The following is a 56716-nucleotide window of genomic DNA, read 5'->3' on the forward strand; positions in this document are numbered from 1 at the left end:
CCGTGCCGTCCAAGTCGTCGGAGTCGTGGGGTAATCCGTCGCTGTCGTGCGTGTTGTCGTTCACAGCACCCCCCGGGCCGCGAGCCGTACTCGCAGCCGACGCAGGCAGCGCTGGCGGAGGGGGCCGATGCTGCCCACGGCGATACCGAGGCCGGCGGAGATCTCCTGGTAGCTGGGCGGCGGCGCGGACATCAGGATGCGCAGCAACTGCCTGCACCGGGCGCCCAGTTCCTCGAACTCCTGCCATAACTTCCGGATGCGCTCCGCCTCGGCGGACGCCTCCTCGGACTCGATCACCCACTGCTCGGGCGTACGGTCGTCACTGATCCGGTCGAGCAGCTGGGCGTCGTCCGTCGGGGTCATCCGGTGGGTGCTCTTGATGACCTTGAGGCACTCGTGCCGTGCGGTGCTCGCGAGCCACGAACCGGCCTTCTCCGGTTCACGGATACGGCCCAGATGCTGGGCGAAGCGGAACCAGACGGTCGAGTACACCTCGTGCGCGTCCGCGTCGGACAGCCGGTGGGCGCGCGCCACCGACCACACCAGTGGGCTCAGCCCTTCCACCAGCGCTTTCCAGCCCGCCGCGTCGCCGTCGACGGCGGACTTGACCAACGCGCCGACCGCAGCTCGGTCCACGTCCCCACCCCTCGTGTACGGCAAGTCATCGTACGCCGTGGAAGGGGGTGCTCCACTCGTCCTGCGCATGGTCCTCACTCGATTTGTCCTTGTACGGAGGCCTGTTGACCTCTATACGGCGGGCGGGATGTTCACGACCGGCACCGGGCTCCAGGTGGGCGGGATCAGTGCCGGTACGACCGCGCCCCGGACCTCCGCGAACTCGGTGTTCGCCGCGAGGAGTTGCTGTCGGGCGGCGCGCGGGTCGGTCTCCTTGTGGGCGGTCATGTGGGCGGCGATCATCGCGACGACCAGCGGGGTGGCGAACGAGGTGCCGCTCCACTGCGCGAACCCCTCGAACTGCACCTGGTCCGGGGTGCCCGAGGTGGTCTCGTACTCCCCCGTCAGCAGACCGAGGTGCTGGGGGTCCTGGCAGGTGCAGGCGTAGGTGAAGCCGTGGCGGCAGGAGTCGTACGTGCTGTGGTGGTAGGTGTACGGCACCGGGGTCTGGAAGCCCGTCAGGGCGCCGGTGAGGCGCTCGCCGGGGGCGTAGACCCGCACCCAGGGGCCGTGGTTGCTGAAGCAGGCGCCGAACTCGCCGTCGCTGCGCAGGGCGCCGACCGAGATCACGGACTGGGCGTACTCGGGCTTGTCGGCGTAGGCGGCGGGCCAGAAGGGGGTCGCGCTGGCGTTGTTGCCGGCGGCTGCGACCAGCAGGGTGCGCGGCTGCTCGCGGAGGGCCTCCATGAACGCGGTGAGGCCGAGCAGGCCTTCCGTGCTGCCGTTCGACGTGCCCGCGGAGAGGCTGATGAGGGGCGGCCAGCCGTCACGCTCGACGGCCTCGAAGAGCTTGTCGCCGAACTCGGACTCCAGGATCGCGCCGGCGTCGTTGAGGGTGTTGCGGGAGACGATGTTCGTGTTGGGGGCGACGGCCGCTACGAGCCCCGAGATGAACGTGCCGTGCCCGGCGTACTGCCGGAGCACGCCGTTCGCGTCGCACTCGTCGATCTGGGTGTCGCCCTGGACGTGGGTCATGGCCGGGTAGGAGGCGTAGTCGTTCATGAGGCCGGTGTCGATGACCAGGACACCGACGGCGCTGTCCGCGTCGTAGCCGCTCTCGGCGACCGTCGGGTTGGGTCCCGCGCTGTACGCGACGGGTACCGGCTCGTCGCCCGGGCAGGCGTTGACGGCGATGTGCACCACGTGGTTGCGGCTGACCAGGCGCCGCCGCGCGTTGCCCTCGGCCTCCCTGAGCGCGCGCAGTGCGCCCGCCACCGCGCGGTCGCCGCGCCGACCTCCCTCGCCGGGGTCGCCGACCCGGATGCGGGTGATGCCCGAGCGGTTGGTCTCCGGGCTGTCCCGGCGCACCTCGTCGGCGGTCAGGCCGGCGAACGTGGTGAAGTGCGCGCGTACGGTGTCCTCGACGAGGCGTGCCTCCTCGCCGTCGCGGGCCAGGACGACGCCCTTCTCGTAGATGAACTCGGCCGCGTCGTCCGGCCCCGTCGCCAGCTCCACGCCGGGCATGGAGCGCTGGATGTGGTCGAACTGCTCCTGGAAACGCTGCGGTGCCATGGAATGTCCTCCCCCTGGAACTGATCCCCTTCTTGCCTCTGTTGCTGATATTGAGAGCCACGGGGCCGCCGCGTGATACAGGTGCCGCCGCACATTTCCTGATACAGGGGTCGATCAGCGTTGGACAGTGGGTTGTCCATGGCCAAACCTGTGTGACGAGGGGCGCGGAGCACTACCATCCGTTGGGTGACTGCGGGAAGCGACACGGTTCTCGAACTCCTGCCGATGGTGTTCGCCCGCCCGAAGGACGCGCTCGCGCGGGCGGAGAATGTCCTCGGCAACGATCCGACGCCGCTGCACGCCTCCGTCGCCCATCAGGTGATCGGTATCTGGCAGCGGGACTTCGGCGACATGCGCATCGCCCTGCGTCATCTGCGGCGCGCCCGCGACCTGGCAGCGGACGCCGGTTCCGCGGAGCGCGAGGCGGACGTCCTCGGCACGCTCGGTGTGGCGCTGGTCCACGCGGGCCGGACCCGGCAGGGCCTGGAGGCGTTCGAGCAGGGCGTCGACCGGGGTACGGGCCATACCCGCGCGCGCGTGCTGTACCGGCGGGCGTACGCGTGGTGGGTCCTGGGGCATCACCGCGAGGCGCTGGACGACGTACGGCGGGCCATTCCCGTGCTGCGGCAGGCGGACGACGTCATCTGGACGGCGCGGGCGCTGACGCTGCGGGCGACCGTGCATCTGGCGCTGGGCCGACCCGAGCGGGCGGACGCCGACTTCACCGCCGCCGAGCAGATGTGGGACACCACCGGGCAGGACCACGACAAGGCGGACGTCGTGGAGAGCCGGGCGCTGGCCGCGTACCGGGCGGGCGACATCCCGGCGGCGCTGCGGCTGTTCGACGAGGCGGCGGAGCGGTACGACCGGCTGGGCACGCCGATCTTCGTGTTCTACATCCGCCGCTGCGAGGTGCTGATGGCCGCCGGGCTGGCCCCCGAGGCGGTCGCGGAGGCCGACGCGGCGCTCGGTGTGCTCGACGGGATCGGCGGGCAGAGCACCCGCAAGGCGGAGCTGCTGCTGACCGCCGCGAAGGCCGCGCGGCTCGCGGACGATCCGCACACCGCGATCGCCCGCGCGGCCGTGGCTGTACGGCTGTTCGCCGGGCAGCGGCGCAGCTGGTGGGAGGCGCACGCGCGGCTGGTGCTGATCGAGGCGCGGGTCGCGACCGGGCGGAAGTCCGGGCGACTGGTGGCGGACGCGGCGGCGCTGGCCGAGCGGCTGGCCGCCTTCGGTTCGCCGTCCGCGCCCGAGGCGTCGCTGCTCGCGGGGCGGATCGCGCTCGCGCTGGGGTGGACCGAGGACGCGGAGAAGCATCTGAAGGTCGCCGCGCGCAGTCGGCGCGTCGGTCCGCCGCTGGCGCGGATGACGGGCTGGGCGGCGCAGGCGCTGCGTGCGGAGGCGGCCGGGTCGGCGCGGGGTGTGCTGGAGGCCTGCCGGCGTGGGCTCGCCGTCCTGGACGACCACCGGATGACGCTCGGCGCCTCGGAGCTGCGGGCCCGGGCGACGGCGCAGGGTGCCGAACTGGCGGCTCTCGCACAGCGGGCGTCGCTGGAGTCCGGCGGTCCTCGGCGGCTGCTGGTGTGGAGCGAGCGGTGGCGGGCCACGGTGCTGTCGGCGCCGCCGACCCGGCCGCCCGACGACCCGGCGCTCGGGCAGAGCCTCACCGCGTTCCGGGAGATCGCCGCCCGCGCGGAGGAGGCCCGGGTCGACGGCCGCCCGGTGCCGGCCCTTGAGCGCGAACAGCGGCGCCTGGAACGGGAGGTGCGCTCCCGCACCCTGCACATCCGTGGCGAGTCCGGCGGCGACGGGCACCGCTTCGACCCGGCCCGGTTGCTCGAACGCCTGGGCAGCGGTGGGCGGTTGATCGAGATCGCGGTGGTCGACGGCCAGGTGCAGGTGCTGCTGTGCGGCGAGGGGAAGGTACGCCGTTTCGAGGCGGGCCTGCTCGCGCACGCGGTGACGGAGGCCGAACACGTCCAGGCGGGGCTCCGACGGCTCGCGCACCCGGGAGCGGAGGGCAGGCTGCCGGTCCTGGAGGCGTCGGGCCGCAAGCTGGAGGAAATCCTGCTGGGCGCGGCGGTACCGCACCTGGGCTCCGGCCCGGTGGTCGTGGTCCCGCCGGGAAGGCTGCACCGAGTCCCCTGGGCCCTGCTCCCCTCCCTCCGCGACCGGGTGCTCAGCGTGTCCCCGTCGGCGAGCAGCTGGCTGCGCGCCCAGGAGACGGGTCCCCCGCCGGGCGGCCGGCACGTCCTGGTCCGGGGCCCCGGCCTGGCGAGCGGCGGCGCGGAGGTGCCCGACCTGGTCGACCGGTACGGCAGACCGACAGTCCTCGAACACGAGGGCGCACGGGTACCAGCAGTGCTGGAAGCGTTGGACGGGGCCGCACTGGCCCATATCGCGGCCCACGGCACGTTCAGGGCGGACAGCCCGCTCTTCTCGTCGCTCCGGATGGCCGACGGCCCCCTGATCGTCCACGACTTCGAACGCCTGGACCGCAGCCCGTACCGCATCATCCTGTCGAGCTGCGACACAGGCCGCCTGGCAACGGTAGGCGCGGACGAACTCCTCGGCCTGGTCACAGCATTGCTCCCCCTGGGCACGGCAGGCGTGGTGGCGAGCAGCGCCCCGGTGAACGACGCGGCGGTGGTCCCCCTGATGCTGGCCCTCCACAAGGGGCTCAGCGCGGGCCTCTCGTTGGCGGAGGCCCTGCGAGACGCCCGGGCGGCGCTACCGGGCGACGCGACGCATCAGGCAACGGGGTGGGCGTTCTCGGCCTTCGGCTCGGCGTGAATCTCGCGTTCGGTTCCGGCTGAGCCCGCCCTGAGCCACTCCCTACGTCGGTCACGCCGACTGTGTGGTCGGGATCTCGTCCAGGAGCCACGGCAGAGCCGCTCGGTCGCTTGCGCCGAGGCGGGTGTAGGCGCTGTACAGGTGGTTTCCCACCGTGCGGATGGACAGGGTCAGGCGGTCCGCGATCTCGCGGTTGCTCAGGCCTGCTGCCGCCAGGGTGACGATCTGGCGTTGGCGGGTGGTGAGTTCGCCGAGGGTCAGCGCGGACAGGGCCGGGGTTCGGGCTCCCTGGCAGCGGCGGGCCAGGGTCATCGCCCGGGAGCGGGACCTGCGGGCCGCGCGTGGGTCGCGGTGCACCGGGACTGCCTGGGCGTGTGCCTCGGCAGCGAAGAGCAACAGGCCTCGGCGTTCCAGGAGTTCGGCGGCGCGGTCCAGGGCAGGGCCGTCCTGGCGGACCAGCGCGTCGGCGTGGCGGGCCAGGGGTTCCGCCTCCTCGGGGGGCAGTTGGGCCAGTCGGTCCGCCACCAGGTGCGGGGCGCCCAGGCGTACGGCGTCGTACAGGACGTACGCCTCCCCCTCGCCCCTGGCTTCGGGGGTCGTGGCCGACCGGAGTGCGCCCGCGGTGTCGCCGTGTGCCGCGCGCAGCCAGGTGGTCGCCCGGCCGGGGGGCGCCTCGCCCGCGGTCGTGACCTCGTTCAACTGGGCTGCCGCCAGCGCCAGTTCCGTACGGCAGGACGAGTCGTCCGGCGTGCCGCGCAGGCCCTCCCTGGCCCAGGACAGGGCCTCGCGCAGCTCTCCGCGCAGTCGGGCGAAGCGGGAGCGGACGGTCGCGTAGGAGGCGGGGACCGCCCTTTCGGCCGCCAGCCAGTCTCCTACCGGGCCCGCCGGGTCCTGGACGTCCGTGCGCTCGATCCGGTCGGCCAGCTCCGCTCGCTCGGCGTCCAGGGCGGACTCGCACTCCGCCGCGGGGCGGGACAGTCGCCTCGCGCGGAGTTGGCCCGCGCCCGCGCGGAGCACAGGGCCGTGCAGGGGGTGGGCCAGGCGGACCTCGGACCGGGCGTCCACGTGGATCAGGCCGTCGGCTTCCAGGCTCTCCAGGGCCCGTAGGGGCAGGGTGGCCAGGGCCAGCGGGAGTGGTTCGCTGAATGCCAGGCGTTCCAGCGTGTCCCGTTCCTCGGCGGAGGCGCGATTCAGGGCCTCGTCTGTTCGTTCACGCACCGCAAGGGTCACCGGCACCGGGCCCCGCCACATCAACTCGTCCGAGGCCAGAGTCAGTTCGCCGCTCTCGCGTACCGCCCCGATCAGGTCCCGCAGCAGGCGCAGGTCGCCCTGGCAGAGGTGGTGGAGGCGGCGTGCGGTGAGCGGTTCGACCGGGGCGCCCGCGCCTGCCGCGATCAGCTGGGCGGTCTCCTCGCGGGGCAGTGGCTTCAGGGGCAGGCGCGGCAGCACCTCGCCCGTCCAGAGGCGGGACACCGCGCCGGGTGCCGGAGCGCCGTCCGTCGCCACCACGAGCAGCCGGGTGCGGCCGTGCACCGCGAGCTGGTGGACCAGGGCGGCCGAGGAGTCGTCCAGCAGATGGGCGTCGTCGACCAGCAAGGTCCGTACGCCGGAGAGGAGTTGGACCGCGCGGTGCAGGGAGACCTGTTCCGGGAGGAGGTGGGCGAAGGCTGCGAAGGGGATGTCCCGGGTCTCGGGCGTGCCGCTGACCTTCGCGCAGTCGGCGCCCCGGACCACCTCCGTGACGAGACGGGTCTTGCCGTGTCCGGCCGGACCCGTCACCACGACGCCGTGCCGTTCCGCCGCCAACGACCGGCGGAGCAGCTCCAGTTCGTCGTCCCGGCCGGTGAACGGCCAGGGCAGCTCCAGGGTCTTCGCGTCCCGTTCGAAAGTCATCACGTTGAACAAGAGCCGGGCTACTCAGCTTTGATACAGGCCGACTTGAGTAGCCCCCGACTCAGGCGCCCGAGCGCATGTGCACTGCAACCTGTTCCCCATGAACGCACGGTTCTGCTCACTGCCGCAGCAACCGGCCCCCACGTTCGCCCCGGGGTTGCCGGCCGAGCGGCTCAGCGCGCTCCTCTCCGGGCGCCTGATGTGGGTGAACGGCACCGTGCTCCACTACTACTTCTTCGACCGGGACAGCGACGGCTCGGTCATCCCCCTGCCGGGGACCGGGGAGACCCGGTGGGAGTCATGGGTCGGCGCCGAGGCACAGCGCGATGTCGTCCGTGACTGCTTCCGGGAGTGGCTCGACCTGGGGATCGGGCTGTCCTTCGTGGAGGTGCGCGACCGCTCGGAGGCCGAACTGCGCATCGGGTTCCAGACCGGTGACGGTTCGTACTCCACGGTCGGGCGGGACGCACTGTCGGTGGGCCTGGGGCGGCGCACGATGAATTTCGGGTGGGACCTGACCGCGCCGGGGGAACGCGCGACGGCCCTGCACGAGATCGGGCACGCCCTGGGCCTGCTGCACGAGCACCAGAACCCGTTCGCCGGCATCCACTGGGACGACGAGGCGGTGTACGACGACCTGGCGGGGCCGCCGAACTTCTGGGGCCGCGACAAGACCTACTTCAACATTCTCCGCAAGCTCGACCCGGACGAGGTCAACGGCTCCGTCTGGGACCCGCTGTCGATCATGGAGTATCCGTTCTCGGCGGGGCTGATCCTGGAACCGGAGCAGTTCCGGTCCGGGGTCGTGCCTCCGGGGACGCTCTCCCCGGCCGACAAGGAGTTCGTGCTCCGCTGGTATCCGCCGACGGGCACACCCGGGCCGGCCGAACTCGTGCCGTTCCGGTCCGCGCCCCTACGCCTCGGCGCGGGTGAGCAGGCCGACTTCGGTATCGCGCCGCCGGAGACCCGCGACTACACCGTGGGGACCTTCGGGGAGAGCGACACGGTCGTCGCGGTCTTCGAGGAGATCGACGGTGAGCCCCGTTACCTCTCCGCCGAGGACGACGGCGGCACTCCGCACAACGCCCATGTCAGGGTCCGGCTCGTCAAGGGCCGCAACTACTTCGTCCGCGTCAGGCTCTACTCCACGTGGGGATCGGGGGAGACGGCCGTCATGTGCTGGTGATGCTGGGGGCAGAGACCAGCGCATGACGGCCGACGCGGACGAATCAGACCACCTTCGGGCTCCCGGGGGAGCGGTCGAGGACGTCACCTTCATGGGGGAGGGTGACGTCCTCGACCACGCCATGCCCCTAGGAAGCCGCCCGCTCCCCCGCCGTCTCGGCGTCGGGGTGGGCGAGGCCGAGGTGGTCGCGGAGGGTGGTGCCCTCGTACTCCGTACGGAAGACGCCCCGCTCCTGGAGCAGCGGGACCACCGTGTCGGCGAAGCCGTCGAGGCCGCCCGGGGTGATGTGCGGGACCAGGATGAAGCCGTCGCTCGCGTCGGCCTGGACGAAGTCGTTGATGGTGGCGGCGACGGTGGTCGGGGTGCCGACGAAGTTCTGCCGGTTGCCGGTCTCGATGACGAGGTCGCGGATGGACCAGTTGTTGGCCTCGGCGCGCTCCCGCCATTCGCGGGCGGTGGCCAGCGGGTCGCGGTACATCCGCACCTGGGCCCGGCCGCGGGCGACGGTGTGTTCGCCGAGGTCGGGGTCGATGTCGGGGAGCGGGCCGTCCGGGTCGTACGCGGACAGGTCACGGTTCCAGACGAACTCCAGGTGCTTGATGGCCGTGGCGCCGCTGACCTGCTGGCGGCGCACCTCGTGGGCAAGTTCCTCCGCCTCGGCGTCCGTGTTGCCGAGGACGAAGCTCGCGGCGGGCAGGATCAGCAACTGGTCGGCACGGCGGCCGTACTTGGCGAGGCGCCCCTTGACGTCCGTGTAGAACTCCTGGCCCTCCTTGAGGGTCGCGTACCGGCTGAAGATCGCGTCGGCGGTCGACGCGGCGAACTCGCGGCCCTCATCGGAGTCGCCGGCCTGGAAGATCACCGGGCGGCCCTGCGGGGAGCGGGGCACGTTGAACTGGCCCTCGATGTCGAAGTGTTGACCGGCATGGACAAAGGCACCGGCCTTGGCGTCCCGCAGGAAGGTGCCGGTCTCCTGGTCGGCGAGGATCTCGTCGCCCTGCCAGGAGTCGAAGAGATCGGCGGCGGTCTGCAGGAACTCCTTGGCCCGGGAATAGCGCTCGCTCTGCGGGAGGAAGCCGCCGCGCCGGAAGTTCTCGCCGGTGAAGGCGTCCCAGGAGGTGACGACGTTCCAGGCGGCGCGTCCGTCGGAGAGGTGGTCGAGGCTGGCGAACTGGCGGGCCACCTCGTACGGCTCGTTGAACGTCGAGTTGATCGTCCCGGTGAGACCAAGGTGCTCGGTGACGGCGGCGAGCGCGGTGAGGACGGTGAAGGTGTCGGGCCTGCCGACGACGTCCAAGTCGTAGATCTTTCCGCCCTGTTCGCGCAGCCGCAGCCCCTCGGCGAGGAACAGGAAGTCGAACTTGGCACGTTCGGCGGTCTGGGCGAAGTGGACGAAGGAGCTGAACTCGATATGGCTGCCGGCCTTCGGGTCACTCCACACGGTGGTGTTGTTGACGCCGGGGAAGTGCGCGGCCAGATGGATCTGCTTCAGCGGCTTGCTCATGATGTCAGGGGATCCTTTCCCGCTCAGACGGCGGCAGTGCCGGCGTAGCGGTTGGCGGGACGGGACAGGCCAAGCAGTCCGCGCAGAGTGTCGGCCTCGTACGCCTGCCGGAAGACGCCCCGGCGCTGGAGTTCGGGGACCAGCTTCTGGGTGATCGCCGGGAGGTCGTGCCCGACGACGGCGGGCCGCAGCCGGAACCCGGACAGCCCGGCCGACGCCAACTCCTGGAGCAGATCGGCGAGTTGTGCGGGCGTACCGGCGAAGATGCGGGCGTCGCTGGTGTATTCGTACCCGGCGAGGGTGTCGAGTCGCTCCCGGCGGGCAGTCGCGGCGGCCGCTGAGTCGTCAAGGAACACAACCAAGTCACCGAAGACGTGCAGGAGTTCACCGGCACGCCCGGCCGCCGACTGCTCGCCGCGGATCTCCTCGACGATGGCACGCGCCTGGCCGGCATCGTGCGGGGTCACATATCCGACGTCGGCGGAGCGGGCCACCAGCCGGTACGGAACGGTCGCGTGCGCCAGCGCGGTGACGACCGGCTGACCCTGCGGCGGCCGAGGGGTGATCGACGGCCCCTTGACGCTGAAGTGCGGCCCCTCGAAGTCGATGTAGTGCAGCTTCTCCCGGTCGACGAACCGCCCGGTGACAGCGTCCCGGATCTCCGCGTCGTCCTCCCAGCTGTCCCACAGCCGACGTACCACCTCCACGTAGTCGGCGGCCTCGTCGAAGAGTTCGCCCACCGACTCCCAGGTGTGCGGGTCGTTCAGCGGGCCGAGCCGCGGTATCTGACGGCGGCCGAAGTGGGCGGCCTCGTTCTGCCGGGCGGTGATCTGGACACGCAGGCCCGCACGCCCGGTGCTCACGTAGTCGAGCGTGGCGATCGCCTTGGAGAGATGGAACGGCTCGGTGTGGGTCGTGACGACCGTCGGGACGATGCCGATGTGCCGGGTCAACGGCGCCACCCGCGCCGCGATCAGGACCGCGTCGAGACGACCCCGGACCTGATCGGTACGGCCGTCAGGATCGACGAGATGCGAGGACTGAAGACCGAGACCGTCCTCGATGGTCACGAAGTCGAGCAGTCCACGCTCGGCCTCGGCGACCAGATCGGCCCAGTAGCGGGCGGTGAACAGCTCCCGGGGCCGCGCGACGGGCTCACGCCAGGCGGCCGGATGCCAGCCGGCGCCGTCCAGAGCGACGGCAAGGTGCAGAGAAGAGGGAGAGGAAGAGGGTGACGAGGACACGAAAGTAGCGCCTTCCTGATCGACCGTACGAAGAGACGAGACAGCAGGTCAGGAACAACAGAGCGCACCGGCTACACGCAACAGATCGATATGCCGCCGCGAGTACAACCTCGGACGGCAGGGGATGGGCTTCAGCACGACGTCGTCAACAAGAGGACGAGATCGCGTGTTCCGCCACTTTGTGTCGACGGGATGAAATCCGCCCCGCTTCCACCAGGCCGGCTTCAACCGGGCCGGCTTCAGATGGGCCGAGCGGATTGATCGACGGCCGGGCAACGCGCCCCAAAGGGGCGCGGGGAACTGCGCGACCAGCCCCCACCGGCCCGCAGCCAACAACCCACCTACCCGGCGGAACGCGAAGCGTGAGCCGCCCAGTCCAGAATCTGCACAGCCGCCCCCGCAGCCTCCAGCCCCCGGCAATCCACATGATGCCGCCGGGCAATGGCATCAAGATCGAGGTGGCGACCGAACGCCGGGTGAGCGGCGAGACGGCGGGCGTAAGCCCACAGCGCAGGATGATCGGCAACCCGATGCACAGCAGCCGCGTCCAGGTGCCACCGGTGCACCGTGTCGAGCCGCACCAGACTCACCCACAACTCCACATCCGCCGCAGTCAGTTGCTCACCCAGCAGATACGGATCCGCAGCGAGCCGCGCGTTCAGCGACCCCAGCGTCCGCAGCAGCGAGGCAAGCGCGTCAACACGGTCGACATCCTCACCGCCGGCGTCACCCGCCCGCTGCGCCGCCGCGTCGATCCCCTGCGCGCACAACCGCTCGACCGCCTCGATCTCCCCCTCCAGACCGCACGGGTACAGCGCGAACCGCCCCGCGCCGAAGTGCCGGGCCAGGTCACGCAGGATGTCCGGGGTGTACGTGCTGACGATCCGCCCCGACCAGTCGTCGCTGAGCACCGGGACGGTCGCCGCACCGGAGTAGCGGTGCGCGCTCGCCTCGTACAGCGGGCGCAGTGCGGAGTGTTCGCCGCCGGGCGCGTCGGGCACGGCGGGCAGCTCGGTCACCGGACAGGCCGCGTCGAGGCCGAGCAGGCTGTGGGTGACGGCGATCCGGAGACAGTCGGGGTCGGCCGGGGACAGGTGGAGGCGGTAGCGGCGCGGCACGGCGTAGTGGCCGCTGCGCGCGTCCCGGCCGAGCCGGCCACGGAAGGCCGGAGCGGGGCGGGCGGCGGTGGCGGCCAGTGGTGTGACGGTCATGAGTCTCCCCAGGATGTGGTGCGCAGACGTACGCGCGGCGGAATGCGTAGTCGGGGCCCGTCGGTCCGGCGGCGCGTTGGGCGGCCGGGATCAGCTCAGGAGGCTGATGGCGCTGCGGAGGCGCTGGAGGTCGATGTGACGGCGGGAGGTCAGCAGCGGGGTCGGCCGGGGTGCGGAAACCACCCGACTGGCGTTCGACTCCACGCGCATCACGTTTCCCTACCTTTTCACTAGGATTCCCATGGGGAGTGTCGATCGGGTCGCGTCCCACGTCAAGGGCGTCTCGTACGTCGGACGATGCCGAGGGGTCCTCGCGGTGGGCTCGTAAAGCTCGTGAAGAGAGAAACGAAGCGCTTACGGCATCCGAGGACCAAGGAAGCAGGGGACGACATGAGATTCCTGGAGCGCGAGCGCGCGGCCCTCACCAAGTTGCTGCCCGGCCTCGACGAGGGGCTGCGGGCCCTGCCGCTGATGACGCTGGAGAGCCCGCACAGTCCGGGCATCGGCCTGTTCCGGGAGTGCGGGGGCCCGGGGCTGCTGGCGCCGACGGCTCTGCAGGGGCGGGGCGCCTCCGCCCTCGAAGCGGTACGGGTGCAGCGGGCGCTGGGCAGCCGTTCGCCCTCGCTGGCGGTGGCGACGACCATGCACCACTTCTCGATGGCCACGCTCGTGGGGCTGAGCGAGTCCAGTGGGGGCGAGGGTCTGGAGTGGATGCTCGTCCAGGGCGTCGCGACCGACAACCGGCTGATGGCGTCCGGCTTCGCGGAGGGCCGCAGCGGCACCGGCATCCTCTCCCCCGCGATGTCCGCCACGGTGACCCCCGAGGGCGTACGCATCACCGGCGTGAAACAGCCGTGCAGCCTGGCCCGCTCCATGGACCTGCTCACCGCGAGCGTGATGGTGCCGTGCGAGACCGGCGAGGGCGAGGAACTGGCCGTGGCGCTCGTGCCGGCGGAGACGGAGGGGCTGAGCGTCAGCGGCTTCTGGTCGAGCAGTTTCCTCGCGGGCGCGGAGAGCGACCGGGTCACGCTGGACGACGTACTCGTGCCACCGGAACTGCTGGTGCGCACCGCGTCCCCGGCCGGGGCCCGGCTCGACGAGGTGCAGACGGCCGGGCTCGTCTGGTTCGAGCTGCTGATGACCGGCAGCTATCTCGGCGCCGCGAGCGCCCTGGTGGAGCGGGTGCTGCGCGCCGACCGGGTGCCCGAAGCCGAACGGGTGCGGCTGCTGGTGGAGGCGGAGGGCGCGATGGCCGCCGTGGAGGGCCTGGCCCGGCGGGTGGACGAGGGTTCCCCCGACGAGTCCGCGCTCGCCGACTCGCTGTACGTCCGCTACACCGTGCAGGACGCGCTCGCCCGTATCGTCCCGCGCGCGGTGGAACTCCTCGGCGGGCTCCGCTTCATGACCTCGGACGAGGTCGGCTACCTCGCCGCCTGCGCCAACGGCCTCGCCCTGCACCCGCCGTCGCGGTCCCGGATGACGGGCCCGCTGGCCGCGTATCTGGCCGAGGCACCACTGACGATCGCCTGAACCTCTCCCATAGCACTAGCACTTCGTACGAGGGGAACTTCGCCATGCCCAAATCCCGGCCCAGTGACCGACCCGGTACCCGCCCCACCGTGCTGCTCACCGGCGGCACCGGAGTGCTCGGCAGAGCCCTGATCGAGGAGTTGCGGCCCGACTTCCGCATCGTCTGCCTGCGTCATCGCACCCCGGTGCACGAACCCGGGGTACGGGAGTTCCGAGCCGATCTGATGGAGCCTCAACTCGGCCTGTCCGGAGCCGAGTTCGTTCACCTCGCCGCCGAGGTCGACCTCGTGCTGCACTCCGCCGCCGCCACCAACTGGCAGTGGGAGCCCGACCTGATCCGGCGCGCCAATCTCGACGGCACCCGTACGATGCTCGACCTCGCCGCCCTCGCCGACGCGCCCTTCTTCCACATGAGCACCGCCTTCGTGGCCAACCCGCTGGCTCCGGAGGAGCAGGAGCGCTTTCCGGGCGCCGCCGCGTATCTCGCGTCGAAGCGGGATGCCGAGCAGGCGGTACGGGAGGCGCCGGTGCCCGGGGTGATCATGCGGCCGTCGGTGGTGATGGGCGACTCGGTGACCGGCCGGATCGCCGGGATGCAGGGACTCACGCGGGCGCTGGGAGCCATCGTCAAGGGCCAGGTTCCCGTCATGCCGGGCGGGCCCGATTCACGGATCGACATGGTGCCGCAGGATGTCGTCGCCCGTGCGGTGGGCGACCTGATGCGCGGTGGGGTCAGCGAGGGCGAGTACTGGCTGACCGCCGGTTCGGAGGTGCTGCTCCAGACCGAAGTCATCGACACCTGCCTGGAGTTCGCCGACCGCTACGGGCCCCGGCCGCATCCGCCCCGGCTGATTCCGCTGGAGTCGGTGCACCGGCTGCTGCTGCCGCTGATCGAGGGACCCACGTTCCCGGAGTCGCTGCGCCGCCGCTTCCACACGTACGCCGAACTGCTGCTGGTCTTCCAGCGCGCGCTGCCCTTCGAGTCGTCCCTCGGTACGCCGCACTGCGGCCCGGCGGTGTCCAAGGAGGAGCTGCGCGAGGCCCTGGTGCGCAATCTGGTCGCCTGGGCCGCCCGCCCCGGCGGAATGCGCGGCCGGCAACTCATCCAGTCGGCGAGCACCCCCGCTCAAGAGGCAGTCCAGGCAAGGGAGTTGGCATCATGACCACCGTTCCGATCGACTCCCCGTTCCGGCCGGACATCGACACCCCGGCCGCCAACCGCGCCCACATCACCCATCTCTACCGCGAGCATCTCTCCTCCGGCCGTGCCGTCATGGGCACCGTGCTCGGCGGCATGCTGGAGACGGCGTCCGAGGGGGCGTGGATCTTCACCGACGACGGCCGCCGCTACCTCGACTTCGGCGGATACGGAGTGTTCATCCTGGGCCACCGGCACCCCGCCGTCACGGCGGCCGTGCACTGCCAGGTGGACGCCCATCCCCTGGCTTCCCGGGTCTTCCTGGAGCCGGTCGCGGCCCGCGCCGCCGAGGCGCTCACCGCGCACACCCCGGCCTGCCTCGACCGCGTCCACTTCGTCAACTCCGGTGCGGAGGCGACCGAGGCGGGACTCAAACTGGCGCGCGCCCATGGGCACACGGCCGTGGTGAGCATGTCCTCCGGCTACCACGGCAAGACCCTGGGCGCGCTCTCCGCCACCGCCAACGCCAAGTACCAGGAGCCGTTCCGCCCGCTGCTCCCGGACACCGAGGTCGTCCCGTACGGCGACGCGGAAGCCCTGGCAGCCGTACTCGGTGTGCTCGGCCAACGGGCCTGTGTGATCGTCGAGCCGGTGCAGGGCGAGGGCGGGGTACGGATTCCGCCGCCCGGCTATCTGGCGGCGGTGAGCCGGCTGTGCCGGGCGTACGGGGCCTTCCTGATCGTCGACGAGATCCAGACGGGGCTGGGGCGGCTGGGCTCGTGGTGGGGGCTGGACGGGGAAGGGCAGGAGGGCGTCGAGGGCGCCGGGGAGGTCGTGCCGGACGTCCTCCTCGTCGGGAAAGGGCTGAGCGGCGGGGTGGTGCCCGTGGCGGCGATGGTCGCGACGGAGACGGCGTACGGGCCGTTCTCCCGCGACCCCTACCTCCACACCTCCACCTTCGCCGCCTCGCCGATCGCCTGTGCGGCGGCGCGGGCCTCGGTCGAGGCGCTGGACAGGGAGGACGTCGTCGCCCGGGCACGGGGGCTCGGCGAGCGTCTGCTCGGGGGCGTACAGGCGGTCTGCGAGCCGTACTTCGGCGGGCTGGTCCAAGAGGTGCGCGGGCGGGGGCTGTTGATCGGCCTGGAGTTCAGCGAGGAGCGGGCCGTCGGCGAGCTGATCCTCGAACTGGTCGGCCGGGGCATCCTCGTGAACCACTCCCTCAACGCCTCCCGGGTGCTGCGCCTGACCCCGCCCGCGATCGTCGGCGACGACGAGGTACGCCTTTTCCTGACGAGCCTGGCGGAGTCGCTGCACGACGTGGCGCGGCGGATGGGCTAGGGCCTGTCCGGCGGATCAGGTCGCAGTGAATCAACGGCGCCGCGTCATCGCCGGTGAGCGGGGGCTGGTGCGTGCGGCTGCAAGACGGAGGAGGGCGTCGACGTGGTGGGGGTCCCCCTCCGGGGGAGGGCGTGCCAGACCCCGCGGCTGCGGCGTGATCCGCCGGACAGGCCCCAAGGCCGGCGCGTCAGTGGGGCGGGCGGCGGCGGTCGAAGAGGAGGGCGGCGGCGCCGAGCGCCAGCAGGCCCCTCGACGGCGTCCAGGGCCGCTGCCCGCCCATGCCGGCCGGAGTGTGGGGTTCGTGGAGCTGGAGGGCGAACTGCCGGCCGGCGGCGTCGGAGAGGAGGCTGCGCAGCTGCTCGGGCGCGGACACGGCGAAGGACAGGAGGTCCATCGTGTTACGGGCCGCCTGGTCGAGGGAGAAGTACTCGCGCAGCAGGGCCATGACGATCCCCCGTGCCTCCGCCCGGAAGACCTCCGCGAGGGCGATGTCCGGTGCGAGACAGCGCACCGAACCCTCCAGGTTGGCGAAGGACTTGCCCAGCAGAGAAATGGCGGGCGCCGAGCCGATGCCCCGCTTGGTCGCCTTCTCCAGCACCGTGGTCAGGGACACCCCGAAGTTGATGTCCTCCAGGGAGGCCGTGGCCACCTTGGGCACCAGCGCGGCCATGTCGGCGGCGAACGCGGGCAGGTTCGACCAGGGCGTGACGCGCCCCATGTCCGCCCAGGCCCAGGCGAGTCCGTGGCCGTCGTTCTGGGCCAGAGCCATGAGGAGAGGCAGGAGTTGCAGGCTCGTACGGCGGTCGAGGCGGCCGATCATGCCCCAGTCGATGAGCGTGGCCGGGCCGCCGGGCAGCGCGAAGACGTTGCCGGCGTGCGGGTCGGCGTGGAACATGCGGTCGACGAAGTAGCCGCGGTACATGAAGCGCAGCAGGTCCTTGCCGATGTCCGTGCGCTCGCGGTCGCTGAACTCGCCGCGGTCCAGGTGCCGTACGGAGGAGCCGGGCGCGAGGGACTGGACCAGCACCTTGGGGGTGGCGTGGATGACCCGGGGCACGGCGAGGGTCGGATAGCGGCGGATGTGTTCGCGGGCCTCGTCCATGTTGCGGGCCTCGCCGGTGAAGTCGAGTTCCGGTTCCATGGCGTCGAAGATCGAGCCGAGCATCGCCTCCATGTCGATGACCTCGTTGAAGCGGGGCGCGGTGCGGGCGACGATCCTGGACGCCCTGCGCATCAGGGCCATGTCCGCGCGGACCGCGTCCCGGATGCCGGGCCGCTGCACCTTGACCACCGCCGGGCGCCCGCCGGGCAGGGTGACCCGGTACACCTGGGCGAGGGAGGCCGCGCCGAGCGGTCGTACGGTGTCGATGTCGTCGAACCGGCGCTTCCAGTCCGGTCCGAGCTGGTCGCGGAGGACGGGTTCGAAGACGGCGAAGGGCTGGACGTCGACCTGGTCGTGCAGGTTCTGCAGCTCGGCGATCATCGAGGCGGGCACCATGTCGGGGCGCGTGGAGAGGATCTGACCGAGCTTCACGTAGAACGGGCCGAGGCTTTCGAGGGCGTGCCGTACGGCTCTGGCGCGCCGGATGCCGTCGCCGCCGTCCTCGCCGTCCTCGCCGGGTTCTCCGTCGGTTGCGCGCCGGGTGCGGCGCCGGTCCCGGGCCAGCCGGCCGGCCTCTTCGGCCGCGAGTCCTCCCAGTACCTTCACCACCAGCCGGAGCCGGTTGCCGAGCAGGGCACTGCCCATGTGTCACGACCTTCTGTGTGTGCTGCGTTTCCTGAGACCGGCGGGGCGGGTCCGGCCCCGCCCCGCCGTCACGCGCCCCGCGTCAGCTCTTGCGTGCCGCCGACGGCCGGCTGCCGGCGCCCGTCACGGCTCCGGCGACTCCCTGGACGCTCTCCAGTACGCCGACCAGGTTCGAGACCAGTTCGGAGAGCTGGGCGATCTGCCGTGGCAGTGCGGCCAGCCCCTCCGCCATGTCCGCCGCTCCCGACACAGCCGACGCGGCCCCGCCCGCCACCTGTCCGAGCGCGGCCAGCGGGTTGCCCGCGCCCGCCATGCCGCCCAGCGCGGCGAGCGGGTTCGCTCCCCCGGCCGCGAGTGCGGCGAGAGGGTTCGGAGCCGCGCCAGCGAGGGCGGCCAGGGGGTTGGGGACGCCGCCCGTCAGCGCGGCGAGCGGGTTGGCGGCGCCGACTCCGGCGGCGGCGTTGGCCGCGTTCGCGAGGGCCGCCACGGGATTGGCGACCCCGCCGAGTGCCGAGAGCGCGCTGACGGTACGCAGCACATCCCCGGGCAATGCGTTCAGCGCCTGGTAAGGATTCGCCGCGGTGAGCCAGTCCACGGCATGGGAGTCGTCGCTCCTTCGGTCGAGAATGTCGTCGAAGGCCTTCTTCGTACTGTCGGCGATATCGCCGATGAAGTCCTTGATCGTATCCTGAGTATTGTTCCTGCCCACTGAAACTGCCTTCCCTGTCGACTCAACTCCCGTAATCCGGAAGTCGTTCACAAGAGGCCGGACATGAACCGAGAATGAATTCGGCCGTCCGTTACCTGGGATGTGCGGCGACCCCGTCCAGCGTCTGGGCACACACGAGCCTCAGCCGTGCCCGTCCCCGCGTGAACGCACCCTCGGCCGCCTTCAGCGAGATCTGGTGCATACGGGCGAACTCCATCGTGGAGATACCGTCGGCGCGGGCCAGCATGACCTGGCGCTCACGGCCCCGCAGTTGCTGGACCTGGCGCAACAGCCAGCGTCCGAAATCCTCGTCGCACACGTCCTCGTCCGGCAGCTCGGGCCTGCTGACGTGCGCGGTACGGCCCACCAGCCGCCGTCTGCGCTCCAGTTCACGGTAGTGGTCGACGCACAGCCGCAGCGCGACCGAGGTCAGAAAGGGTCCGATCCGCTCCGGGTCCAGATTGTCGTGGGCCGCCGCCCGCAGCATTGCCTCCTGGACGCAGTCCTCCGCGTCCTGGGCGGTCGGGAGCCGCCGGCGGACCAGCCGCATCAGCCGTTCCCGATGGCCGACGATCTCTTCCCAGATCACTAACTCGTCCGCGCGGTCTTCCGAATTCATGCAGTACACGGCCCCGAAATTTTCCTGTTCCCCGACTCGACGGGAAAGGACTGTCCGGGTCAACTCACGGACAAACCGAGCCGATTGCGCACCACTCGTCCGAATGGAAAACGAAAGAACCGGCTCCTGGCCATGGCACATCGTGCTATAAAAATCCGTACCGCTGCCGGATCGGTCAAATTCCGCAGAAACGTCACATCAGGTCCAGGGTGAATTAATTACCCCCGGCAGCATACCCATCTCGGCCACCGGGGAACTTAACTCGCCAATACCGGCCGACCTGCTTTCGCTCCGGAGGTCAGTTGTCGGTCGCCGCGGCGGCCTGTTTGATGGCTTCGCGGATCCGGCAGTACGTGCCGCAGCGGCAGACGTTCTCGATCCGGTCGATGTCCGCGTCCGTCGGTTCGGAGGTCCGCTGGAGCAGTGCCGCCGCGGCCATGATCTGCCCCGGCTGGCAGAAGCCGCACTGCGCCACGTCCTGGTCGAGCCAGGCCTGTTGGACGGGGTGCAGGGTGTCGCCGTCGGCCAGTCCCTCGATGGTGGTGACCTGACGGTCGGCGCAGTCGGCGACGGGCACGACACAGGGCTGGATCTCCGCGCCGTCGAGATGGCTGGTGCAGGCCCGGCAGACCCCCACCCCGCAGCCGTACTTGGGGCCGGTCACGTGCAGCAGGTCGCGCAGCACCCACAGCAGCGGCATGTCGGCCGGGGCCTCGACGGTGACCGGCTTGCCGTTGAGGACGAAGGTGTAGCGGGGCATCAGTACCTCTCGGGGGCGGAGTAGGAGCCGGAGTCGACGGTCGGTCAGAAGGTGAGGGGGAAGCGGCGGGGCTTGGTGCCCGTGGCCCGGGCGTACGCGTTGGCGACGGCACCCGCCGCGGCCGGTACGCCGAGTTCTCCGGCTCCGCCGGGCTCGCCCCTGGACAGCATGATGTGCGCCTCGAAGTGCAGGGGGGCGTGCCGTTGGCGGGCGTAGTGGAAGTCGGCGAAGCTGCCCTCGCGGACGGCACCCCGGTCGATGTGGAGGCCGGCCCGCAGGATCGTGGAGATGCCGTCGATCGTCGTACCCATGAGCTGGGCCTCGAGTCCGCGTGGGTTCACGGCCGTTCCGACGTCGGCCGCCATCACCGCTCTGGTGACGCGGGGGTTCTTCGGGTCGGTGGCGTCGATCTCGATCAGGCAGGCCACGCAGGAGCCGTACTCCTCGTGGACGGCCATGCCCTGTCCGTGTCCGGCCGGCAGGGTCCGTCCCCAACTCCCGGCGGACGCCGCCTTGTCGAGCACGGCGCGTACGGCCTTGCTGCGGAGTGTGGTGCGCCGGAAGGCGACCGGGTCCTTGCCGAGGCTGCGGGCGATCTCGTCGACCATGATCTCCTCGACGGTCCGGGTCGTCCCGGAGTCCACCGAGCGCCAGGCGCCGAGGGGTATGGCCGCCAGCTCCACGCCGCCCGAATCCCCGGACAGCTGACCGAAGTTGTACAGCCCGCTGTCGCTGGGCAGCGGGCCCGCCTCCCGGACGCGTCCCGCCCGCGCGGCCATGGGCCGCGCACCGCCGTTCGCGGCGAGGCCCTCGTAGGACTCGCTGACCGAGGCCGTCGAGTGGACGAAGGCCACCACTCGGCCGCCCGCGTGGCTGGCTCGGATCCGGTGGTGGGTGGCCGGGCGCATCTGGCCGTGCCGCAGGTCGTCGCTGCGGCTCCACATCAGCTTGACCGGTCGGCGGGCCGCCTTGGAGACGAGGGCGGCTTCGAGGGCGAAGTCGTAGTTGAGCCGTCGTCCGAACGAGCCGCCGCCCCGCATGACATGGACCTTGACCTTCGACGCCGGGAGCCCGACTGCCGCCGCGATGCTGTCGCGGGCGTCCATCGGTGTCTGGGTGGAGAACCACAGTTCGGCGCGGTCCGCGCGGACGTCGGCCACCGTGGTCAGCACCTCCATGGGGGCGTGGCTGACGAACGCGAACTCGAACTCGCCGGTCACCTGCGTCGATCCGCTCGGCGCGGTGCCCAGCGGTGGGACGGCGGCGCGCAGCCGGGATCTGATGGCGGTGTCGGAGAGCGCGGCCAGCGGGCCCGGGGCCCAGGTGATGCGCAGGGCGTCGCGGGCCTTGAAGGCGTGGTGGAAGGTGTCTGCGACGACGGCGACTCCGCCCGCGACCCGGACGACCGCGCGGACGCCGGGCATGGCGCGGGCCGCCCGGTCGTCGAGGGTTCGGATCTTCCCGCCGAGCGTGGGCGGCCGGGCCACGACGGTCGGCTTCGCGCCGGGCACCCTCACGTCACCGGCGTACTGCGCCTTGCCGGTGACGAGGTCCCGGGCGTCGATCCGGGTCGTCGGCTTGCCGATCACCTTGTGCCGGGAGGCCGGTTTGGGCTTGCTGGACACGGCCGGGCGGGTGACCTGCGCGGCGATCGCGGTCAGCGAGCCGTAGGTGGCCGTACGCCCGTCCGGTGCGACCACCATCGTGTTACGGGTGCGCAGTGTTCGCGCGGGGAGCCGCCAGCGCCGGGCGGCGGCGGTCACCAGGCGGGCCCGCGCGGTGGCGGCGAGCGCCCGGGCGGGACCGTACAGCGAGCTGACCGAGTTCGAACCGCCGGTGTACTGGCTGCCCTTGGTGCGGGCGTCGGCGAGCGGGATGTCGACGTCGGCGAGGCGGGCGTCCAGTTCCTCGGCGATCATCATGGCGACGGCGGTGGTGACGCCCTGGCCGACCTCGACGCGCGGCAGCCGGACGACGACCCGGTTCGCCGCGGTGACCTCAAGGACCAGCATCTCGTCGTCGTCACCGGTCACCACGACACCGGACCGCGCGCTCGCGTCCGCCGTGGAGCGCTCGGCGCCTTCGGCCGAGGACGTGTCGCAGCCGATCGGCGCGGCCACGGTCAGGGTGGTGGCGGCCAGCGAGTAGACCATGAACCTCCGACGGGACCACTGCCGTTCCATCGCCACCCCTGTCACTTCCTGTCGATCACCGTGGGGCACCGACGGGTCGGCGCCGCGCCCGCTGTCGGTGCGTCTCCTGTGTATGAGGGGCCGGGCGGCTTTCTGGTTGCGTGCCCGTGCCGTCCGGTCCGCGGCGGTTCCCCCCGGACGGCTGGAAGCCTCCCCCCAGGTGGCTGGAGTGTCCAGGGATGGCGTTCTACCGGGGCTTTCGCCGTTCTAAGGTCGGGAGACGACTTCGACGGCAAGGCGGAACGTACGTGATCCGGGTAGTGGTGGTGGACGACGAGGCCCTGGTGCGGTCCGGCTTCAAGCTGATCCTGAGCGCGGCCGACGACATCGAGGTCGTCGCGACCACGGCGGGCGCCGGCGCGGTCGACACCGTACGGCGGGAGCGCCCCGATGTCGTCCTGCTGGACATCCGGATGCCGGACGTCGACGGTCTGACCGTGCTGCGGGAGGTGAGGGGGCTGCCGGAACCCCCGGTGGTGGCGATGCTGACGACGTTCGACGCCGACGAGTACATCCTGACCGCCCTGCGTTCAGGCGCCGCCGGCTTCCTGCTGAAGGACACCGAGCCGGACCAACTCGCCCAGCTGGTACGGAGCTTGGCGGCGGGCGGGGTCGTCATGTCGCCGAAGGCCTCCCGTGCCGTCTGGCAGAGTCACCCCGGCTCCGCCGTCCGCGCCGAGGATCCCGAGGCCGCCCGGGTGGGCCGGCTCAGTGAGCGTGAGCGTGAGGTTCTGGTGCTGGTCGCGGAGGGGCTGTCCAACGCGGACATCGGCACGCGTATTCATCTCAGCGCGGGCACGGTCAAGGACCATGTCAGCGCGATCCTCACCAAGTTGAGGGTGAGCAGCCGGGTGCAGGCGGCGCTGCTCGCCCAGCGGGCCGGGCTGCTGGACGGGTCGTTCGGCGAGGGGTACCAGTGAGCGCGGCCGACGCCCGCCCTGCCTGGTGGACGCGTGTCCCGGACCGGGGCGTCGACGCGGGTGTCGTCCTCGTCGCGGCCGTGGACGCGTCGATCAGTCTGTTCGGGGAGTCGCCCGCCTCGATCGCGGCCTCCGTGCTGGCCTGCGGGGCGCTGGTGTTCCGTCGACGATTCCCGCTGGCGGTCTTCCTGCTGACCCTTCCCGCGAGCCTGATGCTGGACATCGTGTTCGCCCCGTTCGCCGCGCTGTTCACGCTCGCCGAACAGTCCCGGGACCGCCGTCTGCTCGCCTTCTGCGCCCTGCTGTTCGCGATGGCGTCGGCCGCTCCCTGGCCGCCGGACGACCTGTCCTCGCACGACCGTGCCTGGACCGTCGTCTCCTTCTTCTACACCCTGGCCTCCGCCGCCGCCCCCGTTCTCCTGGGCCAACTCCTCCAGGCCCGGCGGGACTTGTCGGGGCGGCTCGTCGAGATCGAGGAGGCGCGGGAGCACGAACGGCTGCTGCACTCCCAGGCCGTGCTGGCCCGGGAACGCGCCCAGCTCGCCCGGGAGATGCACGACGTCGTCTCCCACCAGGTCAGCCTGATCGCCGTACAGGCCGGAGCGCTCCAAGTCGCCGCGAAGGAGCCGGAGTTCAGGGAGGGTGCCCGGACGATCCGCGCCCTGAGCGTCGACACCCTGGACGAACTCCGCCATATGGTCACCCTGTTGCGGGCTTCGGGCGGCAAGGCCACCGAGCTGACCCCGCAGCCGACCCTGGCCGACCTCCACCGGCTCGTCACGACCAGCGGTATCGAGACCGAGCTGACCGGTGAACTCCCCCCGGACATCGGCACCCCGGCCCAGCGCGCCGTCTACCGGACCGTGCAGGAGGCCCTCACCAACGTCCGCAAGCACGCTCCCGGCGCCCGTGCGACGGTCCAGCTGTGGCGTGCCCCGGACGGCGCCGGATTCGGCGTGACCGTCACCAACACGCCCCCGACCCGCCCGTCCCTGCCCCTGCCCGGCTCCCACCAGGGCCTCGTCGGCCTCCGGGAACGCGCCGAACTCCTGCACGGCACCTTCCGGTCGGGGCCCACTCCCGAGGGCGGCTACCAGGTCAGGCTCAGGATCCCGGCCGGCTCGGCGCAGTAGAGCCGATCAGCGCGGTGTCGATGCCCACGGGACCGAAGGCGTTCGCGCCGCCCGGGGTGCCGAGCGGGGCGTCGCGGCCCGGCAGGGGTTCGTCGAAGAAGCGGCGGTTGTCGGTGCGGTGCTCGGGGTCGGCGAGGCGGTCGACGGCGATCGCCTGTTCGGGGCAGGCCGTCTCGCAGGCACCGCAGTCGATGCATTCGGCCGGGTTGATGTAGAGCTTGCGCTCACCCTCGTAGATGCAGTCGACCGGGCACTCCTCGACGCAGGACCGGTCCATGATGTCGACGCAGGCCGGGCCGATGACGTAGGCCATGTCAGTTCTCCTTCTCTGTCGAGTGCCCCGGGAACAGGGCCGCGTCCGGGTCGATGACGGTGGCGGCGTTGTTGACGGCGGTGGCGACCTCGCCGAAGCCGACGGAGATCAGCCGCACCTTGCCCGGGTAGTCGGTGATGTCCCCGGCGGCGTACACGCGGGGCAGGTTGGTGGCCATGCGGGTGTCCACGGCGATCCGCCGGGCCTGGAGCGTCAGCCCCCAGTCGGTCAGCGGGCCCAGGTCGGCGAGGAAGCCGAGCGCGGCGACGACCGTGCGCGCCGGGAGCAGCCGGGTGGCCTTGGTGGTGCGGTGGCGGACCTCTACCTGTTCGACGTACGAGTCCCCGTGCAGGGCGCTCACCTCGCAGTCGGTGATGATCTCGATGCCGAGGGCGCGGACCTTGTCCACGCTCGCGCGGTGGGCCCGGAACCGTTCGGTGCGGTGCACCAGACGGACGGAGCGGGCGAGCGGGGCGAGGGTCGCGGCCCAGTCGAAGGCGCTGTCGCCGCCGCCGACGACCACGACATCGTGGCCGGTGTGCGCGGCGGGGTCGGGGACGAAGTAGACCTGCCCCCGGCCGAGGTAGCCCTCGCCAGCCGGGAGCGGCCGGGGCGTGAAGGTGCCCACGCCGCCGGTGATGACGACCGCGCCGGCCCGGACCGTGCTCCCCCGGTCGCCGCGCACGACCGGGCGGCCGTCGGGATCGTGGGTCAGGGTCACCGCGCGCTCGCCGAGGAGGTAGCGGGGGCCGTACGGCTCGGCCTGGGCGACCAGGTTGGCCACCAGGTCACGGCCGCGTACGGCCGGGAAGCCGGCGATGTCGAAGATGGGCTTCTCGGGGTACATGGCGCTGATCTGGCCGCCGCACTGTGGCAGGACGTCGATGACCGCCACGCGAAGGCCTCGGAAGCCCGCGTAGTAGGCGCCGTACAGGCCCGCGGGCCCGGCGCCGACGATCAGGATGTCCGTCTCGATCGTGCGCGACTCGTCCGTGGTCGTCGGCAGGTCGGTGAGAACGCTCATGGTTCCGGACGGTACGAGCGGTACGCGGTCCGGTCCCACGGGATCGGTCCGGTGAGCAGGACGCCCCGCTTAACGGACCGGGCGGCGCGCTGGGAACGTCTGCGGTACGAGATTTCCGGCCACGCACGGGAGTACGACATGCGGACAGCAGCCAGAATCGGACTCAGTACCAGGAGCACCTTGACCGTCGCCTGTGCGGCGCTGCTCCTCACCACGGCCTGTACGGCCGGGACGACCGACTCGACGGGGGTGTCGGCGGCGGGGAAACCGACCGTGCGCCTCGCCCTCGGGGTCGACGCCTCGTACGCCCCGATCTATCTGGCCGTGGAGCGCGGCATGTTCGCGGACGCGGGCGTCAACGTCGAGCTGGTGAAGACGGAGGGCGGCCCGGCGGCGTCCGAGGCGGTGACGGCGGGCACTGCGCAGATCGGGCTCAACTCCGACTCCACCGCCCTGCCGCTGATGGTGACCAATCCCGACCTGCGGGCCCTGGGCGTCTTCCAGACCTCGGACCGCTACCTGAAGGTCGTCCTGCGCGACGGCATCGACTCCCCGAAGCAGATCAGGACCATGGCGTCGATCGGCGGCCTCGGCCTCTACTCGACGCACCGGTATCTGCTGCACAACGGTATCGACCCCGACTCCGTGAAGATCGTGGAGAGTTCACCGCCGGAGATCCCCGGCCTGCTGGAGCAGGGCTCGATCGACGCGTACATCCTCTACGAGCCCTGGGCGACCCGGGGCGACGAGGGGGGCGGGCACATCGCCGGGCGCATCGGCGACTTCGGGGTGCGGTACGTGCAGTGGCTGCTGGCCGACCAGAGCTGGCTCAAGGACAACGAGGAGGTCGCCGGCAAGATCTTCAAGGTGGTGGCCGAGGCAGACAAGCTCGTCACCAGTGATCCCGCCGCCGCGGCGAAGGCGTCCAACGCGCAGGTCAAGCTGCCCGAGGACCAGACGGTGAAGGTCCTGCCGGAGATCACCTTCGCCGCTCGCGGCATCACCGACTCGGACCTCACCGAGTCGAAGAAGATCGTCGACTTCTTCCTCCAGCAGAAGCTGCTCAAGAAGTCGCCGGACCTCGACACCACCCTGCTCAAGGGCTGGTACGAGCAGCACGCCAAGTGAGTTCGACGCTTCCCGTGACGCAGGGGGCGCCGTCCTCCTTGAGCACGGCGGCGTCGAGCGTGACCCGGGTTCCCTCGCCGCAGGGCTCCACCGTGCGTACCGTCGCGGTCCAGGTGAGCTGCTCACCGGCCACGGCGGTGGCCCGGTTGCGCCAGCTCACCGACGCCAACTCGGCCTCGGGTCCGGCCCAGTCGAGGGCGTGCCGGGTGAGGGTCTCGCCGTGCAGGGTGGACTGGACGACGACGTCGGGGAAGCCCTCGGTGGCGGCGAACGCGGCGTCGTAGTGGATGCGGTGGGAGTTCCAGGAGACGGCGCTGAACCGGAACAGTTGCAGGTGGCTGTGGTGGTAGGTCTGCTGCGGGCAGGCCTGGCCCGCGGTGGGAGCGGTCATGCGGCGGCTCCACCGGCGGGGCGGGGGTCTTCTTCGGCGGGTGCGTCGGGCAGGTCGAGTACGACGACCGTCTCGTCCATGGCCATGAGTTCGGCTCCGTCCTCCACTGTGAAACGGGTCGTGATGCCGAGCAGGACGAACTCGCCCGACCGGCCGCTGCGGTGGTCGGCCGAGGTGATGGCCCGTTCCGCGGTGACCCGGGTGCCCGCGAGCACCGGCCCGCCGAGCCGGACCGACTGGCCGCCGTGCACATGGCGTACCGGCAGTCCTGCGGTGCAGGGCGCTTCCCGGGCGGCGAGCCCGTCGCGTTGCAGGGCGTCCTCGGTCGGGCCGTCCTGCCAGCTCAGCGTCCCGGCGAGGAAGAGCGGCGGGGCGACCACGGGCTCTCCGGCGGCCTCCTGGGCACGGGCGCGGCGGATGTAGTCGTCGTCGTTGAGGGAGGCCGCGTACCGGCAGAAGTCCTTGACGGCCAGGACGCCGCAGTCCTCGCTCTCCCACTCCCCGATCAGCTTCCGGGCCCTGCCGAGCACCTCCTCCAGTGCCGCGCTCACCGCAGCGACCTGCTGATGCCGAGGGCCGCCGCGCGCAGTGCGACCGCATGGCCGGGAGGATCCATCCGGTAGGTGGGCGCCGTGATGGACAGCGCCCCCACGAGGGTGTCCTGACGACTGAAGACGGGCACGGCCATGCTCGTGTAGCCGAGGCGGATCTCCTCGGCCTCGGTGGCGATGCGCTCCGCCCGGATGCGCTCCACCTGGGCGCGCAGCCGGCCGGGCGAGGTCACCGTGTGCCGGGTGAAGGGTTTCAGGCCGTTTCTGACGACCTCGGCGAACAGGGTGGGCGGGGAGAAGGCGAGGATCGCCTTGCCGGTGGCCGTGCAGTACAGCGGGAGCCGGCCCGCGACCCGGGACTCCTGGTTGAGCCCGCGGTGCGGGAAGAGTTTCTCCAGGTAGACGACGTCGAGGCTGTCGTGGATGGCGAAGTGGATGGTCTCCTGGGTGGCCAGCAGCAGGTCCTCCATGTACGGCTGGGCCACCTCGCGCAGGATGCGCTGCCGGTGCACGCGCTGGCCGATCTCGAACAGGCGCAGCCCGAGCCGGTAGTCGCAGCCCGCGCGCTCCAACAGCCCCCACATCACCAGTTCCTGGGCGAGCCGGTGCACGGTGGCCTTGGCGACGCCGGTACGGCGGACCAGTTCGGCGAGGGAGAGGCTGTCGTCCTCGGCGGTGAAGGCCTCCAGGATCGGCCTGACCTTGCCCAGGACCGAGTTCATGGGGTCCGGGCCGGGGTCCGCGTCCCGGGGAACGGCTGACGGGATACCCGACGGGAAGTTCGGCGAGATGTTCGACGCGGTGTTCGAAGCTGCGTTCGACGGGGTGGTGACGGTCACGGTCATGGGAAGTACCTCCCGGTCGGTCGTTGCCCTCCGGAGAACGGAACCACGGCCTCATGGACGGTGGCCATGGTCAGTTGTTAATTCACGGTGACCCGGAGCCGGAGCCCGTCAACGCGCCGCGTCGAGGAAGGCCAGGCTGAGCGGGTTGTAGAGGTCGGCCTTCTCGTGCTGCGGCCAGTGTCCGCACTCGTTGAAGATCTCCAGCCGGGCCCCGGGGATGGCGGCGGCGATGGCCTCGGCCTCCGGGACGTCGCCGAACGGGTTCTTGTTGGCCCACACCACGAGCGTGGGCGCCTTGATCCTGGCCATGCGGTCCGGCCGGAGCAGGTTGCGCTCCCGGGTCTCCACCTCCTGGAGGGCCAGCAGGTTGTGCAGGTTCCGCTGGAACTCGGGCTGGTGGTAGATCTCGTACCGCACCTCGGTCAGTTCATTGCCGAAGTCGTCGTCCCACTCGGCCCACAGCAGGCGCAGCCGGTCCCGGGTGAGGGAGATGTCGTCCTCCAGGGCGGCGGCCCGCGTCGAGGTCTTGAGCCGTTCCATCACCGCCGGGTTGACCTTCGTGCCGCCCATGCACAGCAGTTGCAGGGAGGCGACCCGGTCCGGGTACTCGCTCGCCGCCCAGGACGACACCCAGCCGCCCAGCGACTCGCCGACCAAGTGGGCGCGTTCGGCGCCGACGGCGTCCAGGTACGCCATCAAGTGCTCGACGTACGCGGGGATTTCGCCCGGCCGGTCGGGCTTGCCGGTGTAGCCGTGGCCGAGCATGTCGATGGCGTGGCAGCGGTAGCCGGCCGAGGCGTGCACCGGGATGTTCTTGACGAACGCCTCCAGGTGGCCGGTCGTGCCGTGCAGGAACACGACGTGCTCGCCGTCCTCGGGACCGGCCTGCAGGGCGCGCGTCCTGATGTCGCCGGTCTCGACGTAGGCGTGCCGGTAGTCGATGCCCGACAGTGCGGTCCAGATGCTCATCGCTGCCTCTCCTCGGTGTGTACGGGGTCCAGGACGGCGACCGCCATCCCGGTGAGCCACTCGGGCATGGGCTCGTACGCCAGGCGTCGGCCGGGGGCGTGGTCGAGCAGGGCCGACATCAGCAGCCAGGTGCGGATCTCCTGGGCGCCGTTGCCGGCGGTCTTCTCCACGTCCTCGGTGGTGAGTCCGGTGACGCGGTGGGTCTCGCCGCGCTCGACGAGGGACAGGAACTCGTCGTCCCACTCCGGGTTGAGCGCGGCCTCGGCGGCGCGGATGATCTCGCGGCGCCGGACGTCGTAGTCCTGCCAGTTGGTGCGGCCGTCGAGCCAGGCGCCGACCATGAACTCCTCGTCGTCGCCGTGCGGTTCGCGCCAGTCGGGCCAGGGCAGCCGGTGCGAGAGCCCGCCGGAGCCGATGACGGCCACCCGGCGGTTGCCGGGGAAGGCCAGCACGGCCTCCCGGATCGCGCGGCCCAGGCGCTCGCAGCGGTCAAGGGTCGGCAGCGGAGGGGCGAAGACGTTGATCACGATCGGTACGAGGTCCACGTCCAGTCCGTCCAGGAGGTACTGGACGGCGTGCGACTGCCCGTGGTCGATCTGCAGCCGGGCGGAGAAGGCCGCGTCGAAACGGCCGCCCTCCACAAGGGAACCCGCGATGTACCGGGCGAGCGGCACGTCCACCGGCAGCGGGCCCTTCGGGGTGCCGGACTCGCCGCTCGCCACGCACTCGCCCACCCCGATGGTGAAGCTGGGGATCAGGTCGAGCCAGAAGCCGCGGAAGTGGTTGGAGCCGACGAGGATCACCGTGTCGGGCCGAGCAGCCGCGAGTTCGTCGCGCGCGGCCTTCAGGGCGTCGCGGAAGCGCTCGGCGCGGTCCTTGTGGAGGGTCTGCTCCCAGTGGGTGTTCATCAGCGTGCTGTGCGAGGCGCCGACGCCCAGGACGATCTCGGTCATGCCGTTCCCTCCAGGTCGGCGCGGGTCCGGGTGACGGTGTCGACCGCCGTACGGACCAGATGCCGCGTCAGCTTCTCCATGGCCCGTACGGAGACGGTGTTCATGCCCCGGGCGAAGTCGATCTCGAAGGGCGCGTCGGCGACCTTCGGCATGCCGACCCGGACGGTGGGGATGCCCCGGCCGCGCAGGATGTTGGCGTCGGTGGCCCCGCTGTTGCCCGCGATCACCTCGTGCTCCCGGCCTTCCAGGGCGGCCCAACTCGCCTTGGCCGTCCGGCAGATGAAGCTGTCGGGGTCGGTTCGCGTCCCGGGGATCGCGAGGATCATCTCGGTGCTGACGTCGATGCCCGGCAGCTTCTCCCGTACGGCGTCGATCGCCGCGGCGAACTCCCGTTTGGCGTCCATCGGCGTCGTGTCGGGGCCGATCCGCAGGTCCACCCTGAGGGTGCAGGCGGCCGGGGTGACAGCGGCCATGCGGGGCCAGCCGCCGCGTACGGAGGAGACGATGCCCTGCGGGGCGACCGTGCCGCCGGTGTGCCGCTCGGCGTACTCGGCGAACCACTCCTCCAGGTGCTGGACGACCTCACCGGCGCGGGCGATGGCGTTGTCGTACGGGAGCCGGTGCCGCGAGCCGACGTAGGTGTGCGTGCCCCGGACGGTGACCTCGAACCAGACGAGACCGACCTCGTCCCAGGAGACCGTCCAGCCGGGCTTGGCGATGACCGCGTAGTCGGTCCACGCGCCCTGCTCCAGCAGGAACGAACAGCCCACGCCCTGCCCGGTGTTGAGCCTCGCACTGCCCGGCCGGGCGTTGGTCGGCATGCCGCCCGCGCCAAAGGCGGCGACCAGGTCGCCGGTGAGCGGGAGGCCGGCGCGGGCGATCGCCTCGGCGGCCATCATCACGCAGGCCGCGTGGCCCTTGGGGTTGGAGGCACCGAGGCCGGTCACCAGGTCGCCCTGGACGGTGGCCCGGGGGCGCATGTCTTCCCTCAACTCCGGGCCGATCCAGGGGAGATCCTCGCTCTCCTCGCCCACGGTCAGGGTGTCGATGGGCGCGTAGAGCATGAGGTCGGGGCCGGTGCCGTCGCCGGGGAGGCGGGCCCAGGCGTTGGCCTGGCGATCGTCGAGGGGCTGTGTTCTCGCGGTGTGGCATCCCGAGGTCTTCAGCGTCTCGGCGATGTGGGCGGCGAGCGGGGCCTCGTCGCCGGTCGGGCTCGGGATGTCGACGAGGCCGGTGATCAGGTCGCGCAGCCGGTCGCCGGTGATGTGCCGCCAGGCACCCTCGGTCCAGGCGCGGCGCCGGTCGTCGAGCCCCGCGAGGCCGTCGCCGCTCATTGGTTGATCCTGTGGACCTGGGTCATGGTGGTGCGCGCAAAGCGCTTCCTGGCCAGGGGGAGCCCGATGGCGATCGCGGCCCCGGCCAGCAGGGTGAGCAGGGTACGCACGCTCACGCCTCCTTCTCTGTTGCTGAGTCGGCGCCCGCCGCGGCCAGTTTCTTGCCGTACTCCTCCTCGCTGAGGTTCCGCCAGGCGGTCAGCGAGATGTCGGGGCGGTAGAGCTTCTCCGGGGGCGCGTCGGTGACGTCGACCATCCAGGCGTCCTGGCCGGAGAACTGGCCGTGGAACAGCCAGCGGATGGCGCCCAGGTACTTGGCGTAGAAGCGGAGGGTCTGCCAGCCCTCGGTGAAGTTGACCATCACGCCGACGTAGTTGTGGTGGTCGGCGTCGACGGGCACGTAGAACTCGTAGTGGATGAAGTTGGGGTAGGCGATGCGCAGGATGCCGGGCATCGCCAGGGACGCGAAGCCGGGGAACTCCTGGGCCTCGATCGTCTCGTTGATGCTGTCGGCCTTGCCGGTGTTGCCGATGTTGAAGGTTTCCTTCGGCGGCCGGTACTTCCACCAGCGCTTGTTGGACCAGTGGCCGACACCGGGGAAGTCGGCCTCCCAGTACACCTCGTCCTGGACCCGGAAGATCCAGCGGCCCTTGGGCACGATCCGGGTGATGTTCCAGGTGGGCATCGGCTTGAAGAGGCGCCAAAGGGCCGTGCGGTGCAGGTACTTGGCGTGGCCCTCGTCGAAGCCGTTCTCGCAGGCGAAGCGCCAGTTGCCGCCGCGCGGCTCGATCCGGCCGCCCATCACGAAGCCGTTCGAGGCGAGTTCCTCCGGCAGCTGTTCGTCGATGGGGTGGGGTTCCTCGTCGGCGACGGGGATGTACACCCACACCATGCCGAGGCGCTCCTCGACCGCGTATGTCCGCACCTCGACCTTGCCGGTGAGGCGGCAGCCGGGGCCGTCGGTGATGACCGCGGCCAGCTTGCCGGTGGGCAGGTCGAACGTCCAGCCGTGGTACGGGCAGCTGACGGTGCCGGGGAACTGCTGGTTGCCCTCGGAGAGCGGTACGCCCCGGTGCGGGCAGCGGTTGTGCAGGGCGTACGCCTTGCCCGCGTCCCGGATCAGCGTGATCTTCTCGCCGCAGATCGTGAACGGGAGCGGTTTCTCCGTGATGTGGCTGGCCCAGGTGACCGGATACCAGTACCCACGGAAGCCCGCTCCGGCACCGTCGTAGTGGGGCCACGTCGACCAGTCCTGCCGGCCCGGCGCTCCCGTCGCCGTGCGCTTCGCCCGGCCCGTCCTGCGGGGGGCGAGCGATCCTCCACCCGTCGTCTCACCCGTCGTCATCGTGCGTGACCTCCTGCTGGCGTCTGCTGCCGTCGGGACATGGCGTAGAGCATCGGCCGTGGCGCCGGGTCCGCCAACGGACCCGTTCCGCTGAACAGACCGCCCGCCCCGGTCCCCCGGCGTCCCGTTCAGCGGACCCACACCCGTGCGGGTGGGCGGCGCGCTGTCCTACGGTTCGGCCAGGCCCGGTCGTCGAACTCCCCGTCGAACTCCCGACCTCCGCCCGGAGGGCGGGTCTCGCCGGGGGCGCCGGACGTCGCGAGGCGGGCGGGAGTCTCCCGACCGGGCCTGGAGCCCGCACCCCGCCGATGACCTGTCGAACACCCGGTGGTCAGCCACCGGCAGACGAAGGGATCGTGATGACGAAGGCCATGGAGGCCGAACCGGCGCGCGCCCCGGCAACGGGCAGGCGTGGTGCGGCCGTTCGGGTCGAGGGGGTCGACATCCGGTTCGGCTCCTTCCACGCCGTACGGGACGTGTCGCTCGACATCGCCGCCGGAGAGTTCCTGTGCCTGCTCGGGCCGAGCGGGTGCGGCAAGTCCACCCTGCTGTCCGCGCTGGCCGGGTTCGTCGCCCCGCACGACGGCAGTCTCACCGTCGACGGCGCCCCGGTGACCGGGCCCGGCCCGGAGCTCGGGATGGTGTTCCAGAGCAGCGAGGCGCTCTTCGACTGGATGACGGTCCGCCAGAACGTGGCGTTCGGGCCCCGGATGCGCGGGAGTTCACGTGCCGAGCAGACCGCGCTGGCCGACGAGTACCTGGGCCTGGTCGGACTGCGGCACTGCGCCGACCGCTTCCCGGGCCAGTTGTCGGGCGGTATGCGCCAGCGCGTGCAGATCGCGCGGGTGCTGGCCAACCGGCCGAGCGTCGTGCTGATGGACGAGCCGTTCGGGGCACTGGACGCGCAGACCCGGCAGGTGATGCAGGACGAGATGGACCGTATCCGGCGGGTGTCGGGCTGCACGGTCGTTTTCGTCACGCACGACATCGACGAGGCGATCCTCCTCGCCGACCGGATCGCCGTGATGACGGCGGGCCCCGCCGCGTCCATCAAGTCCGTCTATCCGGTGGACCTGCCCAGGCCCCGGGACGTCACCGAACCGTCCGCCGCCGAACTGCGCCACCGCCTCCGCCAGGACATCGGCGAAGAAGTGCGCAAGGCCCTGCGCGACCAGGGGCTCGCCCTTGAGGAGGACCTGTGACCACCGCGACCCTCGACACCGCCCCGAAGCCGCGCGTCGAACGCCGGCCGGCGGGCGCAGCCCGGCCGGGGCTCCGCACGGCCGGCCTCTATGTCGTGTCCGTCCTGCTCGGCGTCGGCGTCTGGCAGTTGCTGGCGATGAGCTACGGCCCCTCGCTCGTGGCCTCCCCCCGGGAGACCCTGTCGGCGGCCGGCGACCTGGCCGCCGACGGCACGCTCACCAACTCGGTCATCGCGTCGAGCCGCCGGATCCTGATCGGCTGGGGGCTGGGGCTCCTGGTGGGCATACCGGTCGGGCTGCTCATCGGGCAGATCCGGATCGTGCGCCAACTCCTGGAGCCGTACATCGAGTTCTTCCGGTTCATCCCGCCGGTCGCCTTCGTGACCCTGGCGGTGGTGTGGCTGGGCATCGGCGAGTCGTCGAAGGTCGTCCTGATCTTCTACACGTCGGTCTTCATCGTCATCCTCAACACCAGCGCCGGGGTGATGGCGGTGAGCGAGTCGAAGCTGCGGGCCGCCGCGAGCCTGGGCGCCGGCCGCCGGCAGATCCTGACCGGCATCGTGCTGCCGTCGACGGTGCCGCACATCGTCACCGGGGCACGCCTGGCGATGGGCAACAGCTTCCTGACCATCGTCTCGGCGGAGATCGTCGCCGCCCAGGTGGGGCTGGGCTCGCTGATCTGGACCTCCCGCAACTACGGCCGCATCGACTGGGTCTTCGTCGGGATCATCACCCTGGGCATCCTCGGGTTCGTCTTCGACCGCGTGCTGCGGATCGTCGCGTCCCGCGTCCTGCGTCGATACGGAGTGAAGCTGTGAGCGACGAGAACACAACCAGGGACACGTCACGCGCCCTGGTCCTGGAGGAGTTCGGCTCCCTGCCCCGGCTGGTCGAGCGGCCGGTGCCCTCGCCCGCGCCCGGCCTGACCGTCGTACGGATGCTGGCGGCGCAGGTGGGCCACCTCGATCTCAACATCGTGGACGGGAGGTTCGGGATCCTGCCCGATCTTCCGGTGGTGCCGGGCACCAACGGCAGCGGGATCGTGCTGAGTTCGGACACGCATCCCGAGGGCAGTCTGGTCAGGGTCAACGGCAAGGGGGTGGGGCTGCGGCGGGACGGCTGCTGGGCGGAGCACGTCGTGGTGCCGGACGCGGCCGTGACGGCGGTGCCCGCGGGCACGGACCCCGCGTTGGCGTGCGGTTTCTTCTCCCCGGCCGGCACTGCCTGGGCGGCCGTGCACTCCGTCGCCGCCGTACGGCCGGGCGAGCGGGTCCTGGTGACCGGGGCGGCCGGTGCGGTGGGTTCCCTGACGGTGCAGGTAGCGGCGCGGGCCGGGGCCGAGGTGATCGGCGTGGTCGGCCGGCCGGCGAAGCTGGACCATGTGCCGCCGTCCGCGAAGGCGGTGCTGGCGGCCGAGCTGTCCCCGGAGTCGGTGGGCGGGCCGATCGACGCGCTCATCGACACCGTCGGCGGGCCCGTCCTGCGGGACGCCCTCGATCTGGTGCGCCCGCGCGGACGTGCCGTCCTCGTCGGCTACACCGCCGGGCGCGAGTTCGGCGTGGACCTCGCGGACTTCCTGCTGGCCGACGTGTCGCTGCTGCCCGTGAACCTGATGACACGCGGCCGGGAGGTCGCCGCCGACGCCGAACGGCTGCTGACGGAGCTGAGTTCGGGCGAACTGACCCTGCCGATCGAACGCCACTCCCCCGAGCGGCTCGCCGAGGCGGTGACCCGGCTGCGCAGCGGGGAGGCCATCGGCAAGGTCGTCATCGACTGGGCCGGCAGGTCGGGAAGTTGATCTGACCGGCACAGCAACAGCGCCCCGGAGACGGCCCGTTGAGCGGACCCGTTCCCTTGGGCGGACGGCACTCCCACCGGACGATCGGAACATGGATCTCATGGACCTCATGGACATTCAGGCCCCGCCGAAGGGTTCCTACGCGACGGCGGACGGCGTCGACTACCACTACATCGAGCTGGGCGAACCCGGAGGCAGCCCCACGGTCTTCCTGCACGGCGGCGGCCCCGGCTGCACCGGCTGGTCGGACTTCGGCCAGGTGGCACCGCTGTTCGCCGAGGACCGCCGGTGCTTCCTGGTCGACATCCTGCAGTACGGCAAGTCCGCGAAGCCCGTCATCGAGGGCCCCATGTGGGACTACCACGCCGCGAAGACCGTGGCCCTGCTGGACGCCCTCGGCGTCGAGCGCGCCGACTTCGTCTGCAACTCCTGGGGCGGCACGATCGCGCTCGACCTGGCCGCCAAGTACCCCGAGCGCGTACGGTCGTTGGTGATCACCGGCAGCATGCCCGTCTTCTACGGCCCCCTCGCCCCGATCCCGGAGGGCGGTCGCCGTGGCCGCAACGCCCGCGACGTCTACTACGGCGGAACCGGCCCGTCCCGGCAGAAGATGCGGGAGCTGATCGCCCGCCTGGAGTGGTACGACCCGGACGCCGTCCCCGAGGGCACGGTGACCCTGCGCTACGAGCAGAGCCTCGACCCCGAGGAGACGGCACTCGCCGGCGCGTCGGACAACCCGCGCGGCGACTGGCAGGACCTGACCGCCGAACTCGGCCGCATCACCGCGCCGGTGCTCTTCCTGTGGGGCATGTACGACGCCTTCCTGACCCCGGACTATCCGCTGATGCTGGCGCGCATGATCCCGAGGGGGAGCCTGCATGTGATGGACCGGGTCTCCCACCATCCGCAGGAGGAACGGCCGTACGACTACCACGCGGCCGTGACAGGCTTCCTGAACCAGCGCCACGACTGAGGCCGGAGAGGCGGGAGAAAGACGTGAGCACAGCAGTCCCGCGGGTCGTCGAGCTGACCAGCCCCTTCACCCGCTTTGCCGGCCGGCTGCTGGTCGGCCTCGGGTACGAGGTGGTGCTGGTGGAGCCCCCGGAGGGCGACCCCGACCGGCACGGCCCCGACGGCCACGACTTCGCCCACTGGCACGCCGGCAAACGCTCGGTGACCCTCGACCGGGGCACCCCCGAGGGCACGGACGCGCTGCGCCGACTGCTGGCGGGCGCCGACGCCGTCCTCGACGGGACGACGGGCGGGGTGCGGACACTGGCCGAGGGGCTCGATCACCTCGTACACGTCCGTGTCACCCCCTTCGGCCTCGTCGGGCCGCGCAGCGACTGGCAGGGCGGCGATCTCGTGGTGGCCGCGACGGGCGGGATGCTCGCCCAGGTCGGCGACCCCGACGGCCCGCCGCTGCGGCTGCCGGAGAACCAGGCGGAGCACCTCGCGGGCGTCAACGCGGCGATCGCCGTCCTGCTGGGCCTGCGGGCACGCCGCCGGGGACCGGGCCAGCTGATCGACGTCTCCGCGCAGGCGTGCGTCGCCGCCGCCCTGGAGGCGGGCACCCTCGCCTATCTGCACGAGGACCGGGTACCGCCCCGCCCGGGACGCGTGCACCCCCTGGTCCCGCACGGCCTGTTCCGGGCCGCCGACGGCTACCTGGGCGGCGGGCTCGGCGGCAGTCCGCGCATGTGGGACGCGCTGCTGGCCTGGCTGGTCGAGGAAGGCGCGGCGGCCGATCTCGCGGAGCCGAGATGGCAGGACCCCGTCGAGCGCAAGACGCACCAGGAGCACGTCTTCAAGGTCGTCCAGGATTTCGTGGGCCGGTGGCCCAAGGCGGAGTTCGCGGAGCGGGCCCAGGCCCGGAAGCTGCCATGGGCGGCCGTGGACCTGCCCGCCGAACTGCCGGACAACCCCCAGCTCACCGACCGTGGCTTCTTCACTCAGGTCGAGGGCCGCACCGACCTGGGCTTCCCGTTCGCGTTCCCGGAGGGGCACCGGATCACCACGCTCGCCGTGCCGGGCCCGGGCGCCGACCAGACACTGCTGGACGAGCCTCGCACGGTACGACCGGTCGTCACCGACTCCCCCACCCTGCCCGCCCTGGACGGCGTACGGGTCCTGGACCTGACGTGGGTGCTGGCAGGCCCGTACTGCACGAAGGTCCTGGCCGATCACGGCGCCGACGTCATCAAGGTCGAGTCGGCGGGGCGTCCCGACCCGACCCGGTTCGCGCCCTTCATGCACCTCTCGCGCGGCCCGCACACGGACCCGGACACCAACGGCTACTTCAACGAGGTCAACCGGAACAAGCGCGGCATCGCGCTGGACACGCGGACCGAGGAGGGCGTGGCGGTGCTGCGCGACCTCGTCGCCAACTGCGACGTCCTCGTCGAGAACTTCAGCGCCTCGGTCATGAAGAAGCTCGGCCTCGGCTACGAGACGCTGCGCGAGATCAACCCCGGCATCGTCTACCTGAGCATGTCGGGCATGGGCCACACCGGTCCACGCGCCGACTGGGTGTCGTACGCCGACACGGTCTCGGCGGCCGGTGGTCTGACCGGGCTCACCGGGTGGGGGCCAGACGACGTGGTGGGCGTCATCTACGGGCACGGGGACATCGTCGCCGGTCTCCAGGGTGCGCTGGCCACGGTCGCCGCGCTGGAGCACCGGGCCGAGACCGGCCGGGGACAGCACATCGACCTGTCCCAACTGGAGGCCATCGCCGCCCACATGGGGACGAGCGTCCTGACGTCGGCGCGGTCGCCGATGGGCAACTCGCATCCCCGTTGGAGTCCGCAGGGCGTGTACCGGAGCCTGGGCGCGGACCGCTGGCTGGCGGTCAGTGTGCGCTCCGACGAGGAGTGGACGGGCCTGTGCGAGGTGATGGGCCGTCTCGAACTGGCCTCCGACACACGGCTGTCGACGGCCGAGGGGCGCCGGAAGGAGAGTGCCCTGGTCGACGGTGTCCTCGGCGAGTGGGCGCGCACCCTGCCCGCCGACGCCGCAGCCGAGCTGCTGCAGGAGCACGGGGTGCCCGCAGGGGCTGTGCAGGACGGGCGTGAACTCGTCGAGCACGACCTGCAGTTGAGGGCACGCGGCTTCTACGTCCGGGTCGAGCACCCGGCTGCGGGCTCCTTCCTCCAGGAGGGCGTGCCGATCCGGCTCACCCGGACACCGGGCGGGATCCGCAGGCCCGCTCCCCTCCTCGGCGCGGACACCGAGGAGGTGCTGAGGGAGGTGGCGGGCATCTCGCCCGAGCGGCTGCAACTGCTGTACGAGGCCGAGGTGTTGCGTTGATCTCGACCCTGCCGGAACTCGTCGACGCGGCGGCCGGCACGTTCGGCGACCGGGTCTTCCTGCGCATCGGGGACACGACACGGACGTACGCCGAGATGCGCGAGGCCACGGCCACCATGGCCGGGGCGCTCGCCGCACAGGGCTGCCGGCCGGGCGACCGGATCGCGGCCCTGCTGTCCAACCGGATCGAGCTGGTCGACCTGGTCCTCGGCTGCGCCTGGCTGGGCGCGGTCGGGGTGCCGTTGAACACCGCGCTGCGGGGGCGGTCGCTGCGGCAGGTACTGGGTGATGCGCAACCTCAATTCCTGTATGCGGAGCGCGAGTTGGCCGATCGAGCGGTCGAGGCCGGTCACCGGGGCGTGGTGTGGAGGGCGGGTGCGGCGGACGTCCCCGCACCCGGTGTCACCGCCCCGCTCCCGCCCGCCCCGGTCCGGCCGGAGGACACCGCCGCCGTCCTCTTCACGTCGGGCACGACGGGGACGTCACGCGGAGTCCGTTGCCCCCAGGGCCAGTTCGTCCACTGGGGCCGCAATGTCGCGGACGCCCTGCGTCTCACCGCCGACGACACGCTCCACACCGCGCTCCCCCTGTTCCACACCAACGCCCTCAACACCCTGGCGCAGGTCATGACGGTGGGCGCGAGCTGCACGGTCGACGCCCGGTTCTCCGCCTCGCGGTACTGGTCGCGGGTGACGGACTCCGGGGCCACGGTCGTCCATCTGCTCGGCGCGATGGCGCCCATGCTGCTGGCGCAGCCGCCGGGGCCGTACGACCGTGCCCACCGGGTGCGGTGCGGTCTGTCCCCGGCGACCCCGGCCGCCGCCTGGGCGGCCTTCCGGGAGCGGTTCGGTGTCACCCTCGTCGACGGGTTCGGGTCCACGGAGACGAATCTCGTCCTCGGGTCCACGCCGGAGGAGTACAGGGCCGGGTACATGGGCACCCTGCGCGAGGGTTTCTCCGCGCGGGTCGTGGACGAGGGCCTGGCACCGGTCGCTGACGGGAAACCCGGCGAACTCCTGGTCCGCAGCCACCAGTTGAACGCCTTCTCGACCGGCTATCTGGGCGATCCCACACTGCCCTCCGACTCCTGGCGCCGCACCGGCGACCGGGTGGTCCGTGAGCCCGACGGCTGGTACCGCTTCGTCGACCGCATCAAGGACGTCATCCGCCGCCGGGGCGAGAACATCTCCTCCGGCGAGGTCGAGTCGGTGGTCCGCTCCCATCCGGCGGTCGCCGAGGCCGCAGCGTTCCCGGTCGCCTCCGAACTGGCCGAGGACGAGGTGATGGTCGCGGTGGTGGTCCGGGCGGGCGGCGCACTGGATCCGGCGGACCTGGCCCGGCACTGCGCGCACGAACTGCCCGCGTTCGCCGTGCCCCGGTACATCGAGACGGTGGCGGAACTGCCGCTCACCGAGACCGGGAAGATCCGCAAGGCCGTGCTGCGGGAGCGCGGGGTGACGGCCGGCACCTGGGACCGCGTCGGGGGCCACCCCGGATGACATGTGAGGTGGCCTCGTACGTCGCCGTGCGGCTCACTCCAGGTCGGCCTGGCGCGCCTTGAGCCAGGCCACGCTGTCGGCGACCAGGTCGAAGATGTCCGCCCCTTCGGCGATCCCGTCCGCCTCGATGATGTGCGCACGGATCGAGTCCCGGCCGGCGTCGAGGGCGTCGGCCAGCGCCACCGTGCCCCGGCCGGCCGCGACCTGCGGCTCGCCGCGGACCGCCGGTCCGTCCTTCACATGGACCAGCCGCACCCGTTCGCCGAGCCTGGCGACCACCTCGGCGGGCACCTGGCCGGCGGTCTGCGCCCAGTACAGATCGACCTCGGCGACGACCGACGGGTCGAGGGCGTCCCAGAGCACGTCGTAGCCGTACCGGCCGTCGTCGAGCGGGGTCCACTCCCACTCGTGGTTGTGGTAGCCGACCCCCAGACCGTGCGTGGCCGCCGCCTTGGCCAGGGCGTTCAACCGGTCGGCGTACCGGAGCACACCCGCCGTGGAGACCAGGGCGTCCCGGGTGAATCCGGGGAGCGCGTCCGGGGTGGAGGCGATGGCGACGGGGGCGCCCAGCTCGGCCAGCTCCTCGAAGAACCAGCCGGGGTCCTCCGCGTCCGGCAGCCGGGCGTGGGTGGAGGACACCGTCAGTCCGGCGGCGTCGATGTCGGCCTTCAGGGCGCGGGCCTCGGCGAGCCGCGCGGCCCGGTCCAGGTCGCTGCGGCCCAGCCGGAAGGGCTCGACCGTGGTCACGCCGAGTCCGGCGACCCTGGCGAGCGTGGCGGGACGGTCCGCCATGACGTCCAACAGGGTGTACAGCTGGAGGCCGATGGCGGGCATGTCCGACTCCCCTTTCGAGTACGTCACTTGACTGCCCCCGCGGTGAATCCGGCGACGAGGTAGCGCTGGAGGAGCAGGAATCCGGCGACCACCGGAACGGACACGACCAGCGAGGCGGCCATGATCTGGTTCCAGTAGACGTTCACCTCCGTGGAGTAGGCCTGCAGGCCTATGGCCAGGGTGCGGGTCTCCTCGCTGGTGAGGACCGAGGCGAAGAGCACCTCGCCCCAGGCCGTCATGAAGGCGTAGATCGACACGGCGACGATTCCCGGTGTCGCGGCGGGCACGATGATCTGCAGCAGCGTGCGCAGCGGCCCCGCGCCGTCCATCTTCGCGGCCTCGTCGAGTTCGCGGGGCACCGATTCGAAGTATCCGACCAGCATCCACACCGCGAACGGCAGGGAGAAGGTCAGATAGGTGATGGTGAGGCCGGTACGGGTACCCACGAGGTCGGTGCCGAAGTTCTGGTCGGCGTAGACGAACAGCAGGTACAGCGGCAGCAGGAACAGGATTCCGGGGAACATCTGGGTGGCCAGCACCGCGCCCTTGAAGGTGGCGCCGCCGCGGAAGTTCCAGCGGCTCATCGCGTAGGAGGCGAAGACCGCGACCAGCACCGAGAGCACCGTGGCGGTCACGGCCACGATCAGCGAGTTCACGAAGTACTGGGCCAGCGGCACGGTCTGCCAGATGTCGACGAAGGACTGGAACGTCGGCGAGGCCGGAATCCAGGTGAACTCGCCCTGTACGTCCGGGAGCGACTTCAGCGACGAGGTCACCATGACGTACAGCGGGGTGGCGACGAACAGCGACAGCAGGGTGAGGGTGACGTACCGGAACAGCCGGTAGCCCGGGGTGTCATGAGTCATGGCTTGTCCTTGTCATGGCTGGTCCTCCGGGTGAGGGCGAAGTAGCAGGCGCTGACCAGCAGCAAGAACAGCAGGAGCAGGACGCTCATGGCGGAGCCGAGGCCGAAGTTCCAGGTGGCGAACGAACTCTCGTAGATGTGCACGGAGATGAGGTCCCCCGCGGGCGGGGCGCCGGCGCCGAACAGGACGTACGGCGTGTTGAAGTCGTTGAAGGTGTGCAGGAACATCACGAGCACCAGCACCCGGTTGACCGGCGAGAGCAACGGCAGGGTGATGGACCGCAGTTGCCGCCAGGGCCCGGCTCCGTCGATGCTCGACGCCTCGTACACGTCCTGCGGAACGGCCTGCATGCCGGCCATCAGGAACAGGAAGGCGAACGGCCACATGCGCCAGATCGCGACGACGCACTCCGCCCAGAACGCGTTCTGGCCGATCAGCCAGAACGGGTTGCCGTCGGTCAGCCCGGCCTGGCCGAGCAGGTGGTTGAGCATGCCGTTGTCGCGCTGGAAGATGAAACGCCAGGTGATGACCGAGGCGTACGCGGGCAGGGCGTAGGGCACGAGGAACAGCGTCCGCAGCAGGCCCCGGCCGCGGAAGGGACGCTGGAGGGCGAGCGCCGCCGCCATGCCCATGAGCCAGGTCGCGGACAGCACGACGGCCGTGAAGGCGAGGGTGACCAGGAACGACTGGAGCAGGGACTTTCCCGTCGGGCCGTCGAGGTCCAGGACGATCCTGAAGTTCCCGAGGCCCGCGAAGGGCGCCTCCCACCAGTGGCTGATCTGGTACTGCGTCACCCGCAGCACGCTCATCGCCGTGCCGAGCACGATGGGCACGAAGTGGATGAGCAGTTCGAGCGCCAGAGCGGGGAGCAGGAAGAGGTACGGGATCCACTTGCGGTTGCTCCCGCGGGCGCGCCGGCGTTCGGGTCGCCGCTGCTTGTCCGGGGTCTCGGGAGTCTCACGTGTCCCGGAGGGACTGATGACTGCCATCGGGAAGCTCCTAGCTGCCGGCTTCGAGCTTCTGGTTGGCCGCGGCCATCTCATCCTTGATGGCTGACTTCCCGGGCTGGTCCCCGGTCGCGGTCCGTGCCGCGAAACCGTTCATCGCCGAGCCGACCAGGGTCTCGAACTGTGCTTCCTCGGTGATCTGCGGAAGCGGCTGGGACCGGTCGGCGAGGGTGTCGCGGGCCACGGCGAGTGCGGGGGTCTCGAACGCCGGATCCTTGGCGTCCGTGACCGAGGGCAGTGTCCCGTAGACCTTGTTGAGGATCACCTGCTCACCGGCGCTGGTCAGGAACTTCACGAACCGGGTGGCGCCGTCGAGGTTCCCGGTGTTCTTGAAGATCGCCACGTTGATCCCGCCGACGAAGGACCCGATGTCCTTGCCGCCCGCGGGCGGTGTGTCCTGGGCGGGCACGGGTGCGACGCCGTAGTCGTCCGCCGCCATGTCGAACTGGCTCAGCGTCAGGCCCGTCGAGGCCTGGGCGAGGATCATCCCGGCCTTGCCCGCCGCGAAGCTCTGCGTCATCGCGGTCTTGTCGGCGACCTCCGCGTCCGAGGGGTTGGCTATGCCGTCCTCGCCCATCCAGGACAGCCACTGGTCGATCCCGTCGACCATCCCCGCGTCGGCGAACTTCGGGGTGTGGCCGTCGAAGACCTCGGCTCCGTGCTGGGTGCCGAGGATGTACGCGAGGTGCGCGGCGTACGAGGGCGAGGCACCCTGCATGCCCAGACCCCACTGGTCGGTCTCGCCGTCGCCGTCGGTGTCCTTGGTGAGCTTGCGCCCGGCGGAGACGAACTCGCTCCAGGTCTTGGGCGGCGCACTGATCCCGGCCGCCTTGAACAGCTTCTTGCTGTAGTAGAGCTCGTACGCGTTGGTGTAGAGCGGCAGGCTCATCGGGTCCTCGCCGGTGGCGCCCGTCGACTTCAGCGCCGTCGGGAGGAAGCGGGACGCGCCGCCGACCTCGGCCAGCTTGGCCTTGTCCCACGGTACGAAGGCGCCGGTGGCCTGCAGCGAGGCGGACCAGGTGTTGCCGATGTTCAGGACGTCGGGGCCCTTGCCGCTGGTCGTCGCCGCGAGGATGCGGTTGAGCAGGTCCGCCGAGGGAATGACCTCCAGCTCGACCTTGACGCCGGTCTGTTTCGTGAACTTGTCGATCTCCGGCTGGAGGATCTTCTTGTCCGCGTCGAGGCTGGCGCTCTGGTTGGTGGCCCAGTAGGTGATGGTGTCGGCGCCGGACGAGGAGGTCGAGCCGCCGCCGCACGCGGTGACACCGGCGCCGGCCAGTACGGCCGCCGTCGCGAGTGCCGCCGTGCGAATCGCACGCTGCATGGGAGTTCCTTTCGAGGGTGGGTCCTGCTGGTACTTCGATCCGCGGCCGGCGTGCGGGGCCGGAGGGAGACTCAGGCGGAGGCCGAGTCGGCTACCGCGACCGGCGCGGGCTGCACAGCCGTGCTCTTGATCGCACGCACCCCGCCGGCGAAGGTCGACTGCTCGATCGCTTCGAGGACTTCGAGGACGTGCAGGGCGAACTCGCCCGAGACGCGCAGGGGTTCGCCGCTCAGCGACTCGACCAGGTCGTTGACACCGTGCCCGCGGAAGAGCCGTACGGCCGGGTCGCAGGTGGGCGGGAGCACCGGGGGAAGCTCCGACCAGTCCGCGTCCGTACGGCGCTTGATGAGGACGGGGGCGTCGTGGTGGTTCGGGTTGGGGATGTTCAGCGTGCCCTCGGTGCCGTACACCTCGATGTGGGGCAGCGTCATGTCCCAGATGTCGAAGCTGTAGAGGGTGGAGACGATCACGCCGGAGACGGTGCGCAGGATCGAGGCGGTCGTCGTCGGCACGGTCACCTCGACCTCGTCGACGACCCGGTCCGGCGCGGTGACGGCGATCCGGGGAGTCGGGATCGCACTGGTCCCGACGACCTCGGCGACGGGCCCGAGCAGGTTCACCAGGGCGGCCACATGGTAGGGACCCCAGTCGAGGGTCGGTCCGCCTCCGGGCTGGTAGAAGAACCCGGGGTTGGGGTGTTTCGTCTCGACCCTGGGCGACCGGACGAAGGACGTCGCGGCGAACGGAGTGCCGATCAGACCCCGGTCGACGGCCGCGCGGGCCGTCTGACCGGCCGTGCCGAGGAAGGTGTCGGGGGCGCCGGCGAGGACCCGGCCGGCGGCACGCGCCTGGTCGAGGTTGGCACGGGCGAGTTCGGCCGTCGCCGCGAGGGGCTTCTCGCTGTACACGTGCTTGCCCGCGGCGAGCGCGTCCCGGGTGACCTCCCAGTGGGCGACGGGGGGCGTGATGTTGACGACGACGTCCACGTCCGGGTCGGCGTAGAGCTCCTCGGGCGTGCCGTACGCGGGGATTCCGTGGAGTTCGGCCTTGGCACGGGCCCTGCCGACGTCGATGTCGGCGACCCGGACGACGGGCAGATCGCCGTACCAGGCGAGCCCCAGGGCGTACGCGTCGAAGACGACGCCCGCACCGACGACGCCGATGTTTGCGCGAGGGGTGGGTTGGTTCACCGTGTCTCCCAAGTCTGGTTCGCGCGGAGCGAATCCGCCGGTTGGATGAGACCGGACGTGCGAGACGTGTCGGAAGCTAGCGGCCTCCGTGGGGAGCGTAGAAGCGCGATGTTCCGTTGAACGGACCGCTTGGGTGAACGACTCGGTGAAAGGCCGTCACCTCGCCGGGTGTGCGCCCCGCGCGGTGTCGTGCCTGTCGTCCTGGTCCAGGAAGCGGCCGATCCCGGTCGGCGACAGCAGGTGCTCGACGCCGAGCACCATCGCCCCGACCATCGACGCGTCCCTCCCCAGCACGCTGCGGGTGATGGTCAGTTCACGGGTGGCGAGGGGCAGGGCCTGCCGGTACACCACACCGCGCACCGCGGAGAGCAGATCGTCGCTCGCCTCCACGACCTCGCCGCCCACGACGACATGGCGCGGATTCAGCATGTGGATGCACAGGGCGACGACTTCCCCCAGGGTGGCCCCCGCCGCCCGGACCGCCCGCAGCTCGTCCGGCAGACCGTCCCGCAGCCGCCCCAGGAAGGCCCGCATCGCGGCGTCGTCCGCCGCCGTGCCCGCCGACGCGTCGGCGCCGTCCGCCGCACCGGGCGGCGCGTGGCGGCGGGCGAGTGCCCCGGTGGACGCCAGGGCCTCGACACAGCCGACCTTGCCGCACCGGCACACCACGTCGTCGGCGCCGGGGGCGCGAATGTGCCCGATGTCCCCGGCCGCGCCGTCGGCGCCGCGGTGGAGCGTGCCGTCGGCGAGCACGAACCCGGCCCCGATGCCCGCGCCGACGGTCACGAAGAACACGGGCAGTTGCTCGGGCGGCACGGTGCGCGCCTCGCCGAGGGCCATGAGGTTGACGTCGTTGTCGACCAGGACGGGGCAGTCGAACTCGGCGGCGAGCCTCTCGGCCACCGGGAAACCGTCCCAGCCCGGCATGATCGGCGGGCGGACGGCCATGCCCCGCGCCACGTCCACCGGGCCCGGCAGGCCGACGACCAGGACGCGCGGCCGGTCCGCAGGGATCCCGGCCTGTTCCAGCAGGCCGGCGAACCGGTCCGCGAGGAACGACAGGGTGAGCTGCGGGCCCTCGGCGAGCCGCCAGGGGAGGGTCAGTTCGGCGAGCACCCGCTGGGTCAGGTCCGCCACCACGCAGCGCGCCGAGAAGGCGGAGAGGTCGGCGATGAGCACGACGCCCGCGTCACCCGCGAGAGAGAGCCGCAGTGCCGGCCGGCCCCTGCCGCCGCCCGCGGCGTCGTCGCCGTGCAGCAGGCCCGCGTCCACCAGATCCTGCACGTGGGTGTGGATCGAGGACCGCGAAAGCCCGGTGAGCCGGGACAGGTCGAGGCGGTGGGCCGCCTCGCCCGCCGCGACCAGCCGGGCGATCCGGCTGCGGACCGCGTCGGGGTGACGGCGCGAGCCACTGCCCGGTGCACCCAGTCGTGCTGCCATGTCCACTCCCTTATGACGCCGGTGACGGGTGGCGACGGCGGCCAATTATTCCAAAAACAACATTATTCATGGGGGTGTTCCGGCAGAACAACAGCTCATATTGTTGGCAGCGGATGAGGCCGGTACAGGCGGGTTCCGTACGGCAGTTGCCGAAAGGACCTTGCATGACCGCCCCGATAGGGCACACCCTCCGCATCGACAGCACACACGTACGACGTCCACGGGCACCGCGACCTCGGGTCGCCGTCCTCGGCGCCGGAATGATCGCGGGGGTTCACCTCCGCAGCGCACGCGCGGCCGGCGCGGAAGTGGTCGGCGTCCTGGCCTCCTCACCGGAGCGGAGCCGGGCGGCGGCACGGAACTGGCAGGTCGAGGTCGCGTATCCCGACGTCGACGCCGTCCTGGGCGACCCCGGCATCGATGTCGTCCACGTCTGTACGCCCAACCACCTGCACGTGTCGCAGGCCCGCGACGCGCTGCTGGCGGGAAAGCACGTCATCTGCGAGAAGCCCCTCGCCACGTCGGCGGCCGAGGCCCGGCTGCTCGCCGACACCGCCGCGACGTCGGGCCTGGTCGCCACCGTGCCGTTCGTCTACCGCTACCACCCCATGGTCCGCGAACTGCGGGCCCGGGTGTCGGCGGGCGACTTCGGCCCCTGGCAGCTGCTGCACGGTTCGTATCTGCAGGACTGGCTGCTGACGCCCGAGCACACCAACTGGCGGGTGGACCCGGCGCTCGGCGGCGCCTCAAGGGCTTTCGCCGACATCGGCTCGCACTGGTTCGACCTGGTGGAATGGGTGGCCGGGGTCCGGCTCGCGGAGGTACTGGCCGAGGCCACCACGACGGTGGCCGAGCGGCCCGACTCCGGCGGCCCGTCGTTCTCGGGCCGGGCTCCCGCCGGTTCCGCACGCGTCCCGGTCACCACGGAGGACGCGCTCGGCGTTCTCGGGCGGACGACGGACGGAGTGCTGGTGTCCGCGACCGTCTCCCAGGTCTCGGCCGGCCGGAAGAACCGGCTGTGGCTCGAACTCGACGGCGCCGACGGCAGCGCCGTGTTCGACCAGGAACTGCCGGAATCCCTATGGCTCGGCCACCAGAACCGCACCGAGACGGTGGTACGCGACCCGGCGTCCAACTCCGCCGACGCGGCCCGGCTCTCGATCGTGCCCGCCGGGCACGCCCAGGGCTATCTGGAGTGTTTCGAGCACTTCGTCAAGGACTCCTACGCCGCCGTCCACGGCGAGGCCCCCGACGGCCTCCCCACCGTGCTGGACGGAGTGCGGTCCGCCCATCTCGTCGACGCCGTCATGACCTCGGCGGACCGGCGCGCGTGGACCACCGTCCCCGGCTGACCTCCACCCCGCTCCCCCGAGCCCCAAGTCGTCACTCAGCGAAGGACCAGCGCCATGAAACTCGGACTTCTGACAGCGTGCCTCCCCGACCTGTCCCTGGAGGAGATCGCCACCTGGGCCGCCGGCGAGGGGTACCAGAGCCTCGAAGTCGCGGTGTGGCCGGACGGCCGCGGCCGCGACTTCGAAGCCTCCCATCTGCCCGTCGCGGCCTTCTCGAACGCCGACGAGGACGCCACCCGTGAACTGCTGCGCCGCACCGGCCTGGAGATCAGCTCGCTGGCCTACTACGAGAACAACCTGCACCCCGACCCGGTGGCCCGGGAGGCGATCCGGACCCACCTCAAGCGTGTGATCGATGTGGCGGCGCGGCTGGGGGTGGAGTCGGTCGGCACGTTCATCGGGCGCGATCCGCGGCTCAGCGTCGCGGAGAACCTGCGCGAGGGCGAGAAGATCCTGCCCGAGCTGGTGGACCACGCCACGGACCGCGGGGTCAGGATCGTGATCGAGAACTGCGTGATGGAGGGCTGGCACCCCGACGGCTACCCGGGCAACCTCGCCTACTCGCCCGAGCTGTGGGAGTGGATGTTCGGCCTCGGGTTCTACCTCAACTGGGACCCCTCGCACCTGACCTGGATCGGCGTCGACCCCCTCACGACCATCGAGCCGTACATCGACCGGATCGTCCACACCCAGGCCAAGGACGTGGAGACCTTCCCCGGCAGGCGTGACCGGTTCGGCTTCTTCGGCACCGTGAACAAGGGCGGCAACCCCTGGGAGACGGGCTGGTGGCGCTACCGTGTGCCCGGCCTGGGCGAGGTGGACTGGCGCCGCGTCGTCGACCGGTTCCACGAACTCGGATACACGGGCACCCTCTCCGTCGAACACGAGGACCCCGTCTGGTCCGGGACTCCGGAAAAGGTGAAACAGGGCCTGCGGATCGCCCACAGGACACTGCGCCCGCTCCTCGTGGAGTGAAGTGGGGTGATTCCGCCGCACGCGGAGCAGTGCGTCCCGCTGGCCGGACCGATCCCATGGGGCCGGAGCCCTGGCCGTCCCTACGCTCCCGACCATGAGCGCTCTTCCAGACAGACACGGACAGGACGGACAGGGACAGGACGGACAGGGACAGGACGGACAGGGACGACCACTCACGGGCGACGCACGGCCCCCGTCGCAGGGCACGGCACCGGCCCCCCTGCGCATCGGTGTCCGCGTACCTCCCTGCGACCGGGCGGACCGGGTGCTCGAAACCGTGCGCCGCGCCGAGGAGTTGGGCTTCGACGACGTCTGGTTCCCCGACTCCCAGCTGCTGTGGCGGGACGTGTTCACCACCCTGACCGCCGCCGCCCTGGGCACCGGGCGGATCGGGCTGGGCACCGCCGTCACCAACCTGGCGACCCGGCACCCGGCGGTCGTCGCCTCGGCCGCGCGCAGCGTGGCCGAACTGGCACCCGGGAGGTTCACGCTCGGCCTCGGCGTGGGCAACAGCTCGGTGGGGCCCGTCGGACTGCGCCAGACCACCTCGGCGGCGATGCGCGAAGGGCTGCGCATGGTGAGGGCGTTGCTGGACGGCGAGGAGTGGGACTTCGGGGGCGGGGCCAAGTCCCGGCTGCGTGATCCGCGCCCCGAAGTCCCCCTGCACCTGGCGGCGAGCGGCCCCAAGAACCTGCGGCTCGCGGGCGAGATCGCCGACGGCGTGATCCTGCTCAGCGGCATCTCGCCGAGGACGCTCACGAGCGCCACGGCCCGGGTACGCGAGGGCGCCGAGGCGGCGGGCCGCGACGCCGACGCCCTGCCCCTGACCGTCTCCGCGTTCTGCGCGGTGACCGACGACGTCGAGGCCGACGCCCGGCTCCTCAAGCCCGTCTGCGCGTCGATCGCCCAGAACGGCGGAGCAGGTTTTCTGGCCCTCGCGGGCATCGACGTCGACGTTCCCGCGACCGTCGAGGGCGTCTACCCGGACCTCGTGCACGCTGAGGACTGGAAGGCCGCCGTGGAGATCTGCTCGGAGTGGATCAGCGACGAGGCGGCAGTCCAATTCGCCCGGGAGTTCTGCCTGTTCGGCACGGCCGACCACATCGCGTCCCGGCTCCGCGACCTCGACTCCGCCGGGGTGTCAGGGGTGTTGCTGCAACACGTCGGCTCCTACGACCCACCCACCGACCTGATCGAGTCCGTCGGCGCCTCCGTACTGCCGGCGCTCTCCCTCAAGGTGCCTTAGTGCAGGGGTGCGTTGTCGGCTGCGGGCTGGTGGGGGCTGGTCGCGCAGTTCCCCGCGCCCCTTAAAAGCGATCGGCGCCGGGCGCATACCTAGGGGCGCGGGGCTGTATTGAATTTGCGGCTACCGCCGCGTGGGCGCGACCAGCCACGACGCACCCGCAGCCGACAACGCACCACCCACCCCCTTTACAGGAACAGGAAAGGCAGGTCACCGATGACGAACCCCCTGAACACCCTGCGGAAGGGCTACGCGCCCAGCCCCTTCGGACAGTTGCACTACGTCGAGTGCGGCACGGGCGACCCCGTGCTGATGCTGCACCAGACCCCGCGCTCCTGGACCGAGTACCTCGACGTGCTGCCGCTGGTCGGCGCCACGCACCGGGCGATCTCGATGGACACCCTGGGCTACGGCGCCTCCGCGAAGCCCGAGGGGCCGCATTCGATCGAGCGGTTCGCCGATGCCGCCGACGCCCTGATCGAGGCGCTGGGGCTGGACCGCTTCCATCTCGTCGGGCATCACACGGGCGGGGTGATCGCGGTGGAACTGGCCGCCCGGCACCAGGACCGGGTCGCCGGACTGCTGCTGTCCGCCACGCCGTTCGTCGACGAGGAGAAGCGGCGTACGGCGGGTGAGCGCAAGCAGATCGACCATGTCGTGCCACGGACCGACGGCTCGCACCTGGTCGAGCTGTGGAACCGGCGCCGCGACTTCTACCGACTCGGCGAGGAAGCCGCCCTCAACCGTTTCATGGTGGACGCCCTGACCGTCCTCGACCGGGTCGAGGAGGGCCACGTGGCGGTCCGGCGGTACGCCATGGACCAGCGGCTGCCGTACATAACCGCCCCCACCCTCGCCGTCTGCGCGCCCGGCGACCACTACTCCCTGCCCGGCCTGGAGAAGTTCGCCGCCGCGCTGGGCTGCGAGACCCGGGTGCTGTCGGGCGGGCACGTGCCCGTCCCGGAGCAACTGCCGCAGGAGTTCGCCGAGGTGGTCCGGGAATGGGCGACGCGGGGCTGATCGGCGGCAGCCCCGCGCCACGATCACGGGAGGCCGATGTGCGCGCCCGGGCCGAGGGGCAGGTCGAAGCCGTAGAAGATGCCGAGGATCGCCAGCCAGATCGCCATGAACGGCACCACGAAGATGGCGAGCCGGGAAATGAGTGTGCCGAGGCGGGCGTCCGGCTCGTACTGGCGGAGCATCGCCAGGATCAGGAACAGGTAGGGGTTCATCGGGGTGATGACGCCGGTGGCCGAGTCCCCGATCCGGAACGCCGCCTGGGTGAGGGCCGGGCTCATCCCCATCAGCATGAACGCGGGGATGAAGACCGGCCCCACCAGCGACCACAGGGCGGAGCCGGAGAGGATGAACAGGTTGAGACAGGAGACCAGCAGGACGAACACGATGATCGCCCAGAAGCCGGTCACACCCATGGACTTGAACAGGGCGGCGCCCTTCACGGCCAGCAGCACACCCACGTTGGACCAGGTGAACAGAGCGATGACCTGGGCGGCCACGAACATCATCACGAGGTAGCCGGACATGCTCTTCACGGACTCGGTGACGGCCGTCGCCACGTCCTCGGCGCCGGTGAGCTTCTTCACCGTGAACCCGTAGGTCAGCCCGGCCAGCAGAAAGGCGCCGAAGAGCACCGGCACGATGCCCGAGAGGAACGGCGAGGGCACGAAGGCCCCGCCCTCGCCGCGCAGTGGAGCCCCGGCCGGCAGCCACAGGGCCAGCACCCCGCCCAGGTAGGCGAGAACGACCAGACCGGTGTAGAGCAGCCCACGCCGCTGGACGGGAGTGAGCGTGAGGTCCTGCTGCTCGGGCTCGTCCGCGCCGGCCTCGTACATGCCCAGGCGCGGTTCGAGCACCCGGCTGATGAGGAAACCGCCGACCGCCGCGAGCACGACACTGCTGGCCGCGGTGAAGAAGTAGTTGATCAGCAGATGGATGTCGAGGCCCTCGGCGGCCGGGAGCACCGAGGCGGCCTGCTGGGTGATGCCCACGTAGAGGGCGTCGAGCGAGCCGATGGTGAACCCGGCGGCGTAGCCCGCGGTGACGCAGGCGAAGCCGCCGATGAGGCCGGCGACGGGGTGGCGTCCGGCGCTCTTGAAGACGAGGGCGGCGAGCGGCGGCAGCACGATGGCGGCGACGTCGCTCATCATGTGCGCCTGGCTGGCGATCAGCGCCACCGCGTACGGCAGCACCGGGCGCGGCACTCTCGCCAGGGTGGCCCGCATCACCGTCTCCAGCAGGCCGGTCTTCTCCGCGAGCCCGACCACCATGATCAGCACCAGGACGGCGCCGATCGGCGGGAACGTGGCGAAGTTGACGATGAGGTTCTCCACCAGCCAGCGCACACCGTCGCCGCTGAAGAGCCCGGTGATGTGCTTGGTCTCGTCGGTGCCGGGCACCTTGACGGACACGCCGGCCAGTTCGAGGCCGGTGGAGACGGCGGCCAGCAGCAGGAAGAGGCCGGCGAAGAGGACGATCGGGTTGGGCAGGGCGTTGCCGACCCGCTCGATGAGGGAGAGCACCCGGTCGAGGCCGCTCGGCCGGCCCGTCTCCGGGGACTTGCTGTCCGGTGCTGGGAGGTCGGTCAGTGAGGACATCACGGTTGCCTTCCGGTCGGGGCGGCTGGGAGCGGGAGGTCGAGCAGGTCCTTGCGTACGACGCCGTCCTGGACGACGCAGACGATGCGGGCGGGGTCGCCGAGGACGCCGATGTCGGTGAGCGGGTCGCCGTCGCAGAGGATCAGGTCGGCGGTGCGGCCGGCGGTCAGGGTGCCCAACCGGTCGGCGACGCCGAGGAGTTCGGCGGAGGTGCGGGTGCCGGCGACGATGGCGTCCATCGGGTCCATGCCGAGGTCCACCAGATAGCTCAGCTCCATCAGGTTGACGCCGTGCGGGCCGACGGCGGCGTCGGTGCCGAGGGCGATCCGGGCGCCGTACTCGATGGCGCGGGCGATGTTCTCCTTGGTCAGCCCGGACCAGCGGACCTTCTTCTGGTAGTGGTAGTCGGGCATCGTGTCCTTGTTGATGCCGGCGTACACGGTGGACAGCGTCGGCACGACGAAGGTGCCCTGCTCGCCCGCCATGTACAAGGCCTGCTCGTCGAGCCCGTAGCCGTGCTCGATGCTGGTCACCCCGCCCCGCAGCGCGTTCAGGATGCCCGCGTTGCCCTGGGCGTGGGCGGCGACCGGCTTGCCGCCGTGCCGCCGCGCCTCGTCGACGACGGCCCGGATCTCCTCCTCCAACAGGCCCTCGTCGTCGGGCTGGTCGTAGGGGCTGCCCATGCCGCCGGTGGCGCAGATCTTCACCAGGTCGGCGCCCTCGCGCAGCACCCGGCGCACGGCGAGCCGGGCCTCGTCCGCCGTGTCGGCGATCTCGGACATCCCGGCGCTGAGGTCGGTGCCGTCGGGCAGGCGTACGTCGGCGTGGCCGCCGGTGTGGCTGATGATCCGTACGGCCGTGTGCAGCCGGGGGCCGACGATCCGGCCGGTCTCGACGGCGGTACGGTAGCCCGCACTCAGCCCGCCCAGGTCGCGGGCGCTGGTGATGCCCGCGTCGAGGGTCTGGCGCAGCCGCCCCGCGGTGTCCAGGGTGACCAGGACGGGGTCGAGTTCGGCGCGGCGGCCGGGCGGGGAGCCCTGCGCGTAGGCGAGGTGGACATGGCAGTCGAAGAAGCCGGGCAGTACGGTACGGCCGCCCGCGTCGATCTCGCGCACCGGGGAAGCATTCCCGGAAGCCGGGGGCGCCGTCGCGGCGGGTCCGGCGTAGGTGAGGGTTCCCTCCGCGTCGACGGCGACGACGGCGTCGTCCACGGGAGCCGCGCCGGTGCCGTCGATGAGCCGGGCATGGTGGATCCGCAGGGCGGTGCGGGGTGCCTCGGGGGTCGTGGCATTCGTCATCGGATGCGGTCACTCCTCTGTTGTCGGGGACTGCCGGAAGCGGTCCGGGCCGGTCGGGGTCAGGAGAAGGGAGTGTGGGATGCGCGGAAGTACTCCGGGTCACCACGCAGATTTCACGTCCGATTCCCCGGGTGTGCGCAGGGATGTGCCGCCCATGGGGGTGCAGGATTCCGCCACCGTGGAGGCCGACGGACTCGACGAGCTGGACCGGGGAGTCGTGCACGCCCTGCAGATCCATCCCAGGGCGCCGTGGAAGCTGGTCGGCGAGGTGCTCGGGGTCAACCCGGTGACGGCGGCCCGCCGTTGGCACCGGCTGACCGAGGCGGGGCTGGCGTGGGTGACCGCCTACCCCCGGCTGTCCAACTCGCGGATCGTGGTGACCGCCGTGGTCGAGGTGGACACCGAGCCGGGCACCGCTCCGGACGTGGCGCGGGCCCTCGCGGCGGATCCGGCGGTGACGAACATCAAGCTCACGGCGGGCGGCCGGGACCTGGTGGCGTCCGTGGTGACGCGGAGCCTGGACGAACTGGCGCACCTCACCACGCTGTTGTTCCAGCGGACACCCGGGGTACGGGCGACCCGCACCCATGTGTCGACCGGCCTCCCGACCGAGGGCAGCCGGTGGCGGCTGCGCAGCCTGGACGCCGTCCAGAGCGCCCGTATCGAGGCGGCCCTGCCCCCGCCGTGCCGGCCCGCGGACGAGGCCGGCTGGGACGCCCTGGACGCCCACCTGCTCGAACTGCTCAGCACGGACGGCCGGTTGTCCCTGCGGGACCTGTCGGCGGCGACGGACACCAGCCTCACCACGGTCCGCCGCAGACTCCAGTCGCTGCTCACCTCACGGCTGAGCCTGCGCTGCGATCTGGCCCGGCCTCTGTCGGGCTGGCCGCTGTCCGCCGTGTACTTCGCCTCCGTACCGGGCCAGTTCGTGGCGGAGACCAGCAGGGCGCTGTCCGGGGTGCGCGAGGTCCGCTCGTGCGCGATCACCGCGGGCCCGCACAACCTGGTGATCGACGTGTGGCTGCGGGACCTGCACGACGTCCACGACTTCGAGGCCCATCTGTCCCGGCAGTTGCCGCGTCTCACGGTCGACGACCGCTCGGTGGTGCTGCGGACGGTCAAGCACATGGGACGGCTGCTGGACCGGGAGGGGCGGTGCGTGGGGGTGGTGCCGCTGCGGCATCCGCAGGGGTGACGCTCCGCTGGGTGCCAGTCGGTGTTGTCGGTTCGCTGCGGCGCCGTTGTGGCTGGTCGCGCAGTTCCCCGCGCCCCTTGGGCGCGCCCCTGCGGGGCGCTGCCCGATCGGAGCGGACTTCGCCGGAGACGGCAGTGCGGGCCGGGAAGGGTCCCGGCCCGCGCTTGGTCCGTCGATCTGTCAGTCGGTCAGCCCAGGAGCTTGGTTGCCAGAGTCGCCGCGTTGTACGAGCCCCAGCCGGTGGTGAAGTCCCAGCCGGTGGCGGCGGAGTAGGCGCCGTTGCTGCCGCTGGTGATGTCGTGGAAGCCGGTGCCGCTCGCCGAGTAGAGGGCGGGGTTGGCGAAGCCGAGGTTGGCTTCACCGGCCGCCGCGGCCTGCTGGTTGTAGAGGGCCGCGAAGGCCGCCCACTCCGGTGCCGCCGCGCTCGTACCGCCCACCGAGGACCAGGAGCCCTGGGAGTAGATCGAGACGCCGGGGCTGGGGTTGGCGTGCGCCGAGACGTCCGGGACCTGGCGGTAGCCGCCGCCCGCGCTCTTCTGGACGGCCGTCTGCCAGCTCGGGATCTTGAAGACGGAGGACTTGCCGCCACCACCGCCGGACCAGGCCACCTCC

At 71.4% G+C, this 56716-nt stretch carries 50 protein-coding genes (1 of these 50 running past the window's edge); 19 read left to right on the forward strand and 31 right to left on the reverse strand.

The window, feature by feature from the left end; genetic code table 11:
• Window positions 1-60: 60 nt before the first annotated feature.
• Complete coding sequence (locus ACWCRB_RS00725) at window positions 61-705, reverse strand: RNA polymerase sigma factor (protein ID WP_450993916.1); 645 nt, start codon at window positions 703-705, stop codon at window positions 61-63.
• A 42-nt stretch (window positions 706-747) separates the two neighbouring features.
• Entirely contained in the window at window positions 748-2187 is a 1440-nt protein-coding gene (locus ACWCRB_RS00730) for a S8/S53 family peptidase (protein WP_450993917.1), read from the reverse strand.
• A gap of 225 nt (window positions 2188-2412) precedes the next feature.
• Between ACWCRB_RS00730 and ACWCRB_RS00735 the strand changes: the two genes are divergently transcribed.
• A complete protein-coding gene (locus tag ACWCRB_RS00735) occupies window positions 2413-4980 on the forward strand; it encodes a CHAT domain-containing protein (protein ID WP_450994058.1) in 2568 nt (855 codons plus the stop codon).
• A 51-nt stretch (window positions 4981-5031) separates the two neighbouring features.
• Here ACWCRB_RS00735 and ACWCRB_RS00740 read toward each other — a convergent pair whose 3' ends face one another.
• Window positions 5032-6873: a LuxR family transcriptional regulator AbsR2 gene (locus tag ACWCRB_RS00740; RefSeq protein WP_450993918.1), complete on the reverse strand. Its 1842-nt coding sequence runs from the start codon at window positions 6871-6873 to the stop codon at window positions 5032-5034.
• 100 nt (window positions 6874-6973) lie between these two features.
• On the opposite strand from ACWCRB_RS00740, the gene absR1 reads away from it, so the two are divergent.
• Complete coding sequence (gene absR1, locus ACWCRB_RS00745; protein WP_369032138.1) at window positions 6974-8059, forward strand: beta-glucuronidase AbsR1; 1086 nt, start codon at window positions 6974-6976, stop codon at window positions 8057-8059.
• A gap of 127 nt (window positions 8060-8186) precedes the next feature.
• Here absR1 and ACWCRB_RS00750 read toward each other — a convergent pair whose 3' ends face one another.
• From ACWCRB_RS00750 to ACWCRB_RS00770, 5 genes are all read right to left on the reverse strand, one after another.
• Window positions 8187-9563 (reverse strand): NtaA/DmoA family FMN-dependent monooxygenase, encoded by a 1377-nt coding sequence (locus ACWCRB_RS00750; protein WP_450993919.1) that lies wholly within the window; start codon window positions 9561-9563, stop codon window positions 8187-8189.
• Between the two features lie 23 nt (window positions 9564-9586).
• On the reverse strand, window positions 9587-10807 hold the full coding sequence (locus ACWCRB_RS00755; RefSeq protein WP_450993920.1) for an LLM class flavin-dependent oxidoreductase: 1221 nt from the start codon (window positions 10805-10807) through the stop codon (window positions 9587-9589).
• A 48-nt stretch (window positions 10808-10855) separates the two neighbouring features.
• Entirely contained in the window at window positions 10856-10945 is a 90-nt protein-coding gene (locus ACWCRB_RS00760; protein WP_450993921.1) for a putative leader peptide, read from the reverse strand.
• Between the two features lie 203 nt (window positions 10946-11148).
• Window positions 11149-12018 carry a glutathione S-transferase C-terminal domain-containing protein gene (locus tag ACWCRB_RS00765; RefSeq protein ID WP_450993922.1) on the reverse strand — a complete coding sequence of 290 codons (870 nt, stop codon included), beginning with the start codon at window positions 12016-12018 and terminating at the stop codon, window positions 11149-11151.
• 90 nt (window positions 12019-12108) lie between these two features.
• Window positions 12109-12228 carry a putative leader peptide gene (locus ACWCRB_RS00770; RefSeq protein WP_450993923.1) on the reverse strand — a complete coding sequence of 40 codons (120 nt, stop codon included), beginning with the start codon at window positions 12226-12228 and terminating at the stop codon, window positions 12109-12111.
• 180 nt (window positions 12229-12408) lie between these two features.
• Between ACWCRB_RS00770 and ACWCRB_RS00775 the strand changes: the two genes are divergently transcribed.
• From ACWCRB_RS00775 to ACWCRB_RS00785, 3 genes are read left to right on the forward strand one after another with little or no spacing between them, the layout of a single operon-like run.
• Window positions 12409-13548: an acyl-CoA dehydrogenase gene (locus tag ACWCRB_RS00775; RefSeq protein WP_450993924.1), complete on the forward strand. Its 1140-nt coding sequence runs from the start codon at window positions 12409-12411 to the stop codon at window positions 13546-13548.
• A 44-nt stretch (window positions 13549-13592) separates the two neighbouring features.
• Window positions 13593-14711, forward strand: a complete 1119-nt coding sequence (locus ACWCRB_RS00780) for an SDR family oxidoreductase (protein WP_450993925.1) — start codon at window positions 13593-13595, stop codon at window positions 14709-14711.
• Window positions 14708-16024, forward strand: a complete 1317-nt coding sequence (locus ACWCRB_RS00785; protein ID WP_450993926.1) for an aspartate aminotransferase family protein — start codon at window positions 14708-14710, stop codon at window positions 16022-16024. The genes ACWCRB_RS00780 and ACWCRB_RS00785 overlap by 4 nt, the downstream gene beginning before the upstream one ends.
• Before the next feature lie 187 nt (window positions 16025-16211).
• Here the strand turns inward: ACWCRB_RS00785 and ACWCRB_RS00790 are convergent, their stop codons facing one another.
• From ACWCRB_RS00790 to ACWCRB_RS00810, 5 genes are all read right to left on the reverse strand, one after another.
• Entirely contained in the window at window positions 16212-17771 is a 1560-nt protein-coding gene (locus ACWCRB_RS00790; protein WP_450993927.1) for an ABC1 kinase family protein, read from the reverse strand.
• Between the two features lie 82 nt (window positions 17772-17853).
• Complete coding sequence (locus ACWCRB_RS00795) at window positions 17854-18480, reverse strand: hypothetical protein (RefSeq protein ID WP_450993928.1); 627 nt, start codon at window positions 18478-18480, stop codon at window positions 17854-17856.
• A 91-nt stretch (window positions 18481-18571) separates the two neighbouring features.
• Window positions 18572-19099: an RNA polymerase sigma factor gene (locus tag ACWCRB_RS00800; protein ID WP_450993929.1), complete on the reverse strand. Its 528-nt coding sequence runs from the start codon at window positions 19097-19099 to the stop codon at window positions 18572-18574.
• Window positions 19100-19397: 298 nt separating this feature from the next.
• On the reverse strand, window positions 19398-19859 hold the full coding sequence (locus tag ACWCRB_RS00805; RefSeq protein ID WP_450993930.1) for a (2Fe-2S)-binding protein: 462 nt from the start codon (window positions 19857-19859) through the stop codon (window positions 19398-19400).
• A gap of 44 nt (window positions 19860-19903) precedes the next feature.
• The gene (locus ACWCRB_RS00810) at window positions 19904-22012 is read right to left on the reverse strand and encodes a molybdopterin cofactor-binding domain-containing protein (RefSeq protein ID WP_450994059.1); all 2109 of its coding nucleotides are present in this window, start codon (window positions 22010-22012) and stop codon (window positions 19904-19906) included.
• A gap of 287 nt (window positions 22013-22299) precedes the next feature.
• On the opposite strand from ACWCRB_RS00810, the gene ACWCRB_RS00815 reads away from it, so the two are divergent.
• Together ACWCRB_RS00815 and ACWCRB_RS00820 are read left to right on the forward strand one after the other, a co-directional pair.
• The gene (locus tag ACWCRB_RS00815; protein WP_450993931.1) at window positions 22300-22971 is read left to right on the forward strand and encodes a response regulator; all 672 of its coding nucleotides are present in this window, start codon (window positions 22300-22302) and stop codon (window positions 22969-22971) included.
• Complete coding sequence (locus ACWCRB_RS00820) at window positions 22968-24104, forward strand: sensor histidine kinase (protein WP_450993932.1); 1137 nt, start codon at window positions 22968-22970, stop codon at window positions 24102-24104. Before ACWCRB_RS00815 ends, ACWCRB_RS00820 begins: the two co-directional genes overlap by 4 nt.
• Here the strand turns inward: ACWCRB_RS00820 and fdxA are convergent.
• Window positions 24076-24417, reverse strand: coding sequence for a ferredoxin (fdxA, locus tag ACWCRB_RS00825; RefSeq protein ID WP_450993933.1), 342 nt, complete (start codon window positions 24415-24417; stop codon window positions 24076-24078). The two genes, ACWCRB_RS00820 and fdxA, sit on opposite strands and share 29 nt — an antisense overlap.
• Window position 24418: 1 nt before the next feature.
• Window positions 24419-25441, reverse strand: coding sequence for an NAD(P)/FAD-dependent oxidoreductase (locus tag ACWCRB_RS00830; protein WP_450993934.1), 1023 nt, complete (start codon window positions 25439-25441; stop codon window positions 24419-24421).
• 180 nt (window positions 25442-25621) lie between these two features.
• On the opposite strand from ACWCRB_RS00830, the gene ACWCRB_RS00835 reads away from it, so the two are divergent.
• On the forward strand, window positions 25622-26569 hold the full coding sequence (locus ACWCRB_RS00835) for an ABC transporter substrate-binding protein (protein WP_450993935.1): 948 nt from the start codon (window positions 25622-25624) through the stop codon (window positions 26567-26569).
• Here the strand turns inward: ACWCRB_RS00835 and ACWCRB_RS00840 are convergent.
• The 7 genes from ACWCRB_RS00840 to ACWCRB_RS00870 all read right to left on the reverse strand — a co-directional run bounded on the left by ACWCRB_RS00840 (window position 26538) and on the right by ACWCRB_RS00870 (window position 32957).
• Window positions 26538-26960: an acyl dehydratase gene (locus ACWCRB_RS00840; protein WP_450993936.1), complete on the reverse strand. Its 423-nt coding sequence runs from the start codon at window positions 26958-26960 to the stop codon at window positions 26538-26540. The genes ACWCRB_RS00835 and ACWCRB_RS00840 overlap by 32 nt on opposite strands.
• Window positions 26957-27511, reverse strand: coding sequence for an FAS1-like dehydratase domain-containing protein (locus tag ACWCRB_RS00845; protein ID WP_450993937.1), 555 nt, complete (start codon window positions 27509-27511; stop codon window positions 26957-26959). Before ACWCRB_RS00845 ends, ACWCRB_RS00840 begins: the two co-directional genes overlap by 4 nt.
• Complete coding sequence (locus tag ACWCRB_RS00850) at window positions 27508-28356, reverse strand: IclR family transcriptional regulator (protein WP_450993938.1); 849 nt, start codon at window positions 28354-28356, stop codon at window positions 27508-27510. Before ACWCRB_RS00850 ends, ACWCRB_RS00845 begins: the two co-directional genes overlap by 4 nt.
• A gap of 108 nt (window positions 28357-28464) precedes the next feature.
• Entirely contained in the window at window positions 28465-29325 is an 861-nt protein-coding gene (locus ACWCRB_RS00855; RefSeq protein WP_450993939.1) for an alpha/beta fold hydrolase, read from the reverse strand.
• Complete coding sequence (locus tag ACWCRB_RS00860) at window positions 29322-30278, reverse strand: DODA-type extradiol aromatic ring-opening family dioxygenase (RefSeq protein ID WP_450993940.1); 957 nt, start codon at window positions 30276-30278, stop codon at window positions 29322-29324. The genes ACWCRB_RS00855 and ACWCRB_RS00860 overlap by 4 nt, the downstream gene beginning before the upstream one ends.
• Window positions 30275-31612, reverse strand: coding sequence for a M20 family metallopeptidase (locus ACWCRB_RS00865; RefSeq protein ID WP_450993941.1), 1338 nt, complete (start codon window positions 31610-31612; stop codon window positions 30275-30277). Before ACWCRB_RS00865 ends, ACWCRB_RS00860 begins: the two co-directional genes overlap by 4 nt.
• Window positions 31613-31724: 112 nt before the next feature.
• Window positions 31725-32957 (reverse strand): aromatic ring-hydroxylating oxygenase subunit alpha, encoded by a 1233-nt coding sequence (locus tag ACWCRB_RS00870; RefSeq protein WP_450993942.1) that lies wholly within the window; start codon window positions 32955-32957, stop codon window positions 31725-31727.
• Window positions 32958-33316: 359 nt separating this feature from the next.
• On the opposite strand from ACWCRB_RS00870, the gene ACWCRB_RS00875 reads away from it, so the two are divergent.
• From ACWCRB_RS00875 to ACWCRB_RS00900, 6 genes are all read left to right on the forward strand, one after another.
• Complete coding sequence (locus ACWCRB_RS00875; protein WP_450993943.1) at window positions 33317-34159, forward strand: ABC transporter ATP-binding protein; 843 nt, start codon at window positions 33317-33319, stop codon at window positions 34157-34159.
• A complete protein-coding gene (locus tag ACWCRB_RS00880) occupies window positions 34156-34977 on the forward strand; it encodes an ABC transporter permease (RefSeq protein ID WP_450993944.1) in 822 nt (273 codons plus the stop codon). The genes ACWCRB_RS00875 and ACWCRB_RS00880 overlap by 4 nt, the downstream gene beginning before the upstream one ends.
• Window positions 34974-35957 (forward strand): quinone oxidoreductase family protein, encoded by a 984-nt coding sequence (locus ACWCRB_RS00885; protein WP_450993945.1) that lies wholly within the window; start codon window positions 34974-34976, stop codon window positions 35955-35957. The genes ACWCRB_RS00880 and ACWCRB_RS00885 overlap by 4 nt, the downstream gene beginning before the upstream one ends.
• A 100-nt stretch (window positions 35958-36057) precedes the next feature.
• The gene (locus ACWCRB_RS00890) at window positions 36058-36930 is read left to right on the forward strand and encodes an alpha/beta fold hydrolase (RefSeq protein ID WP_450994060.1); all 873 of its coding nucleotides are present in this window, start codon (window positions 36058-36060) and stop codon (window positions 36928-36930) included.
• A gap of 23 nt (window positions 36931-36953) precedes the next feature.
• Window positions 36954-39266 carry a CoA transferase gene (locus tag ACWCRB_RS00895; RefSeq protein ID WP_450993946.1) on the forward strand — a complete coding sequence of 771 codons (2313 nt, stop codon included), beginning with the start codon at window positions 36954-36956 and terminating at the stop codon, window positions 39264-39266.
• Window positions 39263-40765, forward strand: a complete 1503-nt coding sequence (locus tag ACWCRB_RS00900; protein ID WP_450993947.1) for an AMP-binding protein — start codon at window positions 39263-39265, stop codon at window positions 40763-40765. Before ACWCRB_RS00895 ends, ACWCRB_RS00900 begins: the two co-directional genes overlap by 4 nt.
• 33 nt (window positions 40766-40798) lie before the next feature.
• Here ACWCRB_RS00900 and ACWCRB_RS00905 read toward each other — a convergent pair whose 3' ends face one another.
• The 6 genes from ACWCRB_RS00905 to ACWCRB_RS00930 form a co-directional block, all read right to left on the reverse strand.
• The gene (locus ACWCRB_RS00905) at window positions 40799-41599 is read right to left on the reverse strand and encodes a sugar phosphate isomerase/epimerase family protein (RefSeq protein ID WP_450993948.1); all 801 of its coding nucleotides are present in this window, start codon (window positions 41597-41599) and stop codon (window positions 40799-40801) included.
• A gap of 23 nt (window positions 41600-41622) precedes the next feature.
• Window positions 41623-42465, reverse strand: a complete 843-nt coding sequence (locus ACWCRB_RS00910; protein WP_450993949.1) for a carbohydrate ABC transporter permease — start codon at window positions 42463-42465, stop codon at window positions 41623-41625.
• Complete coding sequence (locus tag ACWCRB_RS00915) at window positions 42462-43454, reverse strand: carbohydrate ABC transporter permease (RefSeq protein WP_450993950.1); 993 nt, start codon at window positions 43452-43454, stop codon at window positions 42462-42464. Before ACWCRB_RS00915 ends, ACWCRB_RS00910 begins: the two co-directional genes overlap by 4 nt.
• 10 nt (window positions 43455-43464) lie before the next feature.
• Entirely contained in the window at window positions 43465-44796 is a 1332-nt protein-coding gene (locus tag ACWCRB_RS00920) for an ABC transporter substrate-binding protein (protein ID WP_450993951.1), read from the reverse strand.
• A 71-nt stretch (window positions 44797-44867) separates the two neighbouring features.
• Window positions 44868-45986: a Gfo/Idh/MocA family protein gene (locus ACWCRB_RS00925; protein ID WP_450993952.1), complete on the reverse strand. Its 1119-nt coding sequence runs from the start codon at window positions 45984-45986 to the stop codon at window positions 44868-44870.
• Between the two features lie 156 nt (window positions 45987-46142).
• A complete protein-coding gene (locus ACWCRB_RS00930) occupies window positions 46143-47426 on the reverse strand; it encodes an ROK family protein (RefSeq protein ID WP_450993953.1) in 1284 nt (427 codons plus the stop codon).
• A 164-nt stretch (window positions 47427-47590) separates the two neighbouring features.
• On the opposite strand from ACWCRB_RS00930, the gene ACWCRB_RS00935 reads away from it, so the two are divergent.
• The 4 genes from ACWCRB_RS00935 (at window position 47591) to ACWCRB_RS00950 (ending at window position 52016) form a co-directional block, all read left to right on the forward strand.
• On the forward strand, window positions 47591-48778 hold the full coding sequence (locus ACWCRB_RS00935) for a Gfo/Idh/MocA family protein (protein WP_450993954.1): 1188 nt from the start codon (window positions 47591-47593) through the stop codon (window positions 48776-48778).
• 54 nt (window positions 48779-48832) lie between these two features.
• Window positions 48833-49753 (forward strand): sugar phosphate isomerase/epimerase family protein, encoded by a 921-nt coding sequence (locus tag ACWCRB_RS00940; protein ID WP_450993955.1) that lies wholly within the window; start codon window positions 48833-48835, stop codon window positions 49751-49753.
• A gap of 94 nt (window positions 49754-49847) precedes the next feature.
• Complete coding sequence (locus ACWCRB_RS00945; RefSeq protein WP_450993956.1) at window positions 49848-50999, forward strand: LLM class flavin-dependent oxidoreductase; 1152 nt, start codon at window positions 49848-49850, stop codon at window positions 50997-50999.
• A gap of 213 nt (window positions 51000-51212) precedes the next feature.
• Window positions 51213-52016, forward strand: coding sequence for an alpha/beta fold hydrolase (locus ACWCRB_RS00950; protein WP_450993957.1), 804 nt, complete (start codon window positions 51213-51215; stop codon window positions 52014-52016).
• A 23-nt stretch (window positions 52017-52039) separates the two neighbouring features.
• Here the strand turns inward: ACWCRB_RS00950 and ACWCRB_RS00955 are convergent, their stop codons facing one another.
• A complete protein-coding gene (locus ACWCRB_RS00955; protein WP_450993958.1) occupies window positions 52040-53611 on the reverse strand; it encodes an AbgT family transporter in 1572 nt (523 codons plus the stop codon).
• Complete coding sequence (locus tag ACWCRB_RS00960; protein WP_450993959.1) at window positions 53611-54909, reverse strand: metal-dependent hydrolase family protein; 1299 nt, start codon at window positions 54907-54909, stop codon at window positions 53611-53613. Before ACWCRB_RS00960 ends, ACWCRB_RS00955 begins: the two co-directional genes overlap by 1 nt.
• A gap of 154 nt (window positions 54910-55063) precedes the next feature.
• Between ACWCRB_RS00960 and ACWCRB_RS00965 the strand changes: the two genes are divergently transcribed.
• The gene (locus tag ACWCRB_RS00965) at window positions 55064-56104 is read left to right on the forward strand and encodes an Lrp/AsnC family transcriptional regulator (RefSeq protein ID WP_369037358.1); all 1041 of its coding nucleotides are present in this window, start codon (window positions 55064-55066) and stop codon (window positions 56102-56104) included.
• A 188-nt stretch (window positions 56105-56292) separates the two neighbouring features.
• Here ACWCRB_RS00965 and ACWCRB_RS00970 read toward each other — a convergent pair whose 3' ends face one another.
• A protein-coding gene (locus tag ACWCRB_RS00970; RefSeq protein WP_450993960.1) for a S53 family peptidase crosses the window boundary here: on the reverse strand, window positions 56293-56716 show its 3' end. 1205 nt of this gene lie beyond the right edge of the window; 424 of the gene's 1629 nt are visible here — the last part of the coding sequence; its start codon lies beyond the right edge, outside the window; its stop codon occupies window positions 56293-56295.

The sequence above is a fragment of the Streptomyces sp. NPDC002156 genome (genome assembly GCF_053593675.1).

Excerpts from the sequence above, each read along its gene's own strand:
- ACWCRB_RS00735 (WP_450994058.1), top strand. The coding sequence starts at position 2,413 with ATGGTGTTCGCCCGCCCGAAGGACGCGCTCGCGCGGGCGGAGAATGTC.
- ACWCRB_RS00960 (WP_450993959.1), bottom strand. The coding sequence starts at position 54,909 with ATGACGAATGCCACGACCCCCGAGGCACCCCGCACCGCCCTGCGGATC.
- ACWCRB_RS00950 (WP_450993957.1), top strand. The coding sequence starts at position 51,213 with ATGACGAACCCCCTGAACACCCTGCGGAAGGGCTACGCGCCCAGCCCC.
- ACWCRB_RS00850 (WP_450993938.1), bottom strand. The coding sequence starts at position 28,356 with ATGACCGTGACCGTCACCACCCCGTCGAACGCAGCTTCGAACACCGCG.
- ACWCRB_RS00805 (WP_450993930.1), bottom strand. The coding sequence starts at position 19,859 with ATGCCCCGCTACACCTTCGTCCTCAACGGCAAGCCGGTCACCGTCGAG.
- ACWCRB_RS00870 (WP_450993942.1), bottom strand. The coding sequence starts at position 32,957 with ATGACGACGGGTGAGACGACGGGTGGAGGATCGCTCGCCCCCCGCAGG.
- ACWCRB_RS00940 (WP_450993955.1), top strand. The coding sequence starts at position 48,833 with ATGAAACTCGGACTTCTGACAGCGTGCCTCCCCGACCTGTCCCTGGAG.
- ACWCRB_RS00800 (WP_450993929.1), bottom strand. The coding sequence starts at position 19,099 with ATGAATTCGGAAGACCGCGCGGACGAGTTAGTGATCTGGGAAGAGATC.
- ACWCRB_RS00955 (WP_450993958.1), bottom strand. The coding sequence starts at position 53,611 with ATGTCCTCACTGACCGACCTCCCAGCACCGGACAGCAAGTCCCCGGAG.
- ACWCRB_RS00840 (WP_450993936.1), bottom strand. The coding sequence starts at position 26,960 with ATGACCGCTCCCACCGCGGGCCAGGCCTGCCCGCAGCAGACCTACCAC.
- ACWCRB_RS00725 (WP_450993916.1), bottom strand. The coding sequence starts at position 705 with ATGCGCAGGACGAGTGGAGCACCCCCTTCCACGGCGTACGATGACTTG.
- ACWCRB_RS00765 (WP_450993922.1), bottom strand. The coding sequence starts at position 12,018 with ATGACCGTCACACCACTGGCCGCCACCGCCGCCCGCCCCGCTCCGGCC.
- ACWCRB_RS00890 (WP_450994060.1), top strand. The coding sequence starts at position 36,058 with ATGGACCTCATGGACATTCAGGCCCCGCCGAAGGGTTCCTACGCGACG.
- ACWCRB_RS00920 (WP_450993951.1), bottom strand. The coding sequence starts at position 44,796 with ATGCAGCGTGCGATTCGCACGGCGGCACTCGCGACGGCGGCCGTACTG.
- ACWCRB_RS00930 (WP_450993953.1), bottom strand. The coding sequence starts at position 47,426 with ATGGCAGCACGACTGGGTGCACCGGGCAGTGGCTCGCGCCGTCACCCC.
- ACWCRB_RS00810 (WP_450994059.1), bottom strand. The coding sequence starts at position 22,012 with ATGGTCTACTCGCTGGCCGCCACCACCCTGACCGTGGCCGCGCCGATC.
- ACWCRB_RS00730 (WP_450993917.1), bottom strand. The coding sequence starts at position 2,187 with ATGGCACCGCAGCGTTTCCAGGAGCAGTTCGACCACATCCAGCGCTCC.
- ACWCRB_RS00770 (WP_450993923.1), bottom strand. The coding sequence starts at position 12,228 with ATGCGCGTGGAGTCGAACGCCAGTCGGGTGGTTTCCGCACCCCGGCCG.
- ACWCRB_RS00830 (WP_450993934.1), bottom strand. The coding sequence starts at position 25,441 with ATGAGCGTTCTCACCGACCTGCCGACGACCACGGACGAGTCGCGCACG.
- ACWCRB_RS00785 (WP_450993926.1), top strand. The coding sequence starts at position 14,708 with ATGACCACCGTTCCGATCGACTCCCCGTTCCGGCCGGACATCGACACC.
- ACWCRB_RS00790 (WP_450993927.1), bottom strand. The coding sequence starts at position 17,771 with ATGGGCAGTGCCCTGCTCGGCAACCGGCTCCGGCTGGTGGTGAAGGTA.
- ACWCRB_RS00965 (WP_369037358.1), top strand. The coding sequence starts at position 55,064 with ATGGGGGTGCAGGATTCCGCCACCGTGGAGGCCGACGGACTCGACGAG.
- ACWCRB_RS00945 (WP_450993956.1), top strand. The coding sequence starts at position 49,848 with ATGAGCGCTCTTCCAGACAGACACGGACAGGACGGACAGGGACAGGAC.
- ACWCRB_RS00780 (WP_450993925.1), top strand. The coding sequence starts at position 13,593 with ATGCCCAAATCCCGGCCCAGTGACCGACCCGGTACCCGCCCCACCGTG.
- ACWCRB_RS00905 (WP_450993948.1), bottom strand. The coding sequence starts at position 41,599 with ATGCCCGCCATCGGCCTCCAGCTGTACACCCTGTTGGACGTCATGGCG.
- fdxA (WP_450993933.1), bottom strand. The coding sequence starts at position 24,417 with ATGGCCTACGTCATCGGCCCGGCCTGCGTCGACATCATGGACCGGTCC.
- ACWCRB_RS00910 (WP_450993949.1), bottom strand. The coding sequence starts at position 42,465 with ATGACTCATGACACCCCGGGCTACCGGCTGTTCCGGTACGTCACCCTC.
- ACWCRB_RS00750 (WP_450993919.1), bottom strand. The coding sequence starts at position 9,563 with ATGAGCAAGCCGCTGAAGCAGATCCATCTGGCCGCGCACTTCCCCGGC.
- absR1 (WP_369032138.1), top strand. The coding sequence starts at position 6,974 with ATGAACGCACGGTTCTGCTCACTGCCGCAGCAACCGGCCCCCACGTTC.
- ACWCRB_RS00915 (WP_450993950.1), bottom strand. The coding sequence starts at position 43,454 with ATGGCAGTCATCAGTCCCTCCGGGACACGTGAGACTCCCGAGACCCCG.
- ACWCRB_RS00875 (WP_450993943.1), top strand. The coding sequence starts at position 33,317 with ATGACGAAGGCCATGGAGGCCGAACCGGCGCGCGCCCCGGCAACGGGC.
- ACWCRB_RS00855 (WP_450993939.1), bottom strand. The coding sequence starts at position 29,325 with ATGAGCATCTGGACCGCACTGTCGGGCATCGACTACCGGCACGCCTAC.
- ACWCRB_RS00775 (WP_450993924.1), top strand. The coding sequence starts at position 12,409 with ATGAGATTCCTGGAGCGCGAGCGCGCGGCCCTCACCAAGTTGCTGCCC.
- ACWCRB_RS00860 (WP_450993940.1), bottom strand. The coding sequence starts at position 30,278 with ATGACCGAGATCGTCCTGGGCGTCGGCGCCTCGCACAGCACGCTGATG.
- ACWCRB_RS00740 (WP_450993918.1), bottom strand. The coding sequence starts at position 6,873 with ATGACTTTCGAACGGGACGCGAAGACCCTGGAGCTGCCCTGGCCGTTC.
- ACWCRB_RS00865 (WP_450993941.1), bottom strand. The coding sequence starts at position 31,612 with ATGAGCGGCGACGGCCTCGCGGGGCTCGACGACCGGCGCCGCGCCTGG.
- ACWCRB_RS00935 (WP_450993954.1), top strand. The coding sequence starts at position 47,591 with ATGACCGCCCCGATAGGGCACACCCTCCGCATCGACAGCACACACGTA.